The following is a 57,671-nucleotide window of genomic DNA, read 5'->3' as shown; positions in this document are numbered from 1 at the left end:
GGCCATGTCGATGACGCCCTGACGGATGGCAGTGAATTCACGGGTCTGATCGCCCTGGACCAGCGAGGTGCCGGGATAGACTTTGATGTTGATGCGCCCGTTGGTGCGTTCGCGCACCAGATCCGACCAGATCACCGCGCCTTGGCCCCAGGGAAAGCTGGTGCCTACGACGATGGAGAGTTTGTATTCCGACTTGTAGTTCTGAGCGTGCGCCGGGGTTAACGCGAATGCGGCTGCCGCGCACAAGGCGGCGCCGATCAGGTTGCGTAGCTTCATGGGGTTATCTCCTCGTGTTTGTGAAATTTATGCGTTATTGATTCAACGGCTGGGTGTGATGCTCAATACCCCAGCTTGTGCGGCAGCCACAGTGCCAGTTGCGGAAACACCAATACCGCGACCAGTACCAGGAACATCGCCGCCAACAGCCACAATACCCACGGGATCGTGGATTCCATAGGTACGCGAGCAATGCGGCAAGATACCATCAGATTGACAGCCAGCGGCGGGGTGAATTGGCCCAGCGCCACTTTCAAGGTCAGGATGACGCCAAACCAGACGGGGTCCCATCCATAGGCATTGGCGATGGGCATCAGCAGCGGCACAAAGATCAAAAAGATCGAGATGCCATCCAGGAACATACCCATCGTCATCAGCAGCAGGATCAATAAGGACAGTACGCCCCATTCACCCAAGCCCGAATTGACGATCGCGTGGGTGATCGGGTCGATGATGCTCAGTGTGGACAGTGCCCAGGCAAAGATGCCGGCCAAGGCGACCACCATCATGATGACCGCCGAGAGCTCGGCGGCCTCGCGCAAGATGATGAACAGGTCGCGGACCTTGATCGTGCGATGGATGAACATGCCGACGAACAGGCCATAGAACACGGCGACGACCGCGGCCTCGGTCGGGGTGAACCAGCCCATCCGCATCCCGCCCAGGATCAGGACAGGGGCTGCCAGGCCCCAACTGGCCTCGCGCAAGCTGGCCCAAAAGGGTGGACGGGGCAGGTGGGCTTCCTGAATGCCGAGTTTGTGCTTGCGGGACAGCCATACGGCGGGCACGATCAGGGCGATGCCGGCCAGAATGCCGGGCACCATGCCGGCGGCGAACAGCGCGGGCACGGACGCGCCCGGCACCAGTACCGAATAGATGATGAATGCGATAGACGGCGGGATCAGGATGTCGGTGGCGGCGCCGGCTGCAACGACCGAGGCGGAAAACGGCGCAGGATATCCTGCGCGCGACATAGCGGTGATCATGACGGCGCCGACGGCTGCCGCGCAGGCCGGCCCCGAGCCCGAAATGCCGCCCAGGAACATGGCAACGGCAATGGCGATCAGCGGCAGCATGCCGGGGCCGCGTCCCACGATGGCAATGGCCAGATCGACGAGCCGGCGAGCCACCCCTGACCGGTCGAAAATCGAGCCGACCAGCACAAACATCGGGATGGCCAACAAGGGATACTTGGCTAAGCCAGCGTAAAAATTCTGCGGGACGGCCAACAGGCCGAACCACGCGACATCGTGATTGGAGATCGCAATGGCCAGCGTGCCCGCAACGCCCAGCGACACGCACACTGGGACGCCAATGACCATCAGGATGGCGAAGACGATGAAAAGCAGGGCGGCGATCATTGCGTTTTGCCCTGCAGGAGACGGCGCAGTGTGCCCAGGGTGCGCAGCGCAATCGCCGCCGCCATGGCCGGCAGCCAGATCGAATACCACCACGTCGGCACGCCGATGGCGGGCGATGTTTCCTCGTACATGTACTCGTCCAGCACCAGGCGGGCAGACAACACCGTCAGCAAGATGAAAAACAGCAGGACGACGGTGTGCGAAATGATGGCCAGTCGTCGCTGGCGGGCGGGCGAGCCGCTATCGGCGACCGCCTCGATACGGATATGGTGGTTGCGGACAAATGCGCTACTGCCTCCCGCCATGGTCAGCACGATCAACAGGAACACCGAGATTTCTTCGGTCCACGCAAACGACTGATCGGTGAAATAGCGCACCAGGACGTTGACAAAGGTGATCAGGGCAAGGACCGCCAGTACGCCGACGGCGAGCCAGTCTTCGATAGCCAGGGGGACTTTGACGTCAGGATCGGGGGTGGCGGGGATGATGGGTTCGGCAGGATTGGCCGAGTCGACGGGGACGTCTGGGTGGGACATGGGTAACAGCAGCTTGGAATAGAGGGCAGTAATCGGAAAACAGAAAATGCAGATAACCGGGATAAACAGCAGTCCGGCTAGCGCACGCATGCCAACGCAAACAGGCCAGAGCAAGCCATGCAGGCCATACGGGCCAGGATCGCAGCATCCTACCGTTGACCGCGCCTTGCGTTAGTGCGTGTTTTCCCGTGGATGAAGGGCTTTTGCAACATGTTGCGGCACGGAAATTGCCCGCGATCTGGCCTCAAAGAAGAGATTTTTCTGGCCGATTTTCCAGGGAGGGTGCTGTTTGCTGCATAGCGGCATCACGGATGTAGTGCGATTTTGAATTATTTTGTAACTCCGGCGGGCCCGGGTTCTGCACAACTTTAGGGGGATTCGCTCGGGAAATCCCTGAAAAGGTAAAATGCCTGTTTTGCTTCTTTCCACTTTCCAAACGGCGCCCGCATCGTGTCTCTCGTCCAGCATTTGCCCGGTTCTTCTGTCCTTTCCGCCTTTCGCCGCGAGCGTCTCCTGGCACAGCTGCAAGAGGCGGGCCTGCCTGTCGCAGACGTTTCCGCCCGCTACGAACATTTCATCAGTACGGATACCGCCCTGGATGACGCTCAGCAGCAGCAATTGACGCAGTTGCTGGACTACGGCACGCCCGTGGCTGGCGAGGCGCCGGCCAAGAGCCTGACTCTGCTGGTGATCCCCCGCCTGGGTACGATTTCCCCGTGGGCCAGCAAGGCGACCGATATTGCCCACAACTGTGGCCTGGCTGCGGTGCGGCGCATCGAGCGCGGCGTGCGTTATTTCCTGGTGCCCGAGCGCGGCCTGCTGGGCGCGAAAACGCTGGATGATGCGATGTTGGCCCGTGCGGCCGATTGCCTGCATGACCGCATGACGGAAACCGTCGTGGGAGCGGATTTTGACGCTCAGGCGCTGTTTCAGCCGCTGGCAGGCAAGCCCATGCGCACTGTCGCTGTACAGGCACAGGGGCGTGATGCATTGGTTGAGGCCAATACGACATTGGGCTTGGCGCTGTCCGAAGACGAGATCGATTACCTGGCGCAGTCGTTCACCAGCCTGGGGCGCGATCCCACGGACGTCGAACTGATGATGTTCGCCCAGGCCAACAGCGAACACTGCCGCCACAAGATTTTCAACGCCCAATGGGTGATTGACGGCCAGCCGCAATCAGAAACGCTGTTCGGCATGATCCGCGCTACGCACAAGGCTCAGCCTCAGGGCACGGTCATTGCGTATTCGGATAACGCAGCCGTCATGGAGGGCGGTGCTGCCCAACGTTTCCAAGCCGGTGTGCCGACGTCTGACGGGCAGGGCGGCGAGGCTGCGCGCTATGTGCGGCGCGATGCCACCGTGCATACCTTGATGAAGGTCGAGACGCACAACCACCCCACGGCGATTGCGCCGTTTCCGGGGGCCGCGACCGGTGCGGGCGGAGAGATCCGCGACGAGGGCGCTACCGGCCGTGGATCCAAACCCAAAGCCGGCCTGACGGGCTTTACCGTGTCGCATTTGCGCTTTCCGGATGCCATGCAGCCGTGGGAAGCCGATCATCATGGCTTGCCCGACCGTATTGCTTCGCCGCTGTCCATCATGATTGATGGCCCTATTGGCGGTGCTGCGTTCAATAACGAATTTGGCCGGCCAAACCTGTTGGGTTATTTCCGGACGTACGAACAGACCGCGGGCGATACGCGCTGGGGCTATCACAAGCCCATTATGATCGCGGGCGGTCTGGGCAGCATCGATGCCGAGCTGACCAAGAAAGAAATCATTCCCCCCGGTGCCTTGCTGATCCAGTTGGGCGGTCCGGGCTTCCGTATCGGGATGGGCGGTGGCGCGGCCTCCAGTATCAGCATGGGCAGCAACTCCGCCGAGCTGGACTTTGATTCGGTGCAGCGCGGCAACCCGGAAATCGAGCGCCGCGCGCAAGAGGTCATCGATCGTTGCTGGCAGCAAGGTACGAATAATCCGATTCTGGCGATCCATGACGTGGGTGCGGGCGGTTTGTCCAATGCCTTCCCCGAATTGGTCAACGATGCCGGCCGCGGTGCAGTTTTCGATTTGAAGCGTGTGCCGCTGGAGGAGTCCGGCCTGTCGCCGGCCGAGATCTGGAGCAACGAGTCGCAAGAGCGCTATGTGCTGTCGATCTTGCCGCAGGACCTGGAGCGTTTCGACGCGATCGCGCGTCGTGAGCGTTGCCCGTATGCGGTCGTAGGGGTGGCGACAGAAGAGCGCCAACTGCGTGTGGTGGATGGCGAAGGGCTGCCGGGTGTTGATACGGCTGCAGCCGGTGAGAGTGCGGCGGTTGTGGACTCTGCGGCCGCAGGCGACGCCAATGCGCGGCCAGTCGATGTGCCGATCGATGTGATTCTGGGCAAGCCTCCGCGCATGACGCGCGATGTGCAGCGCTTGCCTGGTGTGTCGGAGCCCTTGGATCTGGTGGGCATCGACCTGACCGAGGCCGCCTATCGCGTGTTGCGTCATCCGACTGTGGCCAACAAATCATTCTTGATCACCATTGGCGACCGTACCGTGGGTGGTTTGTCGAGCCGTGACCAGATGGTCGGGCCATGGCAGATCCCGGTGGCGGATTGCGCGGTCACGTTGGCCGATTACGAGGGTTTCCGTGGCGAGGCCATGGCGATGGGCGAGCGCACGCCGCTGGCTGTATTGAATGCACCGGCATCGGGCCGTATGGCTGTTGCCGAGGCGCTGACCAACCTGGCTGCCGCTGATGTGGCGCGCCTGGAGGACATCAAGCTGTCGGCCAACTGGATGGCCGCGTGCGGTGTCGACGGTCAGGATGCTGCCTTGTACGACACGGTGTCTGCCGTCAGCGAACTGTGCCAGGCAACGGGCCTGTCGATCCCAGTCGGCAAAGACTCCCTGTCCATGAAGACCTCGTGGAACCAGGACGGTGAAAATCGCCAGGTCGTGGCGCCTGTGTCGCTGATCGTGACGGCGTTCGCGCCGGTGGGCGACGCGCGTGCCAGCCTGACGCCGCAACTGCGGTCCGAGGTGGGCGACAGCGTGCTGATCGTGATCGATCTGGGCCGTGGCCGGCATCGCATGGGTGGCTCTATCCTGGCGCAGGCCTACAACCAGGTCGGCGAAAGCGTGCCGGATATCGACGAGCCGCAGGATTTGCGCGCTTTCTTTGTGACGATTCGGACCTTGGCCGAGGCTGGGGTATTGTTGGCGTATCACGACCGTTCCGACGGCGGTCTGTTTGCTACCTTGTGCGAAATGGCGTTTGCCGGCCGCACCGGGATTTCGGTCAACCTGGACATGTTGACCTTCGATGCGAACTCGGCGGATTGGGGCGATTACAAGATCCGTCCCGAGCAGGTCGCGGTGCAACGTGATGAGCTGACGCTCAAGGCACTCTTTACCGAGGAAGCCGGTGCGGTGATTCAAGTCCCCGCATCCGAGCGCGATGCGGTGATGCAAGTCCTGCGCGGTGCGGGGCTGTCGGCGCATTCGCATGTGATTGGCGGGCTGAACGATACCGATACAGTCGAGTTTTATCGTGACGGTAAGAAGATCTGGAGCGAGCCGCGCGCCAATCTGGGGCGTGCCTGGAGCGAGGTCAGCTACCAGATCATGACGCGCCGGGATAATCCGGCCTGCGCACAGGCAGAGCTGGATACGTGGAACGACGTCAAGGACCCTGGCCTGTCACCACGCGTGGCATTCGACCCGCAAGAGGACATCGCCGCGCCGTTCATCGCGATGGGCAAGCGTCCTCGTGTCGCGATCTTGCGTGAGCAGGGTTGCAACAGCCAGGTTGAAATGGCCTGGGCGTTTGATACGGCGGGCTTTGATGCGGTTGACGTGCACATGACCGACTTGTTGTCAGGCCGTATTGATCTGAGCACGATGCAGGGTCTGGTGGCTGTCGGTGGCTTCAGCTACGGCGATGTGCTGGGCGCGGGTGAAGGCTGGGCGCGTACGATTCGGTTTAATAGCCGTTTGTCGGATCAGTTCGCGGCGTATTTCGGGCGTTCGGATACCTTTGGCTTGGGTGTGTGTAACGGTTGCCAGATGATGGCGGCGTTGGCGCCGATGATCCCTGGTGCAGAGTTCTGGCCGCGATTCACGCGTAACCAATCCGAGAAGTACGAGGCGCGTTTGTCGCTGGTCGAGTTGGCTGCATCGCCGTCCATCTTCTTCAAGGGAATGGAAGGGACGCGAGTGCCTGTAGCGGTGGCGCACGGCGAAGGCTATGCGGACTACAGCAAGCAAGGCGACGCGGGCAAGGTTCTGGTCGCTGCGCGGTTTATCGACAACTATGGCAAGGCGACGGAGGCTTATCCGTTTAACCCGAACGGCAGTCCGGATGGGCAGACGTCGGTGACGACGGCCGATGGGCGCTTTACTGTGATCATGCCGCACCCTGAGCGTGTGACGCGTAATGTGATGATGTCTTGGGCGCCTCAGCAATGGGGGGATGCCGATAGTGGTGGTGCCTATAGCCCGTGGATGCGGATGTTCCGTAATGCTCGCGTCTGGGTGGGGTGAGCGTTAACTGCTTTCGGTGAAAAAAAGCCTGGCTTTTTAGCTGGGCTTTTTTTGTTGGGCCGGTAAAGGTGGCAACGTTGGCGTTCTATTGGACGTCGAGGCTGGGCAGTGCAACGGTGTTCCGAGTTTTTTTGAAGGGATTTGGCTTGAACGAGTACGTTGGGTGATATTCGCTTAGCTCTTGCATGTCTGAATCCCAGGTTTGAATTACGGCATTTTGCATTCGGCGGCGAAGGCGTCTGCATGGTTGGTCAGCGTGGTGCCGACGAGTTTGTTTTGCAGTTTGCCATCCGCGGTGCGCTGGACTTGGCGCATGTAGATGTCCTGGATCGGATACTGGTTGGTGTTGAATTTGAAACTGCCGCGGATGGATTGAAAGTCCGCGGCTTTCAGGGCTTGCCTGAAGGCGGCTTTGTCTTCCATTTTGCCGCCGACTTTGCGTACGGCGCTGTCGATGAGCATGGCGGTGTCGTAGGCCTGGGCGGCGTACATGGTGGGTGAGCGCCCGTAGGATTTTTCAAAGTCGGCCACGAATTTTTTGTTGGCGGGATTATCCAGGTCGGCGGCCCACTGTGAGGCGTTGTACAGGCCTTCCATGGCGTCGCCGACGGCGCGAATCGTGTCTACGTCGGCGGAGAAACCCGGGGTGAGAATGGCCATTTGTTTGTCCATGCCGGCCGCGCCCATCTGTTTGATGAAGTTCACGCCCAGGCCGCCTGGCAGGAACAAGAACACGGCGTCAGGCTTGGTGGCGCGCAATTGCGCCAGTTCGGCGGAAAAATCGAGCTGGCTGAGTTTGGTGTAGACCTCGTCGGCGATGGTGCCTTTGTACAGGCGTTTGAAACCATCCAGCGATTCGCGCCCGCCAGGATAGTTGGGGGCAATGAGGGCGACGCTTTTGTAGCCTTTTTCGGTTGCGAACTTGCCCATGGCGGCGGGGATGTCTTCGTTCTGCCAGGCGACGGCATAAAAGCGCGGATCACATTTTGCGCCAGCGTAGTCTTTGGGACCGGTGTTTACCGATAGATAGACGGTATCGCTGCGCAGGATTTCAGGGAGTACGGGCAAGAGGACATTCGAGAACACGACGCCGGTCACAACATCGACTTTGTCGCGTTTGAGAAAGCGTTCGACCGCGCGGCGTGCGGTTTGCGGGTCTTGGTGATCGTCTTCGATTTCCAGTTCGACGGGCACGCCACCGAGCTTGCCGCCTGCATGCTCCACGGCGAGGTTGAAGCCGTCGCGGATTTCATTGCCCAGCGCGCTGCCAGGGCCGGACAGCGTGGTCAAGAGGCCGATTTTGACGGCGTCTTCTGCTTGGGCAGGACAGAACGCCAGGCTGGCGATCAAGGCGGCAACGGTCGCTGTGGCGCGCATGCGCGCAAGGGAGGCAGCTTTACTCATGGTGTCGGGTCCAGGTTTGTGGCACTGCAATACGCCGGCGGAAGTCGCCAAGCCTCGTGCAGATTGTGCGCAAACCCATGGCTGCAAACTATCCGAATTTGGCGGGCTGGCGCCCGGTCTTATCCGTATCGTGCAGCGAGGCGCGTTTTTGCCAAACATGGATACCGGATTGCGAACTCTGGCTATTTTGCCGGTCGGGATGTCTCTAGATTGTCGGGTATCTGGTGTTAGGTCTCTGGACCTTTTGGGAGATGGCGATGACGCTTTCCAATGAAGCACTGGCCGAGTTGGTCCGGCCGGATAGCGTAAACAAGCGGGTATATACGGACCCGGACATCTTTAGTCTGGAAATGAAGCGTATCTACGGCAAGGCCTGGATATATGTCGGGCACGAAAGCCAGGTGCCCAATACCGGCGACTATCACACGACGCGCATCGGTGATCAGGATGTCATCATGGTGCGCAGTACAGGCGGTGCCGTGCACGTGCTGTACAACCGATGTCCGCACAAGGGCGCGAAATTGCTGGCCGACGGAGATGGCAATACCGGAAAATTCTTTCGCTGCCCGTACCATGCGTGGACTTACAAGCTGGACGGCAAGTCGTTGGCGGTGCCGTTAAAGAATGCCATGGAGGGCACTTGCTACGACCCCGCGCATCCCGATTTTTCGATGAGGAAAGTCGCTAGGGTCGAGAGCTATCGCGGCTTTGTGTTTGCGAGCCAGTCAGCCGAGGGGCCGGATCTGCGCAGCTTTCTCGGGGGCGTGATCTCGTCGATCGACAATATGTGTGACCGCTCGCCGGTGGGCGAGGTCGAGGTGGCAGGCGGCGTGTTCCGCGTGCTGCAACCCTCGAACTGGAAGGTGTTTTACGAAAATCTGCACGACACCATGCACGCGCGAGTGACGCACGAGTCTTCGTTTCAGGCAGCGCGCGACGAGGCTGCGGTGTTGGGTGAGATGCCGTTTGAGCTGTTGATCATGGATGGCAATGGCGAACCCTACGAGTTCTGGGAAAAGCTGGAGCTGCGTGCCTATGACAATGGTCACGGCTATATGGAAGGCATTTTCGATCCCGCTGCAGCGACGCGTGATCCTGTGTCGCGGGCGCATTTCGAGTCCTTGTCCTCGGTGCACGGCGAGGCGCGTGCGCGTGAGATCCTGGGAGTGAACCGGCACAATACCATCATCTATGGCAGCGGCTCGCCGCATACGGTTTTTCAGCAGTTTCGTGTGATACGTCCGATCGCGGTCAATCGCACGATGGTAGAAATCCAGACCTTTCGCCTGAAAGGTGCGCCGGACGGGGTGTTTGACCGGGCTCTCACATATGCCAACGTGATCAATTCCCCTTCGTCCAACGTCATGCCCGACGATGTCGAAGTCTACAAGCGTTGCCAGGAAGGCAACCTGACCGACGGCGGCGATTGGGTCAGCCTGCATCGCTACATGGGTACCGACAAAGTCTTGCCCGATGGCATGGTGTCCACCAATGGCACCAGCGAATTGCCCATGCGCAATCAATTCAAGGCATGGCGCCAGTACATGCTGGACACGGGATCAGAACATATCCAAGGAGCGGGCCGTGCTGTTGCTTGATCGTAATTTTGATGTCTCGGTGACACCCGTGTCGCCTGCCGCGTTGAGTGCCGACGAGACGCGTGGCGTGGAGCAGTTTCTGTTCCAGGAAGTCCAGTATCTGGATGATCGGGATTTTGACGCGTGGCTGGCCTTGTGGGACGAGGATGGACGATATTGGGTTCCACGGTTTGAACGCCAGGCGAATCCCTTTGAACAGGTTTCGCTGTTCTGGGAAGACAAAATGCTGCGAGAGGTGCGAGTCAAGCGCTTGAACAACGCCCGGAACTGGTCACAGCAGCCACCCACGCGATGTTCGCATCTGGTGGGCAATGTGGCGGTCAAGGGCTTGGACTCGGCGGGGCATTTGATTGTGCGTTCCAGCGTACATCACACTGAGTGGCGTGGCGAACAGCGGCACCTGGCAGGCACCGTACATCACAAGTTGGTACGCGGCGCAGAGGGGGGATGGCGCATACGTCTCAAACGGGTTGACCTGGTGAATTGCGATAGCGTGTTTGCCAACCTCGAGGTTTTTATATGAGCCGAGTCCCGACGGCGTTGCTGGCTCTGCACTATCAGAACGAGGTGTTGCATCCCGACGGGCTGATCCGCGTGGGGATCGCTGATGACGAGGTGCGAACGGCGTTGATCGAGCGCGCAGCGGCGCTGTTGGCCGAGGCGCGGCGCCGCGGTTGGCTGATCGTGCATGTGCGTATCGCTTTTCGGCCGGACTATGCAGATATGCCGCGCAATATTCCTATTTTCTTGCGGACCGAAGCCCTCGGCGCGGTAAAAGACGGGGAGTGGGGCGCCGAGTTCTATCCATCATTGGCGCCGCAGAGCAGCCAGCGCGAATTTGCCGTGAAGCACACCAGCATCAGCGCATTTCGAGGCACGCCGCTGGATCAGTTGTTGAGATCGCATGGCATTGTGCGAGTGGTGGCGGCAGGGGTTGCCACGCATTCAGTGGTCGAGGGCACCGTGCGCGAGGCGGCGGAGTCGGGCTACGAGGTCACCGTTGTTGCCGATGCCTGTGCCGCAGCACAGCGTGCGACGCATGAGGCCGCATTGGCCTCGATGGCGCTGATGGCGCAAGTGACCACGGTTCAAGAACTGATCGCATCAGCGTAAAAGGAATGATCATGGAGCAGCAGCGCATCGTGCCTGCACAGGCCTCTGGCACGGTTCCCGCCCGCTTGGCCGGAAAAGTTGCACTAGTGACAGGCGGCACACAGGGATTGGGAGCGGACGTGGCCCGTGAGCTCGCGGCGGCGGGCGCAGAGCGAGTCTTTGTTGTAGGTCGTGGCAAGCAGGCAGGGGAAGACGTGGCGGCCTCGCTGGGCGGGGCTGGCGTGGCGATAGAGGCAGATATCACGGACGACAAGGCATTGGAGCGATGCGTGCAGATCGCAACCGGCTATGCCGGCCGTATCGATATCCTGGTCAATTGCGCCGCCGCGTATGACGATGCGGGACTGGCCTCGACGCGTGAGCAGTGGCTCAGTACCTTGAACGTGAACCTGATTTCAGCAGCCATACTGACACAGATGGTCACACCACATATGCCTCGTGGCGGCGTCGTGATCAACATGGGCAGCATCGGCGGGAAATTCGGCGCGGCGGGGCGAGCCATCTATCCCGCCTCGAAAGCCGCCCTGTTGCAGATCACCAAAAATTTCGCTGTCACCTTGGCGCCTGCGGGGATTCGAGTGTTATCGGTCTCTCCCGCCTGGACCTGGTCGCCGATGTTGGCGCAGATGAGCCAGGGGTCCATCGAGCGGGCAGATCAGGTCGGGGCCGCTCTGCATCCCTTGGGCCGTGTCGGTCGCGGCGAAGAAATCGGCAAAGCAGTGGTGTTCGCCGTCAGCGATGAGGCCTCGTGGATGACGGGAACGGATCTGGCTGTTGACGGGGGATTCAGTTGCCTGGGGCCAGATCAGGGTATGTCCGCCAGGCGTTGGTTCGAGACGAGCCGGAACACTAACTAGGGATTTGCACGAATAGTTTAGGGCTAAACGAAGCGTTATCGTCGGATGTTTGATGGCACGTACCACGTGACTCATGACTTGCATCCGGGGGGAACGCATGATGGACGTCAGATGGAATCTGGATTTATCTAAGATTTATCGTGCCCCGATATTCCAGACGCGTTCGGCCCGAGACGCGCAGTACCAGCTCAGCCGCCAATTGATAGATCATGGTTTGCGGTGGTTTCCTGGCGAGGTATCGGCCTCGTTGTATCGCCGCGAGCTCAACCGTATCAGTCTGATGATCCTGCAGTATGGCACTGAGGTCGAGGTCTCGCCATTAGCATTCGAGGACTTTACCCTGGTGCAGATGCCGCTTAAGGGCGCAGTGCAGATCGAATCCGCGGGCACCTGTATCCGCGTCGTACCTGGCGAGGTCGCAGTGATCCCACGTGGATGCCCGGTGCGTTTGCTATGGGAGCCCGGATGTGAGCAGCTCATTCTGCGTTTACCGGATAGTCTTTTGGCCGATGGTGGCGAAACCTCTGACGGTGCGGTGTCATTGTCAGGCGCCTGTACGCCGCCCGATCATGGGCCTCAGGGGTTTGTGAGAGAAGCGCTCGGGTTGCGCAGCGGTATGGCAACCTCGACAGCGGGCGGCTCAAAGCTCAATTGGGCTGACCCGGTCTACAAAATCCGAGCGGATCTGATTGACCCCTGGATCGGGATGTTGCAGCAGGCGGTGACATTGTTGCCGGCAGGGAAGACACACTTGCTGCATCCTGCATGGTTGAACCAGTTCGAGCAAACACTGGCAGGGTTTGTCTATGCCCATCAGCCGACTGTCCTGAAGGCCGCCGAGCGATTCGACGATGGTGGGCCTGATGAGACGGCGCCAGGCTATCGTGCGGGGCAATGCCCGCAACTGGATCGACTGGAGGATTACATCCGCAGCCGGCTGTTTGCGCCATTGTCCCTGGCAGACCTGGCACGCGCGGCTGGCGTCACCACGCGGACGCTGAACGTGGTCTGCCATCGGCACCGTGGCGTCGCGCCGATGACGTTGGTGCGTAATCTGCGGCTGGATGCGGCCCGCCAACGCCTGCTGTCAGGTCTGCCCGTCAGCATCACCGAGGTCGCCATGGAGTATGGCTTTGGACATTTGGGCCGATTCTCCGCCTATTACCGCGAACGTTTTGGCGAACTGCCCAAGCAAACCGGTCGTGCATTGAAAGAAGCACCGTGTGCCCAGACACCCCAGCTGGGCACGCAGCGTCTTGCCGCCATGGCATCGTGAGGACAAAACTGGATAAGCCGCTGCGTTTTATGGATAGTTTGCGTGGTTCGAGGACGCCATGATTGAGGCACCCGGCCAGCCGTCATCGCCGACGGTGACGTCTCTCAACCTCGGCACGCGGGCCGGGGATTTTCGGAACCTCTGATGGCGCAATCCTCTGATCCCGTATTCGATGTCATCGTCGTAGGCAGCGGCATGAATTCCCTGGTGTGTACGGCGCTGCTCGCCCGCAGCGGCCGCAGGGTGCTGATGCTGGAGCGCGAGGCGCAATTGGGCGGCTGCATCCGGACCGATGAGCTGACCGTGCCTGGCTTTCACCATGACACATTGTCGACTGCTCATCCGCTGTTCATGGTGGGGCCAGCGTACGCTGCGCTGGGAAAGGCGCTGCACGAGGCAGGGCTGGAATACTGCAACACATCGCAGCCGACGGCAGTATTGTTGCCGGATGGCCGGCACCTGGTACTGTCGACTTCTCACGAACAAAATCGCGCTGCCTTTGAGCAGGCGCATGCGGGCGACGGGCAGGCGTATGCGGCGGCGCTGGCGAACGTGCAGGCGAATGCGCCACTGGTCTTTGGTCTGCTGGGCAATGAGTTGTGGCGCTGGAAGACATTGCGTACCGTAGCGGGGACAGCCTGGAAGCAGGGGCCACGTCATCTGGTCGGATTTATGGGCAGATCGCTCACGCCGGCGTCGGCATGGCTGCGCCAGGACTTTAAATCCGATTTGACGGCGGCATTGCTGGCGCCGTGGGTGCTGCACTGCGGCCTGAGCCCGGATGCGCCGCTGTCCTCACTGATGGCGCAGGTCGTGGCAATGACACTGGAGGGAGTCGGTTTGCCTATCGTAAAAGGCGGTAATGCCAATACGGTGCTAGCGTTTGAACGGTTGATCCGTGACGCAGGCGGCCGGATTGAAACGCAGGCCGACGTGGTCAGGGTGCGCGTAGAGCAGGGCAGAGCCACGGGCGTAACACTGGCCGATGGCCGTGTTTATCGCGCGGCAAACGTGGTCTGCAATGTGACGCCGACGCAGTTGTATGGCCGGCTGCTGGATCAGACCGAGGTGCCTGAGGCGGTGCGGGCCGAGGCCCAGGCCTGGCGTTACGGCAAAGGCAATATGCAGATCCATCTGGCGCTGGACGAGGCGCCGCAGTGGAACGTCGAAGCGTTACGAGACGTCGGCTATGTGCACATCACGCGCGGCGTGGATGCTGTGTCCAGAGCGGTAAATGAGGCAGAGCGCGGGTCATTGCCTGCTGAACCCACGATCTGCGTGGCCCAGCCGACTGTGCTGGACCCGACGCGTGCGCCGCCCGGTAAACATATTCTGTGGGTGCAATTGCCCGAATGCCCGCGTCATCCCGTGGCCGATGCATTAGGCGCGTTGGCAATTCCCGAGCCGGGAAATTGGACCGCTGGTTTGCGCGACGCTTATGCCGATCGCATCATCGATACTTTAGCGCAGCATATTCCGAATCTGCGCCGCAGCATATTGGGACGCGCCGTGCTGTCGCCGGCCGACCTGGCAGCGATGAATATCAATCTGGTGGGCGGCGATCCCTATGGCGGGGATTGCGGCCTGGATCAATCGTTCTTTTGGCGCCCGTCGCGTATCAATCGCAATCACTCGACGCCAGTGCGCGGGCTGTGGCACATTGGTGCGTCTACGCATCCGGGGCCGGGGCTGGGAGGCACATCCGGTTTTCACGTGGCGAGCGCATTGGGTGCTACGTGATGCTGTTTTTATTACGGCTCGTGCCTGCGCCGAAGAGGGGCTGGCGCGCGTACGAATCGCAGACATATGGACAGGAGTTCAAGACATGGCCGTTTCAATGACGCAGTTTGCCCAGGACGTGGCGAGTGGGGCGTTGCGTATTGTCGATCTGACGCACACGCTGTCGCCCGAGTTTCCGGCCTTGCAATTGCCGCAACAGTTTGCCCAGGTCAGCGCATTCAAGATCGAGCGCATCTCTCAGTATGATGAGGCTGGCCCGGGGTGGTATTGGAACAACTTCACCTGCGGCGAACATACCGGCACTCACCTGGATGCGCCCGTGCACTGGGTCACAGGGAAAGACTATCCCTCGAATACCGTCGAGACGATGGATCCCCGGCGTTTTGTCGGGCAGGCGTGTGTGATAGACGCCAGTGCCCAGGCTGCGCAGGACGAGGACTTTGTGTTGACGGTGGAGTTTCTGCAGCAATGGGAAAGCCAGCACGGACGGATAGGCGAAGACGAATGGGTGTTGTTGCGCACGGACTGGCACAAGCGCATGCCCGACGCTGCGGCCTTTCTGAATGCGCGCGAAGACGGCGCCCATACGCCCGGCCCGTCACAAGAAGCCGTTCAATGGCTGATTGACGAGCGCAACGTACGTGGATTCGGCGTCGAGACGATTAATACCGATGCGGGTCAGTCGTATGCGTGGCCGATGCCGTTTCCTTGCCATACGCTCATGCATGGCGCGAATAAATTGGGCTTGCAGTGTCTGACCAACCTCAATCAGTTGCCTGCTCGAGGTGCGTTGATCGTGGCAGCGCCGTTGAAAATTCAGAACGGGTCTGGATCGCCTTTGCGGGTATTCGCCGTCATGGCGGCGTAGCGACCAGGCTGCGCAGTGACTCGGCCTCAATGATCTAGAGGACGGCCTCAGTCCGAATCTTGGCCCTTTACGAGGCTGGCGTGCTCAGAGGTGTCTTGGCGGCTTGCTCCAGATGCGCCAATAACAAGCGGGCCGCGCCCGATAGCGAGGCCTCGTCTCGGGTGACCAGGGCAAAGCGCCGCTGAGCCCAGTCATCTGTCAGATCGATGATGCGCAGTCCGTTGGCGTTGGCATAGGGTTCGGCGATCTCCCGCGGCGAGACGCTGATGGCGAGGTTGGCGCGCACCACCCTGAATGCCGAGTCCAGATTCGACACTGTGACGCGATGCCGCAGTACTTTTCCTGCGCGGGACGCCGCCTGTTGCAGCATGAGCAGGACCGCGCTGGCTGGCGGCATGTTGACGTGTTCGTAGTCGAGCGTGTCGGCAAAACTGATGGTGCGATGCGCGGCGATCGGGTGCGATGGGTGGGCGACGATGGCCAGGCGATCACTGCGATAAGGGCGGGTTTGCAGCTCATCAAAATCCGCCGCATCCCAACAGATACCCAGCGAGGCCACGCCATCGCGTATTCCGCGTATCAGGTCGCGGGTGACGCGCTCTTCGAGCTCGATCTTGATATCGCGGTGCTGCGGGTCCTGCAGAAACACGGCGATGTCTTCGGCGAGCGACTCTGCCAACGCTGATGCCGAAGCCAGGATGCGGACATTGCCGCGTATGCCAGACGCATATGCCGCCATGTCGCGATCGATGCGTTCCGCACTGGCCAGCATGTCGCGCGCGTGTTCGAGCAAGGTCTGGCCGGCCACCGTCGGTTCGACGCCATGGCGTCGCCGCGTCAATAGCCGTACTCCAACGGTTTCTTCGAGTTGGGCCAGCCGCTTGCTGATGGCCGAGCCGACAATGTTGGATTGTTCGCCTGCGCGGGCGATGTTGCGCGTTTCGCAGACGCGTACGAACAGGCGCAGGGTGGTGATATCCAGGTCGCGCATAGTGAGTGTCTCGAGATATTCTGCTTTGGAATTTTTAGGGTTCCAAATTACCACTTTTTTAATCATGAGGAATATCTAAACTTGAGCCATTGCGACTCAGGTATTACATCCTCATGACCAGACAGACGCGCAGCACACAGGTAGGATCATCATCGTCGTCATCGCTGCAGCAGGATCCGGACCTTGTCCGCCCGGCAACCGCATCACCGTGGCCCACGCGTGCGATTGTGCGAGAGGTCGGTTTGCGAGATGGACTGCAAAGCATTTCGCGCATTCTCCCCACGCAGCAAAAGCAACAATGGATACGCGCCGCGTACGAAGCGGGGCAACGCGAAATCGAGGTCGGCTCGTTCGTTCCTGCACGTCTTTTGCCGCAGTTGGCGGATACCGCCGAACTGGTGCAGTTCGCGAAGACATTGCCGGGCTTGTCCGTATCGGTGCTGGTGCCGAATCTGATCGGCGCCCAGCGCGCGATGGACGAGGGGGCCGACATGATGTTGGTGCCCTTGTCAGCGAGCCACGCACACAGCGTGGCGAACCTGCGTAAAACACCGAAAGAGGCTATCGCCGAGGTTGCACGTATGCGTGCAGAGCGGGATGCCAGAGGATCCCGTACGCGTCTGGAGGTGGGCATAGGCACGGCATTCGGCTGTACCTTGCAGGGCAAGGTGGAGGCGGACGATGTGTTGGCGCTGCTGCAGGACGCGTTGGACGCGGGAGCCGATCAGGTCAGTCTGGCCGACACGGTAGGCCATGCTGATCCCGCCTCGGTGCTGGCCTTGTTCAGCGCGGCTCGGGATGTGGCCGCGGACCGCCTGTGCTGCGGTCATTTTCACGATACGCGTGGGCTGGCTCTGGCGAATGTGCTTGCCGCCTTGCAAACGGGCATTGAACGCTACGACGCCAGTCTGGCCGGTATTGGGGGTTGCCCGCATGCGCCGGGCGCCAGCGGCAACGCCGCGACCGAGGATCTGGTCTACATGTTGCAGACCATGCATATCCAGACAGGCATAGATTTGCCGAGTTTGCTTGAGCTGCGCGAGCAGGTGGCGGACTGGCTGGCCGGAGAATCGCTGCATGGCACGTTGTGGCGGGCGGGGATTCCCACGCATCAGGCGCCGGCATTTTCTTCATCAATTCAGGCGCGAGCCTCGTCGGCGTTGATTTGATACGCCGTTGCGATCAGAACGAGCCAACAATTTCTCGGAAAAATACATGCAGCAACCCAGCGGTACTTCATCTTTTGACACGGCAGCGCCGTCTGGTGCGACGACGCCAACTCATGCTGCGCCTGGTTCCGACGCAGTGCGGGCACCTTCGGATAGCCGCCAGACTGCGGCGCGCGCATTGCCGCTGCAAGGGTTGCGGGTTGTCGAGTTTACTCACATGGTCATGGGCCCCACGTGCGGCATGGTGCTGGCCGATCTGGGAGCGGAGGTCATCAAGGTCGAGCCCGTTGGCGGCGATCGCACGCGTCATTTACTGGGTGCGGGCGCAGGATTTTTCCCGCTGTTCAATCGCAACAAGAAAAGCATCGAGCTCGACCTGCACGATCCTGAGGGCGCCGAGGCGGCGCGCCGTTTGGCGGCCAGCGCCGATGTCGTGGCCGAGAACTTCAAACCCGGCACGATGGCCAAATATGGCCTGGACTACGCATCGCTGAATCGTGTGAATCCCCGCATCATCTACGTGAGCCACAAAGGCTTTTTGCCAGGGCCTTACGAGTTGCGTACGGCGCTGGACGAAGTCGTTCAGATGATGGGAGGCCTGGCCTACATGACCGGCCGACCCGGTGATCCTCTGCGCGCAGGAACCAGTGTCAATGACATCATGGGCGGGATGTTCGGTGCGATCGGGGCAATGGCGGCGCTGATTCAGCGCGGTATTACCGGGCGTGGGCAGGAGGTGCAGTCAGCCTTGTTCGAAAACAATGTGTTCCTGGTCGGCCAGCATATGCTGCAGTATGCGATCACGGGCAAGGCGGCGTCACCCATGCCGGAGCGTATCTCCGCCTGGGCGCTCTATGATGTCTTTACCGTGAAAGACGGTGAGCAGATCTTCCTGGCGGCGGTCAGCGATGCGCAATGGCGTACGTTTTGCGACGCGTTTGGCTTTGATGATTTGAAATCGGCGCCGCACTTGGCGACCAATAATGATCGCGTCATCGCACGGCCCACCTTGTTGCCTGAGTTGCGCGAGCGCTTGAAAAACTATAGCGCCAGCGAGTTGTCCGCGATCTTCGAAGCACAGGGTCTGCCGTATGCGCCCATCGTAAAACCCGAGGAACTCTACGACGATCCGCATCTGCGTGCGACGGGCGGGTTGGCGGAGATCCGTCTGCCGGATGGCGAGCGTGCGGGCGAAATCACCCGCACGACACTGTTCCCGATGACGCTGGATGGCAAGCGCCTGGGCGTGCGGCTGGATCCACCCAGACAGGGCGAACATACGGCCGAGTTGTTAAGGGACCTAGGATACGACGAACGGAAAATCGCAGAGATGAAAGCGCGAAAGGCAGTGGGGTAACCCTGTGCCGTCTCAGTGCAAGCATAGGGCTCTGCCAGCCACCGTGTTGGAAGATCCTTCGATAAAGAGGACGACAGGGCTGGATAACAAAGGAGGTGACATGAAGAACTCGAAAGACATTCTGAATAAAGTTGGCGATAGCGACATCAAACGCACAAGCAACATCTGTTCTACGCAACCGGCCCGATGGTCGCGCCGCCATGTATTGATGCATATAGGGGCGAGCCTGGCTGCCTTGGCCACGCCCGGATTGCTGCGCGCCCAAAGCGATCGGCCAATCAAATTCATTTTGCCGGTGGGTGTTGGTTCGGGCGTGGACACGATCACGCGCAGCGCCTCGGAGGCGCTATCGCGCGCATTGGGGCATACCGTAGTCGTGGAAAATCAGCCTGGAGCCGGCGGCATCGTAGGCACGTCTGCGTTGGTTCGATCTCCGGCAGACGGCTATACGCTGAGCATGGTATCGAACAACCATGTGATCTTCCCCAGCGTATACAAGTCCCTGCCGTTCGATCCTCTAGCCGACATCACCCCGATCTCAGTGGTGGGAACATCACCCCTGGTATTGGTCACCAATTCCGCACGGATCAAGGCCCAGACAGCGTCCGAGTTGATTGCTCTCTTGAAAGCGCATCCGGATGACTACAACTATGCCTCGTCCGGCAATGGCACCATCCTGCAATTGGCTGTAGAAATGTTCTTGCTGCAAAGCGGTACAAAGGCGCGCCATATCCCGTACAAGGGGGTAGGCCCTATGGTGACCGACCTGTTGAGCGGCCAGGTGGATCTGGGAGTGCTGTCGGTGGCGTCGATTCGTTCGCATCTGGAGAGCGGCGCGTTACAGGCCATTGGATACTGTGGCATCGAGCGTAGCGCCGCGCTGCCGAATATTCCCACTCTGCGCGAACAGGGAATGTCCAATTACAACGTCGAGGGTTGGATCGCCGCCGTTGGGCCGGCAAAGTTGCCCGCCGAAAATGTGCAACGCGTGTACCGGGCCTTTAGTGAGGCATTCAACACCCCAGAGGTCAAGGCCGCTATGGCGACTCAGGGTAACGTTATTAAATTAATGCCGCCTGATCGCACGAAGGAGTTCTTCAAAAGTGAAATGCGGAAATATGCGGAGATCGTAGAGGGCGCGCATATCGAGAAAATGTAAAAAGACACTGACGTAGAATGGACGTTTGAACGAGGCAGGCGTCGGCCCTTGATCAAGGAGACAAGGGCTGACGCTCCACGTTCAAAACTCAAGCTTGCTGGGCAAGCGATGCTTCGACTTCGACCGCTATTTCCAACAGCTTTTGATCGGACCCGGGCGCCGCCATCAATTGATAACCGATGGGCAGGCCGTCTACCGGCAGCGGCAGCGATACCGCGCATAGTCCCAGATAGTTCGCAGGCTGGGTGTTTTGCGTCATGCCCATGGCCAGTGTCATGCCTTTTTCAGGGTCTTCCAGATCAGAGACCAATGGTGCAAAGTCGGCAGTTGTCGGGCTGACCCAGGCATCAAATCCGATGAATCTGTCGGCAACGGATTTTCTGCTCTCGGTTCTCTTGTCCTCAAGCGCGAGGAACTCATAGGCTTTTACCTCAAGCCCAGACGCTATTCTTTTCGCAATAACAGGATCCATCAGATGTTTTTGCGAGAGAAAATTCTCTTTGCCCAGGATAGATAGCAAGGCCGATGGCATCGAGACGGGGAAATAGCCGGCGCGTTCGGGGGCTTCCGGTACGGTTAGTTTCTCAAACAGACATCCTCTTTCCTGCAGATGCTGGTTCGTCTTTTGAAAGGCATTGCTGATCTGCGGATTGACGTTGTCGCCGAAATGGTTTTCAGGAACGCCGAGGCATAGACGGTCCAGGCGGACACCTGAACGGCGAGGCTGATACCCGCAGCCGAACAGAATGGCAGATATGGTGTTAAACGCCAGCAGCGCGTCTTTGGCTGACCGCGTTAATAGACCGATGGAATCGACTCTCGGATCCAATGGAAATGCGCCATCGGTCGGCCAGAGGCCTGCGGTGGTCTTCAAGCCGAATACGCCATTGAAAGCGGCGGGAACTCGAACCGAACCGCCAGAATCCGACCCTATGGCAAACGCGCACAGTCCTGCGGCGATGGCTACGCCAGAGCCGGAGCTGGAGCCTCCTGGTGCGCGATGGTTCTCCATATCCGATACGTTCCAGGGCGTGCCTCGGGGAGACGAATGGCCGGTGATGCCCAGGCAGAATTCCACTGCCTTGGTTTGCCCTAGAAACACGCAGCCGGCTTTTCTGAGGGCTTTAATGAATGTGCCTTCTTCGGATCCCATGACATCGGGCAGGTCAATGTTGGAGCCGACCTTCGGACCAGGCATCTGCGAGATCACGAAGACATCCTTGATCGCAATAGGGACCCCCATCAATGGCCCCAGATCCGTTCCCGATCGGATCAACAAGTCCATGGCGCGCGCGGTGGCCAATGCACTATCGGTAGCGACGGTCTCGAATGCGCCGAGCTTGGCGTCTATTGCCCGGATACGCTCGAGATAGATTTTCGTGACGGCTTCCGAGCTTACCTTTCCTGCGCGGAAGTCCTTTGCGAAGCCCTCCAGGCCGCCCTGGCTAAATGGATCAAGCGGCAGATCATTCATGTTTGCTCCTCCGAAAATATCGAATCGTTTGAATATTGATCTATAGACCTAAATAGGCTTTCCGAATCATGGGATGGCCTTCCAGCGTAGAAGAGGCGCCCTCCAACACCAGTTTGCCGTTTTCCAGAACGTAAGTGCGGTGGCTGAACTGAAGCACTTGCTTGATGTTCTGTTCGACGAGCAACACAGGAAAGCCCAGATCGGCAATTTGACGGATCGCCCGCATGACCTGTTTGACGTACAAGGGCGACAGGCCCAGGCTCGGCTCATCCATGATCAGCAGATCGGGTTCAAGCATCAGCGCCCGGCCGATCGCGACCATCTGTTGTTGGCCGCCGGACAGGGCGCCTGCCTCCATCTCGGCAAACTTCTGGATGTCGGGAAACAGGGAGAACACCTTTTCCAGGTTCCTGTTTCTGTTTTTGCGCAGGCGAGGAAGATATCCTCCCAAAAGGATATTGTCCTTGACGGTCAGATTGGGAAAGAGCTGCCGGCCCATCGGTACGTGGGCCAAGCCCCGTTCCGCCATCTGGTGAGGTTCCAACCCGGAGATCTCTTCGCCCTTGAACAGAATCTTTCCGTGCCATGGCTTGATCATGCCGGACACCGAACGCAGTATGGTCGATTTGCCGCTGCCATTGCCTCCGACCAGGCCGACCAATTCGTTCTTTTTGACTTCCAGAGAGACGTCGAAGACGACCTGCAGCGTTCCGTATCCGAGACTGACTCCCTCTACCTTCAATACGGCTTCATCTGTAGTGCTCATGTTTATCAGTCCGTTCCCAGATAAGCTTCAATGACTCTCTCGTCGTTAATGACGTCCGTGGCGGAGCCTTCTGCGATCTTGTTCCCACTGGCTAGCACTATCACATGATCGGCGAGTTGGATGATCGCTTCCATGATGTGTTCGACCATGACAATCGACATGCCTGTGGCGGTGAGCGTCTGCAGGAACTCGATCATTTCTTTCAGAGCCGGCGGATTCAGGCCCGCCATGATTTCATCCAGGAACAGGACCTGAGGTTCCAGGGCCAGGGCCTTGGCAAGCTCCAGCCGTCTCAACCGCGCCAGATTCAGATCGGATGACAATTGGTTCGCTCTATCGAGCAATCCCACTTTCTCCAATGCAGATAGCGCAACCTTTTCGGCGTCCTTGCGTTTAGGATGTTTTAAAAACGCCGCAACGAGTACATTTTCCAGCACGGTCAGATCGTCGTACGGCCTCTCCGTCTGAAAGGTGCGTCCCATGCCATTTCTGGTTCTGACGTAGGGCGGCAGCCTTGTGACGTCCTGCCCCAGAAACGAGACCGTGCCAGACCGCACGGGAGCAAATCCCGTCATGGCGTTGAACAAGGTTGATTTCCCTGCTCCGTTCGGCCCGATCAGTCCCAGGATGTTGCCTTTTTCCAGCGAAAGCGAGACGTCATTGACAGCGATCAGGCCGCCAAATTGCACTTTTACGCCATCAGCCTTAAGCACGGTTTGCATATTTTCTCCTAATCAGCTTGTGGGCGTACTCGCCTACCACGCCGCGTGGCAGAACCAGTATGACGACTAGTATCAGCACGCCATAGACCAGCATATTGGCTTGCGCAAAGGCCGTTCTGAAGATTTCTCCGGATATCACCAGCAGGGCGGCGCCGACCGCCGGTCCCCAGATGGTGCCGCGCCCACCGATGATCACGGTCAGCGCTATCTGTATGGAAAACAGCAGGTTGAAAATGATGTGAGGTTCTATGAACGACAGAAAGATTCCGTAGATCCCGCCACCTAGAGCCGTCATCGCGCCGGACAGGACGAAGGCTTTCAGCTTGACCACGCTGGGATTGATCCCTGCTGCCATTGCTGCTTCTTCGTTGTCTCGGACCGCCTTCAATTGATAGCCGAAGCGCCTGCTGGAAATGAATATAGTCACGGCTATCGTGACCGCCGCGTAGAGCAGGGCGAGATAGTATTGGATTTTCTGGTCGAAGAGATCGACGCCAAATGGCTGCGGCAGGGTGTCGATAAAGACGCCCGATGCACCGCCGGTCAACCAGCTCTCATTGATCGCGACCAGCCTGAGAATCTCGGCAATAGCGATGGTGGATAAGCTGAAATAGGGACCTCGCAGGCCGAATGTCAGCTTTCCCCAGATCAGCGCCATCACGGCTGCCACGGCCATCGCTACCAGTATCGACCACCATGGGGCCAAGCCGAACTGCGATGATCCAATGGCGACGAAGTAGGCTCCCAGGCCGACAAAGCTGGCGTGTCCCAGGCTGAGTTGTCCGGCCCAGCCCCCGAGCAGATTCCATGAGGTGGCCCAACCGGTAAAGAGCAGCACCGAGATGCCAACCGTGATATACGCCGACGACGTGATTGGATACAGGGCGGCGATGATGATGAGACCGGCAAGAAATAAGTAGTTCTTGTTCATACTCGTTTCACCGATTTACCAAAGAGGCCTTCGGGTTTGACCAATAGCACGACGACGAACGCCAACAGCCCATACGCATCGCGATAAGCTGAGTCGAGATAGGACGCGCCCATCACTTCAACAACCCCCAGTAGTACACCGCCGATAATCGCCGCACCGATATTTCCCAACCCTCCCAGGACAGTCACGACGAACGCCTTCAGTGTGAACAGCGCCCCAGTAGTCACCGGAGATGCAAAAAGCAGGGGAATCAACGAGACTCCTGCTGTCACGGCTAATGCCATCCCCAAGCCGAAAACGATGGCCTGAATTTTTCTTGTGTTGATCCCGATCAGTTCTGCGCCTAGCCTGTTCTCTGCCGTTGCCTTGATGGCTCTGCCCACCTCTGTTTTATTTAGCAGGAGATATAGCGCAACAATGACCGCCACAGTGGCCAGGCCCGCAAAGAGAAGCACTGCCGAAATGTTGATGGGGCCTAACGGCAGCGTGCTGGATGAGTAAGGTACGTTGACCGATTTGGGCTCGCCGCCGAAAGTCAGCAACAACAGGTTGGCGATCACGAGAGAGAGGCCTAGCGTTGCCAACATCATGGTCTCCGGCTTGGCATCAATGACGCGAGCCAATATGGCTTTCTGGATCAACCCGCCGACGAGAAACCCTAATGGGATGGCTGGAATCAGGGTCAGGTAAGGGTCCCAGCCGAATGCATGATTGAGTGTCACGGCGAAGTACATACCTAGAACCACAAAATCGCCATGCGCAAAATTGATCGTTCTCATCACACCAAAAACCAGCGTAAGCCCGACGCCGATCAAGGCGTAGACAGCGCCGATCAGAATCCCGTTTGAGAGATTCTGAAAAAAGGAAACATAGTCGATCATGGAGCACCTTTGGCCGATCTACATTAGCCGTCAGATTTAGATAGCGATAACTGCCGGGCAGGCATCGCCGTGTATTGGCGTATAGCCAATACACGGCATTTCTTATTTATTGTTGTTGCTCAGTTGGAGAATTTTGCTTTCTGCGAAGCAAGATTCTCTGGGAACACGGTCACGTGCTTGCCGTTCTGAATCTGAATGATCACGCTCTTGATGGGATTTTGTCCCTTGAAACCGTCGTAGTTTTCGAACGTGACATCAGTGACGGGGGTCTTCAGATCCGTTTTTGTCAGCGCGTCCCGTACTGCATCCCGGTCCAGGGATTTCGCTCTACGCAGCGCGTCTGCGGCAACCGTCAAAGCGAGATAGCCCTCTGCTTCATAAAAAGAGGGGTCTTCTTTTGCTTTCTTTTTCAGGCGCTCGTATAGCTCTGGCGTGCCCTCGTATTTGACGTCGGGGCTCCAGCTGACGGCGGAGACGATATTCTCTGACGGATTTCCAACCTGTTGGATGAAGCTCACCATGGACGAGGCCGTATCGATCGCGACCACCTTGGTATTAAGCCCGACTTCTTTGATCTGACGGGCAATCGCGATGCCATCGTCGGCATACGAGCTGGTCAGCAGGATATCCGGATTGGCGGCGCGGAACTTGTTCAAAATCGGCCTGAAATCGGTGGTGCCTTGATCATAGGCTTGCTTCCCGACGATTTCGTAGCCTCTTTTCTCCGCCTGCCGGATGCCTTCTTCACTCATGGACGTCGGCCACGCACCGTTGCCATACATCACCGCGATCTTCTTGATCTCGGGATTATTTTTACGGAGGTTGTCGAAATAGTCGAAATAGGCCTTCGCGACAATCGTAGAGTTATGCTTTGCACGGAATACCCAATCCGATCCGGGCTTTGTGATCGAATCGTCAGCGCTGCCGAGCACAATCAACGGAATTTTCTGACGAGTGGCGACCTTGGATACGGGGCCAGTGATTCCTGATGCGTACGAGCCGATGATCAATGGAACCTGTTGCTTGTTTAGCGATTCAACGGCAGCCAGTGCACTCTGCGCTTCCGAGCGATCATCCTGAATAATCAGTTCCACCTTTTCGCCGTTGATTCCGCCTTTCGCATTGATTTCTTCCAGGGCGACCTGCATGCCAGTGTTGTATCGCTGGCCGAATGCCGCGAAGTTGCCGGATAGGCTATTGATGACTCCGATCTTTACGTCGGCCATGGCGGAAGCAGAGAATAGCGCCGTGCACAGAGCTGCTAAGACGCCGACTTTCAGGGATTTTGTTTTCACTTTCACGCTTGTCTCCAGTATTTATAAAAAAATGAATTCACGAAGCATGCATATATGAAATGACTGTCTCCTACCTCTTGTCAGCCAACACCGTGGAATAGGGGTCACGAATTTTTCTTATAGGGCCTCTATTCCCATTCGGTGTGGCATGCTCGCAATCTTATTCGAATACTTGGATCAAAGCGATCTGCTGATCGACGGCGCCAATGACGTCAGGCTATTTCGTCGAGAACCGGCAACAGGTAACTCAAGAATCGCTCTGGATCCTCGCTCATGGGGAAATGGCCCATGCCTTTCATGATTTGCCACTTTGAGCCTGGTATGGATTTTCCCAGCAGCGCAGTGTCTTCGGGTGTGCATGAGTAATCGTACTCACCCGTCAGCAGCCATAGCGGGCAGTCCTGCGTATTGATCCGAGTCAGGTCCTTTCGAATGTCGCCATCGGCGGTGTAGAAATGCAGGTCGCCTTTGAAAACACCGGGTCCGCTTTGCATGTAGTGCCAGAGCGTTTCCCAACGATGTTCTGTCGGGCTGGCTGGGCCGACGAGCCCGGAAACGATGCCTGCGCACATCTCGCCGCCATGAACGTCGGGTCGATGCAGCCAGTCCAGATCGTAGTAGGGATCGACGTGAGCCCCGGATTGCAGGCCAATCAGGCCCCGGAATTGCTTCGCATGATGCAAGGCCAGGTGCAGCACAATCCGGCCGCCGATCGAACATCCCATGACCACCGGCCGCTCCAGCGACAGCGCTTGCGCCACGGATAGAATGATGTCGGTATATTCCTTCGATCCGAGTTGGTAGCGTTCTTCGTGCCAGCCGGCGGGTGGCGAGGATTTGCCGTGCCAGGGCAGGTCGAAGCAGATCACTCTAAATCGCTGTGTGACCCGCGCCTCGTTCATGAGCGCGCGATACTGGCGCGTGTCTGAGCCTGCGGTATGTAGGCAGAGCAGGGGGGTGCCAGCTCCTGCCTCTTCAAAATAAATCCGATGCGGCTTGCCGTTGAGCGAGATGCGGACATATCGGCCAACGATGGGTTCGATTTCAACGCCTGAAGTGTTCATTTCGTTGCTCCCGGATGCCGGACGGTAGACAGCAGTTCTTTGAAATAAAGCAGGTTGGACATGAACGGGTAGATGTTTCCCTGAATCGACATTCTGCGCGCCTTGGACAGCGCCATGACGTCGTGATATCCGGGCGGGGGAGCAGGTGACCAGAATATCTGCCACGTGTCCTCGTCCGCTCGAATGCAAAAGTCCCACTCGCCCATGATGAAAGGTCCCGTCTGGACCGCAGCCACTTTGCCTTCCAAAATCTGAATGCGATAACTGGCGTCACCGGACACTAGCAAGAAACGGGTGTTCAGCCGCTTTGCATGCTGTACGAAATAGAGTTTCTTGTTGAATCGTTCTGGTAACTGAGCCAGCGACTCCTGGATATCGATCACCGTTGTTCTCCTCATGGATTCTGTTCGAGAATCTCTGTATGGCGCCACCTGCGGCGTACTAGCCCGGATTCAGGTGCAGACAGTAAATCTCGCTGCCGTCGCCGCCCATGGCCGGATATTGTTTGGCGACGAGGGGATCGTGGCCGGGGATGATGTGCGTATCTTCGACGGCCAGCGTTGAAATCCGCTTGTAGCCATCCAGCATCTTGTCCACGTGCACGATGGCCGGAAACGGGTTCTCGTCGTGAAAATTTCGGTAGTAATGCATGGCGTCCGAGGCCAGCACGATCCATCCTCGCCGTGTCATGACGCGCACAATCTGCAGGCCGGGCGTATGGCCCCCGATTCGGTATACCTCGACGCCATGAGCAATTTGCGCATCACCGTCGTGAAAGGTCACGCGTCCTTCGTAGACACGTTTGAGGACTGTCGCCACGTCGTCGACCGAAAAGAAATGGCGCAGCGCGTTGTAGCACATATAGCGGCCCGTCGCGTACTGCATTTCAGCGTCTTGAATATGGACTTGGGCGCAGGGGTAGGCGTCCACATTGCCGGCATGATCGTAGTGCAGGTGCGTGATGATCAGGCTGTCGATGTCTTGCGGTCGCAGGCCGAGTCGCGCCAACGCGGTATCGGGATGCAGCAGGAATGATCTATTCCGTGCTGCTGCCGAGCAGGCGCTGAATCCTGAGTCAACGAGGATATTTCGATTTTCTCCCCGAATGAGCCAGAAATAGAAATCCAGGTCCATGTTTCCTTCGTGGAAGTCATGAACCAAAAAATTATCCGCGGCTCGGCGCGCGACGGTGGCATACCGAATTGCAAAGACTTCGTACATGGAGGCCGGATCTCAGTTCTTGAGCAAAGGACATTTGCTTTCAGAGAGTGGCATGAAAGCCTGATCGCCACTGACTGTTTTTACGACGTTGTAGTAATCCCAGGGTTCTTTGGAGTCCGCAGGAGACTTGACTGAAACGAGATACAGATCATGCAGCAGTTTGCCGTCTTTTCTGAGCCGGGCGTTTCTGGCAAAGGCGTCGTGGATGGGCATATCCTGCAGGGTTTTCATGACGTCTGCCACGTTATCGCTGCCTGACTTTTCGACTGCTCGTAAATAGTTCAGAACGGCCGAGTACTGGCCCGCTTGCAGTGCTGTTGGCATTTTTCCGAATTCTTTATAGAACTTCCGGGAAAATGTACGTGATTCGTCGTCGAGGTTCCAATAGAAGGTCTCGGCGAAGTTCATGTTTTTGGCTGCATCCAGCCCCACACCGTGAACGTCGGTGATGCTCATCAGCATGGCGACGATTTTCTGCGATTCTGTCAGCCCGAATTCGTTGGCCTGTTTGATTTCGTTTTGCAGATCCGCGCCCGCGCTTGCCAAAGCGACGCCCTGGGCGCCGCTGGATTGGGCGGAAAGCAGATAAGACGCAAAATCAGAGCCTGGGAACGGATATCTGGACGAGCCTAAGACCTTGCCGCCGGCCTCCTTGATAAAGCGGGAACCGTCATTTTCCAATGAGTGGCCAAATGCATAATCGGCGGTGATGAAATACCAGTTCTTTGTGCCCGATTCGACCAGCGGCATCGTGCCCACCTTTGCCAGGGCATAGGTGTCGTATACCCATTGCACATTGGTGGGCTTGCATTCTTCGCTGGTGATTCGGGTTGCACCGGCTCCGGTCACCATCGTCATGCGTTGTTTTTGCTCCGCGATGTTCATCACGGCTAACGCGACGGCGCTGTTGCCCAATTCGGTGATGACATCCACCTTGTCTTGATCCAGCCATTCCCGGGCCTTGGCCGAGCCGATATCGACTTTATTCATATGGTCGGCAACGACCAGTTCGATCGGTTTCCCCAGCACTTTCCCACCGAACTCGGCGATAGCCAGCTTGGTGGCGAGCACTGAGCCGGGCCCCACGTTGCCCGAGTAGGCGCCCGAGAGATCCGTGAGGACGGCGATTTTCACGGCATCGTCGGAAATCGCCGCGGACGCCGCGGCGGACGCAGCCCCTAATACGACGAGCAGGCTGGCTAAAGGAAGTCGTTTGTTAACACGCATGTGTTGTCTCCTCCGTGTGAGCGCGAGACCCGGTACGGTTCGCGCTATAAAAGTTTTATGCTTATTGTTTTGGTGTTTGGCGGTAATTAACTCAACCGCGGTTTGGCGCAGTTGTTGACTTCGGCCCAGAAATCAGTGAGGCATGAAGTATCCTGGCCCGCCTTTCCTGCCGCGAGCGCCATGCGGAAAATGTTCTTGGTGGTGTCGCACACCGGCAGCGCGATCTGGCTCGATGCGCCCGCATTGGAGGCCAAGGAAATGTCTTTGTAGCCCAGCGCTAGATCAAAGCCGGGCGAGAGATCGCCTTTCAATACTTTCTCGGGCCATTTTTGTTTCAACTGGCCGTTGCTGGCGGTGGTGCTGGTCAGCACATTGAACGTATTGTTCAGGTCCAGTCCCAACGACTGCGCCAGGACCAGGGCCTCGGAGTTGATCTGGCAATAGCACAGGACCATCATGTTATTGATGAGCTTGGTGCGGGTGCCTGTGCCCGCGGCGCCGCAGTGATAGACAGTGGTGCCCATCTTGTACAGCACGGGTTCGACTTGTGGGAGATGTTGGCTGTCAATGCCGAGCATGAAGAGGGACTCTCCCGTGTCTGCGTGCATGGCCAACCTGCCGACTGGCGCGTCACCGAATGCGATTCCCTTTGCTGTGAACGCCTGCGAAAGCATGTCGACCGTATCCACGTCGACGGTGCTCATATCGATATATATCGCGCCACGGGGGATGTTATTGATGATTCCTTCTGCGCCCAGCGCCACTTCTTTTACTTGCTTCGGCCCTGGCAGCATCGTAAACACGACGTCAGATTGCTTGCACAGGTCGGCCACGGTGCGGGCGCGCTGGGCGCCTTGCGCTTCCAGCTTTTTCGCGGCGTCCTCATTCAGGTCAAAAACGCAGACTTTTTCGCCTTTGTTGACCAATGAACGTGCTAACGAGAATCCCATTCTGCCCAAGCCGACAAACCCTATATTCATGTTGCCTCCTATTGAACGCGCAAAGTGTATCGACGTTCCATCGCACCCTGCCGGGACTTTTTGTCCCCTTGATAGTCGTTTATGGAATATCAATCGTGCAGCGCAACAGGCCTTCGAGAGAGCGGGCCGCTGATAGTCCAAAAAGGCATATTTGGCAGACGAAAAGTGAGCGCAGCCCTTAGCGCTTGATTGATAGACTGCGGCGAAATTACACCGAAACGAGGGTGCGTCTCGTCAATAAATCAACAATGAGTCAGGAGACTTTCGTGGTCATCAATCGCCGTTCCATACTCGGCTTTGCTGCTGCTTGCGCAGGTGCCGCTGCGCTCAGCATGGCGTCTATCGTTCATGCTGCCGCGTATCCGGAAAAGCCCGTCACGCTCTACATTGGTTTTTCTGCCGGCGGGCCCACCGATATGGTCGGACGTCTGTTGGCAGATAAACTCAGCCAAAAGCTCGGGCAGACGTTTGTCGTCGAAAACAAAGTCGGAGCCAGCGGCGTCGTCGCGGCCAATCTTTTGAAAAAAGCCAAGCCGGACGGTTATACATTGATGCTCGGCAGCAGCAGCACACTGTCCATCGTTCCGTATGTTCAGAAGGGCATCCAGTATGACGCGCTGAAAGACTTCACGTCCATCGCGCTGGTCGCAAGCTATCCGTACTATCTGGTGGTGCCGGCGGACTCGAAATTCAAGACCTTTGACGATCTGATCGCCTATGGCCGCGACAAGAACAATCAACTGAGCTACGCCTCCGCAGGAACCGGGGCCGTCAATCATCTGGCCGGCGAGTGGCTGAAAGATGAGACGAAGATCAACGCCTTGCACGCGCCGTACAAGGGCGATTCGGCGGCGGTTCCCGACCTGATTGCAGGGCGGATCGATTACGCATTGCTGGCGGGGATCGTCGCGCTGCCGCAGGCCGAAGCAGGCAAGTTGCGGATTCTGGCGTCGGCGAGTTCATCCCCCGATAAAGGCGCGCCGAATATCGAAATCATCGGGCAGAAAAAAGTCCCGGGATTCGAAGCCGAACCATGGAATGGCCTGATGGGCCCAGCCGGTTTGCCGCAAGAAGTCGTGACCACGTTGAATACCGCAGTCAACGAGGTGCTGTCTGATCCAGAGGTCAAGGCTCAGCTTCTCAAACTGGACCAGTATCCTTTTTCCGGCACCCCGGATGAATTCAGGCAGCGCATCAAGGACCAGTCGGCCCGTTGGGAAAGCATCATTAAAAAAGCGAACATAGTGATTGAGTAATCTCGGAGCCTACAGCATGCAATATTCACAATATATTGGTGGCACGTTTCGTGACGGCACTGACAAGGCAGAGTTGACCGTTGTCTCACCGGGAACCGGGCAGGAACTGGGACGATATCGTGGCGCGTCTAAAGACGACGTGGAACAAGCCATCGCCTGCGCACAGGGGGCTTTTGATGCATGGCGCAGAACCGGGGTAACGCGGCGGTCGGAATTGCTGCGCAATGTGGCAAACGAGATGCGTCGTGATCGAGACAATCTGGCTCGCCAGATCTCGGCCGAACTGGGAAAACCGCTGTCCGAGGCGCAGAAGGAAGTGGACACCGCCGCCGAAATGTTTGAGTGGTCGGCGGAAGAGGCGCGCCGCTTGTACGGCAGGCTGATTCCCGCCCGGGCGCCCGGCATACAACAGTTGGTGCAATTAGAGCCTTATGGCGTGGTGGGCGCGTTCTCGGGATGGAACGCGCCAGCCATCACGCCTGCACGCAAGATCAGCGCCGCGCTTGCGGCCGGCTGCACCATTGTGCTGAAACCCTCCGAAGAAACAATCGGGGTTGCGCTGTTGATTGCGCAGGCCATCGAGCGGGCGGGCCTGCCTGCTGGTACGGTGAACATGGTGTTTGGCGATCCTGCTTTCATTGCCGATCAGCTTTGCACATCGCCATCGGTCTCCATGATTACGTTCACGGGCGGCACCGACGTGGGCAAGCAGCTCGGTGCCAAGGCAGCGTTGCACATGAAAAAAGCGACGCTGGAGCTTGGCGGACACGCGCCCGTGGTGATCTGGAAAGATGTGGATATCGAGAAGGTCGCCAAGACCTGCGTAGCGACGAAATTCCGCAACGCGGGCCAGGTATGTACGTCACCCACGAGATTTCTCATTCAAAAGGAAATCTACGACAAATTCTGCGAACAGTTTGTCAAGCACGCCAATAGCCTGCAGGTAAAGAATCCGTTTGATCCTGACTCGACGATGGGCCCGTTGAAAAACAAACGGCGGCGCGATGCGATTGATCGCTTGGTCAATAACGCGGTGGAGTCGGGCGCCAAACTGCTGGCGGGCGGTAAAGCCATCGAGGGGCCTGGCTATTTCTACCAGCCGACGGTACTGGCCATTCACGACAGAAAGGCGGACGTCTGCAGAATCGAGCCTTTCGGCCCCGTGGCATTGCTGATCCCGGTAGAAACCGCAGACGAGGCGATCGCGGAAGCGAATGCCTTGCCATTTGGTTTGGCTGCGTACGCATTCACTGAGAATATGAGGTTGGCTCATCGATTCGCTAACGAAATCCAAAGCGGGGTCGTTTGCATCAACGAGCTGCAGGCATCCCTGCCCGAAACGCCATTCGGCGGCTACAAGGACAGTGGCTTGGGCTCCGAAGGAGGAATCGAAGGCCTGCGGGAATTCCTGCGCGTGAAGTGCGTGCGTCAAGGGGGACTGGTATGAAGACTACCCTGGGGTTCATTGGCTTGGGCGCGATGGGTGGCGGAATGTGTATGAACCTCGCGCAGAAGTCGGGGTGCGAGGTGTTGGCCACTGATCTGGACATGCAAAATGTTTATGCCTTGTCCTCCTATGGCGTCATCGCAAGCAATATCGCCGAAATAGCCAGCAGAGCGGATACAGTGTTTCTATCGCTGCCTTCGATTAACGAAGTGGAGCAGGTCTGCCTCGGAGAACAGGGGCTGTTGGCGAACGCCGGGTCCTTGAAGACGATTGTCGACATGAGCACCAGCGAGGTCGAGCGTGTTCGCGCGCTAGCCTCCACACTGCAGGAGCGTGGCGTCAGCCTGATCGATGCACCGGTGGCGAGAAGCCGTGCCGCCGCAAAAAGCGGGACGCTGTTGATCACCGTCGGCGCCCGGCAAGATCAATTCGATCAGGTGAAACCCTATCTCGACTGTATGGGCAGCGATGTTCTGCTCTGTGGTCCGACAGGCGCAGGGCAGGTGGTCAAGGCCATGAACAATATGGTCTTGATCAATACGGTGCATGCATTAGCCGCCGCGTTTGCGATATCGGAACGCTCGGGAGTTTCAAAAGACTTGTTGAGCCAGGTCCTGGGGCTGGGGTCCGCGGCTTCGTTTGCCTTGAAGCTCACCGGTGCCGATTATCTGGCCAAAGACACGTTCCCGGAGAAAATGTTCTCGGCATCCTATGCGCTCAAAGACCTGAAATTGGCTCTGGGGCTATCTGCTTCTGTGGAGGTTGATAATGAGCTCACGGCAGTGACGGCCAGAAAGTTGCAGCAGGCGATCGATGTCGGCTATGCAGACAACTACTACCCCGTCATGTACAAGATGATGTCGTTGAACTCCGCAGACAGCCTTTAACAATCCGGCAGCAAGGACTGGGTCGTCGCCGCCTGCGCGAGGATCCAGTCTCTGAACAGGGCGGTTTTCCGGGATTCGCGTCGAACTTTGGGCCGTAGCAGATAAAAAGAAAGGCCGGTTCTGACGGGTTGATTGAACGGCGTGATCAGTTTTCCCTCCTGGAGGTCTTCGAGTATCAGGGCTTTTTGGCCTATGGCTATTCCTAAACCGTCCATGGCCGCTTGCCAGGTCAGCACCGAGCTGCTGAAGTTCATTTGCGGCGTATCGGAAATTTCCGACGAGTACGCGCACGCCTGAGCCCACATGGCCCATTCGCCTTTGGGCCGATAGTGTGAAACCAGTAATCGTGTGCGCAATAACGCTTGGGGGTAGAGCGCTTCCGGTGCATGCTTTTGCAAAAATTCGCGGCTGCATACCGGCTCGATGATGTCGTCGAACAAGCGGTCGGCTACGGTATCGGCCTGCTCTCCCGTTCCAAGCTGGATACTGAAGTCGATGTGATCCTTTTCAAAGTCTGTGTTGTGTACAGAGTTGGTGATCAATACCGACAGGTCCGGGTGCTGTTTGTGAAAATCTTCGAGCCTGGGGATCAACCATTTCGCGGCAAAGGTCGTGTAGGTACGTACCCGGATTTTGTTGTCATTGCCGTGCTCCAAGAGGCTGTCGGTCGCCCCGGAGATCTGCTCAAACGCCGGAATAATGCGATCGGCGTATTCCTGCCCGATATGAGTCAGGCTGATTCCGCGCTGTTCACGGCGGAACAGCTTCACGCCCAGATATTTTTCCAGTACATCCAGTTGCTTGCTGATGGCCGATTGGCCGACATGAAGCTCTTTTGCCGCTTTGGTCAAGCTCTTGGTGCGCGCTACGACGTAGAACGCACGCAGAGGATTCATGGGAGGGAATTTTTTCGACATTAAAGGAGTACTGGCTGTTAGGCTCGGATTGTAGTTATTGCACTGCAAGCGCTTGTCGGCAGCAACCCGGGATATGCACCATAGCTCGCTATGGAGGGACTTGGAATCCGGGCGTTCACATCGTTGCTAATGATATGCGATAGCATAAAATCCAGGTTTACCCCTTTTTTCGTACAGGATCTGCGCCATGAACGCTCGCATTCCCGACGACGCTTTGCCGCCTACCTTAGACCCCGACGCCCTGCAGGCGTTTGTGGACCGCCAATGGGACGATGAAATCATCCCGGCCCTGACCGACTATATCGCCGTCCCCGCCAAGAGCCCGGCATTTGACGCGGATTGGGAAAAAAATGCTTACATTGAGCGCGTCGTGCGCGATGCGGCGCAGTGGGTCGAGTCGCGCAAGGTTGCCGGCCTGAAGCTGGAGGTCGTGCGCTTGCCCGGGCGTACGCCTGTGATCTTTTTCGATGCGCCCGCGACGCGTGCCGACAATGGGGATACCGTACTGTTGTATGGCCACCTGGACAAACAGCCTGAGTTTTCGGGCTGGCGTTCGGATTTAGGCCCGTGGACCCCTAAATACGAGGATGGCAAGCTGTACGGCCGTGGCGGCGCCGATGATGGTTATGCGATCTATGCGTCGGTCACGGCCATCATGGCGCTCGATGCGCAGGGCATTCCGCGCCCTCGCTGTGTGGGCATCGTAGAGACCTGTGAGGAATCGGGCAGCTACGACTTGCTGCCTTATGTCGATGCGCTGCGGGATCGCTTGGGGAATGTGGCGCTGGTGGTCTGTCTGGATTCCGGGGCTGGCAACTATGACCAGTTGTGGATGACCACGTCGCTGCGCGGGATGGTGGCCGGTACGCTCGAGGTCCAGGTGCTGGACGAAGGCGTGCACTCGGGCGATTCGAGCGGTGTCGTGCCGTCGAGTTTCCGTATCCTGCGTCATTTGCTGGATCGCCTGGAGGACAGCGCCACTGGCCGCTTGTTGCCGCAGAGTCTGCACTGCGAGATCCCGACCGCCCGCCGCGAGCAGGTCAAGGAAACTGCCCGTATCCTGGGCGACGAAGTCTGGCGCCGTTTCCCCTGGAGCTGTGGCGCCGACGGCAGTTTCGTATTGCCGATGACGACCGAGCCGGAAGAAGCCTTGCTGAACCGCACGTGGCGGCCGACGCTGTCTGTGACCGGTGCCGAGGGGCTGCCGCCGCTGATGAGCGCTGGGAACGTGCTGCGTCCGCGCACGTCGTTCAAACTGTCGCTCCGTTTGCCGCCCCTGGTGGATGCCGCTGCGGCGTCGGATGAGATCAAGCAGTTGCTCGAGGCGGATTCGCCCTATAACGCGAAAGTCATTTTCGATGCCCAGCATGGCGCTACGGGCTGGAATGCTCCCGAGTCCGAAGCCTGGCTCACCCAGGCACTGGATGCGGCGTCGCGCCAGTATTACGACGCACCGTGCGGCTATATTGGGCAGGGGGGCACGATTCCTCTGATGAGTCTGCTGCAAGAGGGTTTTCCCAGAGCCCAGTTCATGGTCTGCGGCGTGTTGGGGCCGCGTTCCAACGCACACGGTCCGAACGAGTTCCTGCATGTGCCATACGGTAAACGCCTGACGGCGTCGGTGGCGCAAATCATGGCAGCGTTGCCGGTTTGATGTCTGTCGGTTGAGCACATTCCTATGATTCATATCGACGGCGCTTATCAGCGCATCATTGACGAGACTCGTGTTTGGGTGGAACGGGCTGTGATTGGCCTGAACCTCTGTCCTTTTGCCAAAGCTGTGCAGGTGAAAAACCAGGTTCGCTATGCCGTCAGTGACGCTACCGATGCAGAGGGCGTGCTGACTGACCTGGAGAGCGAACTGCTGTTGTTGTCTGAGACGGATCCTGATCAAACCGACACGACGTTGTTGATCGTGCCGGATGCGTTGAACGATTTTTATGAGTTCAACGATTTTGAGGATTATTCCGATCGGCTGCTAAAGCGTATGCGGCTGGTGGGGGAACTGCAGGTGGCGACGTTTCATCCGGATTTTCAGTTTGCGGATACTGAGCCGGATGATGTTGAGAACTGTACTAATCGCTCGCCTTATCCTATTTTGCATATCTTGCGAGAGGATAGTATTGATCGCGCTGTGGAGGCGTTTGAGGATGCGGCGGAGATTTATGAGAAGAATATCGCTACGTTGAGGAGGCTGGGCTGGGAGGGATGGCGGAGGTTGATGGCGGCGGAGTAGGGTTCTATTGGTCGAGTCGGGTTCTATTGGTCGTCGAGCCGAGGCAATCGGCCCGGCCGGGCTTCACAAAGTCGGTCCGGCGCGCGGGCGCCGGACATCGTGTTCGCTCACCTCGTCCGGCCCGTTCGGGCCTACCTACGGTGTCCGCTCCACTCGACTTTGAGGCGCCCGGCCGGGCCGATTGCCTCGGCTCGACTAGCAGCAATTAGAGCTCTCTGCACCGCTGGCACGACTTTCTTGCTTGGCGTTTTTCTGCCGCCGCAATGGTAGAGAGAAAGATCTTGCGGTGCTGCTTTCGGCGGCCGCCCTGCGCGGCCACCTCAAGCGATCGGTCCGGGCATGCGACGGGGTGGCGTGGTGCTTGGTTGGAAGATCTGCTTGGCCGCGAGTGAGGCTTGCGGCGATGATGCGTAGGGCGCTTCTTTGACAGTGCATCGACGTCCATGAGTACTCAGAAATTCTCCAATAATCCAAGCATCATCAAACGTTCGTCAATGCGGCCGCTTCGCAAACCGGCTAGCCAACATCGCGCAAACCATCAGTTGAATCTGATGAAACAACATCAACGGCAACACGATGGCTCCTACGGCTTGCCCCGCAAAAATCACCTGTGCCATAGGAATCCCGCTAGCCAGGCTTTTCTTTGAGCCGCCGAACAACAGCGTGATGCGATCTTCGATGCTGAATTTGAAGACTTTGCCCATAATCACGCAGCCCAGCAGCGCCAAGGCCAGCAACACTGCGCAGGAAAATACCAGGCCCAGCAACGCAGGCACAGGCGTGTTATGCCAGAGCCCTTCGTTGACCGCTTCTGAAAAAGCCGTATACACCACCAGCAAAATCGACCCCTGGTCCACGAATTTCAGCAAGGCCTTGCGTTTGTATACCCATGCACCGATCCAGCGGCGCATGATCTGGCCCAGGATAAATGGCAGCAACAGCTGCAACATGATCTGGCCTACGGCATCAAACGAAATCGGTGCGTTTGCGCTGGCCACTACGACCGTGCCCGCCAACAGCGGCGTGAGGAAAATACCCAGCAGGCTGGATGCCGACGCACTGCAGACCGCGGCAGGGACGTTTCCCCGGGCCATGGACGTGAAGGCGATGGCCGACTGCACCGTCGCGGGCAAGCAGCACAGGAACAGAATGCCGGTATAGAGCTCGGGCGTGACCAGCGGCTGAAGCAGCGGTTTGAGCGCTACCCCCAGGATGGGGAACATGATGAACGTTGCCGAGAATACCGTCAGGTGCAAGCGCCAATGCATGACACCGGCAATAATGGCCTCGCGCGATAGACGGGCGCCATGCAGGAAAAACAGCAGTGCGATGCCTAGATTGGTGATCCAGTTAAAAGCCACCAAACCCTGCCCATGAGCAGGAAACAGACTGGCTATGATGACAGTGGTAACAAGAAAGAGCGTGAAGCGGTCGGGCAAAAATCGGGTGTAGCGGGACATTGGAAATAAGCTGCTAAACGATCGCCGACGTGGCGGTCAAAGGCGATTATTGTAGACCGCCACGTCTAGTGCGATATTCAGCTATTTGTAGGGTGGACGTCCGGCTGGCTATTCGATTTTGATTCCCGCCCGGTCAATAACGCCGGTCCATTTCTTGACCTCGCTATTGACCAATGTTTTGAATTCCGCTGGCGTGCTCGCGACAATTTCCACGCCTTGTTTGCCGAATCGCTCGACGACATCCTTTTCATGCAGCATCTTTACCATGTCGGCGTTGATTTTTTGCACGATGTCGGTGGGCGTGCCGGCAGGGGCTTGCATGCCGAACCAGACGTTGACTTCATATCCTGGAACACCTGCTTCGACGACCGTGGGAATGTTGGGCAACAAGGCCGGGCGCTTGGCGCCGGTCGCAGCCAGCGCGGTCAATTTGCCCGCTGTGATGTTGGGATAAACGTTCGGCAGGTTATCGAACAACACGTCAATGTCCCCGGCTAGTAGTGCTGTCACCGCTGGCGCACTGCCTTTATAGGGAATGTGCGACATCTTGGTGCCGGTCAATTCGAGAAAGAGCTCCATAGAAAGATGGTTCGATGAACCGGAACCGGTGGATCCATAATTGAGCTTGCCGGGATTGGCCTTGGCGTATGCGATGAGCGATTTGACGTCTTTGAACGGGGAGTCGGCGCGTACCGTCAGGATGTTTTGTGTGCTGCCCGCCCAGATGATGGGTTCGAAATCCTTGAGTGCGTCGTACTTCATCTTGTCTCGATACAGTCCGGGCAACGCAGAAAACGGCAAGGGCGTGATCAGCAGCGTATAGCCATCCGGCTTGGATTCCGCGACGAAGGTATTGCCGATCAGCGTGTTGCCGCCGGGTTTATTCTCGACAATGACAGACTGCTTCCATGCCTTGGTCAGATACTCGCTCGCGGTCCGGGCAAGCGTGTCGTTGAATCCGCCGGGAGGATAGGGGACGACAATGCGTACGGGTTGGTTGGGATACGGGGATGCGGCTTGAGCTGTCGGCGCGACGGCGGTGGCGATGACCAGACTCAGGCTGCCCAGCACTACACTCAGTTTTCCAATCGTCATGATGTGTTATCCGACCGCCTTTGACGCTGGCATAGCGGTGTGACGAAGGCAGGACAGGATGGAGGTGCAGCGTCAGATCCAGCCTGTATTTGCCTTCGCATCCAACTGCTATGCAGCGCATCGGCGATCTGTCTCCGTTGATGTTGTTGTGGATCGATCGACTTGGTGCTGCGGTGGACGGGCGAGGGGGCCCGTCCGGTGTTGTTGATTTAGAACTTCACGACGTAGCCGGGGCCGTCAACCATGGGGAATTTGTCGAACAGGGATTCGTCGACTTCTACGCCCAGGCCTGGGCCCGTGGGCGGCTCGACGCAGCCATCTTTGCCGATGGTGAACGTCGGCCCGAACATGTCCCGGAACGGATTGAAGTGAGAGACACAGGCCTCGAAATATCCCGCGTTTTCCGTTGCCGCGAGAAAATGCAGGGTCGCGGCGTGGTTCAATCCGGTTGCTGAACTATGTGCGTTGATGGGGATACGGAAGGCCGATGCCATCGCAGCAATCCGCACCGACTCGGTAATGCCGCCGGTCTTGGACAGATCCGGTTGCCATACTTGTACGGCGCCTGCCTCCAGCATCTGGGCGAACTCGAATCGCATGAAATGGTTCTCTCCTGCGGCCAGAGGAACCAGCGGCGTGATCTTGGCGGCTTCGCGATAGGACGCAAAATCGTTGCAGGCAAAGGGTTCTTCCAGCCAGCCTGCTTGAATGTCCGCCAAAGCCGGCAGCATGCGGCGCGCCTGGGCGATGGTGTAGGCGGTGTTCGCGTCGGTCAGGATATCGATCTCGTCGCCCACCATTTTCCTGACGTGCACGCAGCGGGCAATGTCGTCTTTTACCGTATCGCCGATGCGCAGTTTGACCGCACGATAGCCCTGCTCGATGTATGACAGTGCTTCTTCAGCAAGCGTTTCCGGGGCTTGATAACCCAATGCAATTCCGCCGGCATACGCGGGCAAGCGTTTGCTCGAGCCGCCGAGCAGTTCGTACAGAGGCATGTTGGCGGCCTTGCCGCGAATGTCCCACAAGGCCATGTCGATGCCGGACAGCGCCAGGGCGGCGCCTGCACCCAGGCCGTGGCTAGAGAACTGCATGCGGTGTATGCGCTGCCATGCGCCCACGACGTCGGTGGCAGGCATGCCGACCAGCAAGGGCGACAAGGTGTTGTGGATGTGGCTGACGATCGCGCTGGGGCTGCGTCCCGGATGCGATTCGCCGTATCCGGTGATGCCTTCGGACGTTTCGACACGCACGATGATGGCGTCGCGTTTCAAGGTGCTGCCTACGCCCATCGTCACCGTCTTGCCTTCAGGCAAGCGGTAGGAAATGGGGATCGCAGTAATGCGGGTAATTTTCATATTGTCTCCTCGTTGATGTCGTTTTGATTGTTGACGGCATGATTGGGGTATCCCTGGCTAGAGGCTCTATGAAGCCTGCAGCCAGGGGCACGTTAATCAAACCTGTCGGGTACTGCAGTAGGACGTTGCGACTATTTCGCCGTGCCTGTCGGCGATGTAGCCAAATAGCTGACCAGCGTAGGGACGGGCGATTGGCTCAGGCCCGTCTCCGCTGCCTGCTCATACAAGCGTTTGACGCCGTTGGCCAGGGCATTGTGCGAGTCTTGTTCTTCAGCCATGGTGCAGTAGTAGCCCATGTCCTTCAGCGCGTTGGAAATAGAGAACACGAAACCCGATGAGTCTTCCGACTCGATGTAGGGGCGCAGTCGATTGAGCACCACGCCGCCGCCACCGCCTGCGGCCAGGATGTCGCAGAACACTTTTGGATCGGTGCCCGCCTGACGGGCGCATGCGGCGGCCTCGGCCAAGACTGCGGAAAAGCCCAGCGACACGTAGTTGTGCAGCAATTTCATCTGATGGCCGCTGCCCACGCCGCCCGCGTAGGCGATGTTTTCGGCGTAGCTCTGCAGCACGGGCAGGCATTTTTCAAAGACGTTCTTGTCGCCGCCGACGATCAGGTTCAGCCGGCCCTCTGCTGCTTCCTTGGGCGTGCGCGTCATCGGGGCATCCAGGAAATCGCAGCCCGCCTCTTGGACGGCTTGAGCGATTTTGCGTGTGGAAGACGGGATCGCAGTCGAGCAGTCGATCACCGTGCTGCCGGGACGCAGGCCTTGCAACGCGCCGTCCGCGTCAAACAGTACGGCCTCGACCTGGGGCGAGCCCGTGACGCATATGATCAGAATGTCTGCCGCGGCGGCCAACGCCGACGCCTTCGGCAGCGTTTTTGCGCCGGCCGCGAGCAGTTTGTCCAGCGGCTGGTTGCCCGCATGTTCGAGGATGGTCAGGGGGAAACCGTTGCGCAGCAGGCTGGCCGCGATGCCCGATCCCATCAGACCGGCGCCAATCAGTCCGATTTGCGGTTTATTGGATGTCATTCATTGCTCCGAGAAACCCCGACATGACTGCCGGGGAGGAACGAGGCGCAGCCATCAGGCTGCGGGCCTCGTCGGGTGTGGGTGGTATGAGGGTTCTATGTGCAGGGCGAGTCGCGCTTTGCCCTGGTGTCGGGGCAGCGCTCAGGCCTTGCCCAGGCCGCCCGCGCAGATATATTTGATCTCGACATAATCATCGACGCCGTATTTGGAGCCTTCGCGGCCGACGCCGGATTCCTTGATGCCGCCAAACGGGGCTAGCTCGGTCGAGATGATGCCTTCGTTCAAACCTACGATGCCGGTTTCGAGCGCCTCGGACACGCGCCAGGCGCGGCTATAGTCCGATGTATAGAAATAAGAAGCCAGGCCGAACGGCGTGTCGTTGGCCAGGTCGATGACTTCTTGTTCCGTACTGAATCGAATGAGCGGCGCGACCGGGCCAAAGGTTTCTTCCTGCATGAGCTTGGCGTCGCGCGAGACGTTGACCAGGATGGATGGCTCATAAAACAGGCCGCCCAATGCATGGGCGCGGCCGCCGGTCAATGCGGTGGCGCCGCCTGCGAGCGCGTCATCGACGTGCTCCTGTACCTTGTCGATAGCGGCCTGGTCGATCAGCGGACCCAGGTCTATGCTGTCTTGTAGACCGTCGCCGACCTTCAGTGCCAGCACGGCTTGTTTCAGGCGCTCGGCAAAGGCATCATAAATCCCGTCCTGTACGAAAATCCGATTGGCGCAGACGCAGGTCTGACCGGCATTGCGGAATTTCGAAGCCATGGCGCCAGCCACGGCCAAGTCCAGGTCCGCGTCATCGAACACGATGAAAGGCGCATTGCCGCCAAGCTCCATTGAGACTTTTTTCATGGTGCCGGCGCATTGTTCCATCAGCAATTTGCCGACACTGGTCGAGCCGGTAAAGGATAGTTTGCGCACCAGTGGGTTGCTGGTGAGTTCACCACCGACCGTGCCCGAGCTGCCCGTCACGACGTTCAGCACGCCTGCGGGAATGCCTGCTTCTTCTGCCAATTCGGCCAGAGCCAGGGCGGAATAGGGCGTGGCCGTCGCTGGCTTGATGACGATGGTGCAGCCCGCAGCCAGCGCCGCGCCGGCTTTGCGCGTGATCATTGCATTGGGGAAATTCCACGGCGTAATGGCGGCGACGACGCCGACAGGCTGCTTGATCACGACGATACGGCGATCGGACGAGGCGGCGGGAATGATGTCGCCATAGACGCGTTTGGCTTCTTCTGCGAACCATTCCAGGAACGACGAACCGTAGGCAATCTCGCCGCGCGATTCTTTCAACGGTTTGCCCTGTTCCAAAGTCAGCAGTGTGGCCAGGTCTTCCTGGTTCGCCATGCACAAGTCGAACCAGCGGCGGATCAACTGTGAGCGTTGCTTGGCAGCCATGGATCGCCATGCGGGCAGCGCCTTGTTTGCCGCCTCGACCGCTTGGCGTACGTCCTGCTGCGTCAGCGATGGGACGGTGCCGAGGACGGAGCCGTCGGCGGGGTTGGTGACGTCAATGGTCTTGCCGCCGGAGGCGTCGATCCATTTTCCTCCGACGTAGCATTGTTGGCGAAATAGAGAGGGTCGTTGCAAATTCATTGGATAACCTCATGAAAAAAGGGCATCTCAGCGCGTGCCGAGCAAATTGTCGGGAGTCGTGCCTTGGTACAGGGCGTCCAGGCCGTTGATCAGCAGCCATCCCATGGCGTCACGGGTTTCGTGTGTGGCGCTGCCGATGTGCGGGGTCAGAAACACGTTGTCCAATTCACGGTAGCGTGGGTCGATATTCGGTTCGTTGGCGTAGACATCCAGGCCCGCAGCAAATAGCTTGCCTGAGGACAGGGCCTGGATCAGGGCGTCGTCGTCAACCAGCTCGCCGCGTGAAATGTTGATCACTACGGCGTTTTCGGGCAGTTGGGCGATGCGTTCTGCGTTGATGATGCCTTTCAGTTCAGGCGAACCCGGTGCGGCAATGACCAGTACGTCGGCATTGCGCAGGCCGTCGTCAAAGTCCGCGTGATAGATCGCGCCCTGGGCCAGATCGTCGGCTAGCGCGCGGCGATTGTGGTAATGGATTTCCATCCCAAAGGCACGCGCCCGGGTGGCGATCTCCCTGCCGATGCGGCCCATGCCGAAGATCAGCACCCGTCTGCCTTTCAAGCCCAGGCCCAATAGTTGGGTGGGGCTCCATCCGGGCCAGCTGTCGGTACGGACCATGCGGTCTGCCTCGTATCCACGGCGGCAGGCATTGAGCATCAGCATCATGGCAATCTCTGCGCAAGCGTCGCTCAGCACGTCGGGCGTATGCAGGACGCCGATTCCCAGCGCTTGAGCCGTCGCCATATCGATGTGGTTGTATCCCACGGACAGCGTGGCGACATAGCGCAGCGTAGGGGCCAGCTGGCGCAGCACATCCGCGTTGATTTGCTCGGTCGCGCTGGCAAACAGGATTTCGGATCCCTGCGCGGATTGCGCGATCTGTTCCGGCCGCAAAATGCTGTCGTCCGTATTGACCTGAAGCTGATAGCGTTCGCCCAAAGCGGCTTCGATCGCTTTCGGAAAACGGCGGCATAGATATGCCTTGGGTTTGGTCGCAGTGACTGCCATTTCCTGCAATGCCTCCTTCGTCTATTTTTTGGTACTATCAATTTGTACGACGAATTTGTCAAGAGGGAATCCGTTAACCCAGCCATGCCCGAAAAAAAAACAACCCCTGAAAGGACGCTATCCGATCAACTGACGGATATGCTGGCGCAGGAAATCCGGCGTGGCGCGTATCCCGTCAACGCCCGGCTGCCTACGGAAAAATTCATGATGGAGCAGTATGGCGTGAGCCGTACCGTGATCCGGGAGGCGATTTCGCGCTTGAAGTCCGCGGGCTTGGTGGATACGCGTCAGGGCAGCGGCACGGTGGTGCTGGATCCGGCGTCCAGCGATGTGTTCCGGTTGGGCACGCCGGACGAGGATCCCGCGCGCGGGGTGTTGCGCATCATCGAGCTGCGTCGTGGGCTGGAGGCGGAAATGGCCGCATTAGCGGCCGAGCGGCGCAGCGACCAAGATATGGTGCGTATCAATCAGGCGCTGGCGGAGATAGATCACGCTGTCGCCAAAAATGGCGATGGGGTGGAAGAGGACCTGGCGTTTCATATCGCGATTGCGCAGGCGACCGGTAATCCGCATTATCCCGAACTGCTGGGGATGCTGACGCGCGCGTTGAAGGATGCTATTCGCGTGACGCGTGGCAACGAAGCGCGCCAGGAGCAGTTGGCCAATCAGGTGCGTAACGAACACGAGGCAATACGGGCCGCCATCGAGAGGCGAGATGTCGAGGCCGCCAGGGCCGCGGCTTTTCACCACATGCTCAGCACCGCGACTCGCATACAGAATGTCGACGCGGAATATTGGCAGGGATCGAATCGCGCGGCGGCTGGCAGATTGGCGCGTACTCGATTGGCGTCGGAGCTGAGGAAAAGCAAGTCGGCATCCTGATGGCCGGCCGTGGGGAGGGCGATAGCCAGTCAAGCCAGTCAACCGGCTACTGGCCAGCGGCCGTGTCGAAGGCCCAGCAGTTACGGCGTCATGGCCAGCGCCAGATCAAACGCTGCAACCAGCGACGAATGATCCGCGATACCTTTACCGGCAATATCAAAAGCGGTGCCGTGATCCACGCTGGTGCGTACGAAGGGCAGTCCAACAGTCACATTGACCCCATGATCAACGCCCAGGTACTTCACCGGGATCAAGCCCTGGTCGTGATATTGCGCCACGACGATATCGAATTCACCGCGACGCGCCCGCATGAAAATGGTGTCACCGGGCCAGGGGCCGGAAACCTCTAATCCCTCGGCGCGTGCGTGACGGATCGCCGGCGCGATCACATCCAGGTCTTCGCGGCCGAATTTCCCGTCTTCGCCGGCGTGAGGATTCAGTCCGGCCACCGCGATGCGGGGGCGCGCAATGCTCATTTGCCGGCAAGCCAGATCGGCCAGGCGAATGGCGCGAAGCTCGGCTTGGGGCGTGATGGCCTTGGGTACGTCCGCCAACGCCATGTGGATGGTCACCAGCAGCACCCGTAACTCATCATTGGCCAGCATCATGGCGAAATCGGTAGTGTTTGACCGCTCTGCCAGGATTTCGGTGTGGCCCGGCTGATCGATGCCGGCCAGATGCATGGAATGCTTGCTCAATGGCGCGGTGACGATGGCGCGGATCTGGCCTGCCTGTGCATCGTCGATGGCTGCGCACAGATAGTCGTAGGCAGCCTGCCCGGCGGCTGCGCTGGTTTTTCCAATAGGCAGGTCCGGCGGCAGGGGAGCGCTACAGGGAATGACTTCGATACGGCCCGGCGTCCCGCTGGCCAAGCTGGCGTTTGCAATGTCCATAACTTCCATCCTGGCGCCGAGCAGGCCGGCTGCATGGCGCAACGCTCCTGCATCGCCGTAGACGACCACAGGTGCGCGTAAACCTTGTGCGCAGGCTTTCACAATGATTTCCGGACCGATGCCGGCGGCATCGCCCATGGTAATGCCGACAGGAAGCAATTCAGACATGATAGGTGGACGGTAATTTGAAGGTGATAGCTAGCAGGCATCGCAGTGCTTTGCGTGCATAGTACGCCTCTTGGCGGCCGGTGTGATCAGCATGAAATGGAACAGCCCCCTCTGACGTAGAAGGGGCTGCTCACGATGCGCACCAGACGCAGTAGTCGTTACAGCACGTCGCCGGCGTAATCCGCCAGACGCGAACGCTCGCCACGTTGCAGCGTGACGTGCCCCGCGTGTGGCCAACCCTTGAACCGGTCCACCACAAACGTCAGGCCCGAGCTGCCTTCGGTCAGATATGGCGTATCGATCTGCGCCACGTTGCCGAGGCAGACGACCTTGGTGCCCGGGCCCGCCCGGGTAACCAATGTCTTCATCTGTTTGGGCGTCAGGTTCTGGGCTTCGTCGATGATCAGATATTTGTTCAGGAACGTACGGCCGCGCATGAAGTTCAGCGATTTGACCTTGATCCGCGAACGGATCAGATCCATCGTTGCAGCGCGACCCCAGTCGGCGCCGCCCTCGCTGTCGTTCATGTTGAGCACGTCGAGGTTGTCTTCCAATGCGCCCATCCAGGGCAGCATTTTTTCTTCCTCGGTGCCCGGCAAAAAGCCGATGTCTTCGCCGACCGGAACCGTCACGCGGGTCATAATGATTTCGGTATAGCGCTTGGTTTCCAGGACTTGTGTGATCCCGGCTGCCAGCGCCAACAGCGTTTTGCCCGTACCGGCCTGACCCAGCAGCGACACAAAGTCACAGTCGGGATTCATGAGCAGGTTCATGGCGAAGTTCTGCTCGCGATTGCGTGCGGTAATGCCCCAGACGTTGTTTTTGCCGTGGGTATAGTCGCGCAGGGTGGCCAGAACGGCGGTCTTGCCGCTGACCTCACGTACTTGCGCGTACAGCGGCATCTGGCCTTCGAAATACACGAACTGGTTGACCATGAACTGCGAACACAGCGGGCCATGGATACGGTAAAACGTGGTGCCGCCTTGTTGCCAGGACTCGACGTCCTTGCCATGGCGATTCCAGAAATCTTCGGGCAATTGCATCACGCCCGAATACATCAGATCCGAGTCTTCGAGAACGTGATCGTTGTAGTAGTCCTCGGCGGCCATGCCCAGGGCACGGGCCTTCAGGCGCATGTTGATGTCCTTGGACACCAGCACCACCTCGCGCTGCGGGAATTTTTCTTGCAGCGCGCGCACGACGCCCAGGATCTGGTTGTCTGCCTTGCCCATCGGCAGATCCGAGGGCAGGGTGCTGTGGATCGCCGTGGTCTGGAACATCAACCGGCCGGTGGCGTCCTTGTTGCCTAGGGCGCTGAGCTCCAGTCCTTCGTCCAGTTGCTCGGCATCGTTGACCAGCGCATCCAGCGAACGGCTGACTTGGCGCGCATTGCGGGCGACCTCGGACATGCCTTTCTTTTGATGATCGAGCTCTTCGAGCGTCATCATGGGCAGGAAGATGTCGTGTTCCTCGAAGCGGAACAGCGAGCTCGGGTCATGCAGCAGGACGTTGGTGTCCAGCACGAACAGCTTGCGTACGGCGGATTGGGCGCGCGCCTTGGGTTTGCGGGCCGGGGCGGCGGGCTTGGCAGCGCGCGGTGCGCGCGTCTTGGCTGCTACGGGGGCTGGGGCAATACTGGGCACCGTCGCCGGTGCGTGGGCCTGCGATTTGAGGCCGTCTAGTTCGGGTTGTACAGGGAGGGTGTTGACCGCCTCGGCGCGTGCCGAGGGTGCCGTTCCCGCAGCTTTGCTGGGGCGGGCTTTGGGTCGGGCGGTCTCGCCCGAGGGGAATGTCAGGATAGCTGCGGGTCGGGAGGGCAACTTGGGTAGCGGCATATAGGGGGTTCTCCTGGTTGGCCGGCTCTAGCGCCTGACGATGATGCTCAGACAGACTTAACCAATACTGCGGGCAGCTTGCAGGACTTCGTTGGCGTGATTGGGCACCTTGACCCCGCGCCATTCCTGGACCAGCCGACCGTACGCGTCGATCAGAAACGTACTGCGTTCGATACCACGTACTTGTTTACCGTACATGTTCTTCTGCTTGATGACACCGTATAGGTTGCAGACGGTCTCATCGGTGTCCGCGATGAGAGGAAAGGGCAGCTCGTACTTTCCCTGGAAATTCTGGTGCGATTTCAGCGAGTCGCGCGACACGCCGATGACGACGGTGCTGGCATCGAGGAACTCGGGATGCAGGTCGCGGAAATTCTGGCTCTCGGTCGTGCAGCCCGGGGTGTTGTCCTTGGGGTAGAAATACAGCACGACGGCGCGACCCTGGCATTGTTCCAGGCTGATCGGGCCGATGGTGCTTTCAGCGGTAAAAAGAGGGGCGGGTTTGCCGATGAGCGTGGTCATGTGGGGAGATCTCCTTGGGGCGGCAGCAGGGCGACGACCACGCGCCGGCCCTCCGCCATCAGGATGTTGTACGTGCGGGCGGCGGCCTGGGTGTCCATGACTTCGACGCCAATGCCGACCGCCAACAGCGGGCGCAGGACGTCTTGGCTCAGCAGGCGTTGCCGGGCTCCCGTCCCGACGAGCAGGACTTCGGGGCCCGTGCCCTTGGCCAGCGTGCCGCTCTCGGGTTCGTCCAGAAAGGCCAACGGATCGCGCTTGGCCTCGGAGAGCCCGGCGGCCTGTTGCAAAAGGGACGCGGTGATGTCCGCGGCAGCCTGGACAGGCCATTCAGAGACCGTGCCTTCGGGGCCGAAGGCGACGGCATGGGAAAATCGTACCTGGTTGACTTCAATGTACCCATCACCGTAGGCGGTGACGGTATTCAGGGCCGATGCAGGGTCGGTGTGCAGCTTCAATAAAAACTCCAACTTGATGCTTCCGATAATAGCGCATCGGGATGTCGGTTTGTGGCAGGGTATCTACGAGTAGAGGGACAGAACGTGTCAATTTGCCGACGGGGCCTGCATGCGCTAGATTACTAAGTTTTGCTGCGCTGCAAATCCGCGGCACCCCGCCCCATACCAAGGAATGGTTCCCTATGAGGAAGTTCTCCCGCATCGAGCGTCTGCCCCCGTATGTGTTCAACATCACCGGCGAGCTCAAGATGGCCGCCCGCCGGCGGGGCGAGGACATCATCGATATGTCCATGGGCAACCCTGATGGCGCCACCCCCAAACATATCGTAGACAAGATGGTCGAGGCCACGTTGCGGCCTACCACCCATGGCTATTCCGTTTCCAAGGGCATTCCGCGTCTGCGCAAAGCCATCTGTGATTGGTATCAGCGCCGCTATGATGTCGAATTCGACCCGGATAGCGAGGCCATCGTCACCATCGGCTCGAAAGAGGGCCTGGCGCACTTGATGCTGGCGACGCTGGATCGCGGCGATACCGTGCTGGTGCCCAATCCTAGCTATCCCATCCATATTTATGGCGCGGTAATCGCCGGCGCCAATATCCGCTCGGTGCGCATGACGCCGGGTGTGGATTTCTTCGAAGAACTCCAGCGCGCGGTTCGCGAGTCGATCCCGAAGCCCAAGATGATGATTCTCGGGTTTCCCAGCAATCCGACTGCGCAATGTGTCGACCTGTCATTTTTCGAACGCGTGGTGGCGCTGGCCAAAGAGCACGACATCCTCGTCGTACATGATCTGGCCTATGCGGATATCTGTTTTGACGGCTATGTCGCGCCGTCCATCATGCAGGTCCCGGGCGCTCGCGATGTCGCGGTCGAGTTCTTTACCATGAGCAAAAGCTACAACATGGCTGGCTGGCGCATCGGCTATATGGTCGGCAATCGCGATCTGGTCAACGCGCTGGCGCGGATCAAGAGCTATCACGACTACGGCACGTTCACGCCGATTCAGGTGGCCTCCATTGCCGCCCTGGACGGCCCACAGGACTGCGTCGCCGAGGTCGTCGAGCAATACCGCAATCGCCGGGACGTGCTGGCGCGCGGGCTGCACGAGGCCGGCTGGAATGTAGAGATCCCCAAGGCATCCATGTACATCTGGGCGCAGATTCCCGAGCCATACCGGGCCATGGGTTCCCTGGAATTCTCCAAGCGCGTCCTGTCTGACGCCAAGGTTGCCGTATCGCCGGGCATCGGTTTTGGCGAGTACGGCGACGAGTATGTGCGCTTTGCCCTGATTGAAAACGAACAACGCACGCGCCAAGCCGTGCGGGGTATCAAAGAAATGTTCCGCAAGGACGGCTTGTTGAAATAAACCTGGTTGTTGCCGATCCCGGCATCACAGACCAGCCATCGCATTCTGGAAATTGGAAATGACAAACGCTGCAAGTACCCAGCCCGCCTCCGGGGCAGTTCATCCGGGCGCCGACCTGAAACCCATCAAGATTGGCCTGTTGGGCTTAGGTGTCGTGGGCGGTGGCACCTGGAGCGTGCTCACTCGCAACGCCGAAGAAATCGCCCGCCGTGCCGGCCGTCGCATCGAGATCAGCCGGATCGCCGTGCGTGACGTAGCCAAGGCGCGCGGCCGTATCGGCGAGGCCCTTCCTGTGGATACTGACGTGCAGGCCTTGGTCCGCGATCCCAATGTCGACATCGTGGTCGAGCTCATTGGCGGCGACACGCTCGCGCGCGAACTGGTGCTCGAAGCCATTGCAAACGGCAAGCATGTCGTTACCGCAAACAAAGCCTTGCTGGCCAAGCATGGCAACGAGATCTTTGCCGCGGCATCCGCCAAAGGCGTGATGGTAGCGTTCGAGGCCGCCGTCGCGGGCGGTATCCCCATCATCAAGGCCATTCGCGAAGGGCTGACCGCCAACCGCATCGAATGGGTGGCTGGCATCATCAACGGCACCACGAATTTCATCCTGTCTGAAATGCGTTCGCGCGGGCTGCCTTTTGCCGAGGTCTTGGCAGAGGCGCAACGCCTGGGCTATGCAGAGGCTGATCCGACCTTCGACGTCGAGGGTGTCGATGCGGCCCACAAACTCACTTTGTTGGCCTCGCTGGCTTTTGGTGTGCCGGTGCAATTCGACAAAGCGTACATCGAAGGCATCTCGCAGCTCGCCCAAGAAGACATCGCCCACGCCGAACGCCTGGGTTATCGCATCAAACTGCTGGGCATCACGAAGCGTCGTGCAGACGGCATCGAGCTGCGTGTGCATCCTGCGCTGGTACCGGCCGAGCGTCTGCTCGCCAATGTCGAGGGTGCGATGAATGCCGTGCTGGTCCGTGGCGATGCCGTCGGCCCGACGCTGTACTACGGCCAGGGCGCAGGCGAGGAGCCCACCGCGTCCGCCGTGGTCGCGGATCTTGTTGACGTGACGCGTCTGCATACCGCTGATCCGGGCAACCGCGTTCCGCACTTGGCATTCCAGCCTGACGCGCTGTCTGACCTGGCTATTCTGCCTATCGATCAGATCAGCACATCGTATTACCTGCGTCTGCGCGTCGACGATCAGCCGGGCGTGCTGGCCGATATCGCACGTGTGCTGGCGGATCGCGAGATCTCCATCGGCTCGATGATCCAGCAACCCTCGCACATCGGTGGCGCCGACATCATTTTCCTGACGCATGAGGCCACCGAGGGCAACGTAGACAAAGCCATCCACAGCATCGAACAACTGCCGTTTGTACGTTCCAGCGTCACGCGCCTGCGCGTAGAGACCTTGAATTGACAGTGTTCCCTTATCTTTCCGGTACGAATATCGAGGTTTCTCGAGGCTCCCGATGAAATACATCTCCACACGCGGCGGCATGGCGCCGCAAGCGTTCACCGACATCCTGCTGGAGGGCTTGGCGCCCGATGGCGGGTTGGCCGTTCCCGAAACGCTGCCGCAAATCTCGGCCGACACGCTCGAATCCTGGCGAGGCCTGTCCTACGCCGATCTCGCCTTCGAGGTGCTATCGACATTTGCGACCGACATTCCCGCCGACGACCTGCGTCGTTTGACGCATGCCGCGTATCGCGAAGGCGTCTTCAGCACTGCAGACATAGTGCCTTTGCGTCCGCTGGATGGCGGCCTGCAACTGCTGGGCTTGTCTGAAGGTCCCACGCTGGCTTTCAAAGACATGGCCATGCAGTTCCTTGGCCAAGTCTTCGAGTACGTTCTGACGCAACGTGGCGCGACCTTGAATATCCTGGGCGCAACCTCCGGCGATACCGGTTCGGCTGCGGAATATGCCCTGCGCGGCAAGCGCGGCGTATCGGTATTCATGCTGTCGCCGCATGGCCGCATGAGCGCGTTCCAACGCGCGCAGATGTATTCGCTGCAAGACGAAAACATTCATAACATCGCTGTGCGCGGCGTGTTCGACGAGGCTCAGGACATCGTCAAATCGCTGGCCGGTGATCTGCAATTCAAGACCCAATATCGCTTGGGCGCGGTGAACTCCATCAACTGGGCGCGGATCGCTGCACAGGTCGTGTACTACTTCCACGGCTGGTTACGCGCCACGACAGGCCGCGGCCAACAAGTCTCGTTCGCCGTGCCGTCGGGCAATTTCGGCAACATCCTGTCGGGTCACATCGCCCGCAGCATGGGCTTGCCCGTACGCCGTCTGGTGTTGGCCACCAATGAAAACAACGTGCTCGAAGAGTTCTTCCGCACGGGCATATACCGTCCTCGCGGCGCAGAGCATACCTACGCTACCTCCAGCCCCTCCATGGACATCTCGCGCGCATCGAACTTCGAGCGCTTTGTGTTCGACCTGGTGGGGCGCGATCCGCAACGCATCAAGGCACTGTGGGCCGACCTCGCCCGCGATGGTCATTTCGATCTGTCCTCGCTCAAACCTGCATTCGAATCACAATATGGCTTCGTGGCGGGCACGAGTACGCACGACGATCGCTTGTCTGTGATTCGCACCACGCATGAGGCAACCGGCGTGTTAATCGATCCCCATACCGCTGATGGCGTGAAAGTCGCTCGCGAGCATGTGGAACCCGGCGTACCGATGCTGGTCCTGGAAACCGCCTTGCCCGCGAAATTTTCCGAAACCATCGAAGCGGCCCTGGGTAAAAGGGTCGAACCCCCTGCGCCCCTGGCCGACCTGGAGTCCTTGCCCCAGCGGGTCGAGGTCATGGATTGCGACGCACAGTTGGTGCGACGCTACATTGAGGCGCACGCCAAGGTGTAAGAGGCGTTGCAGGCTGTTTTATGACGCCGCCTCGTTAGGGGCGGTGTCATTACAGACTTATGCATTTTGACCACATCCGGTCACGGAATGGGCAGGGTTACGGCCTAAAGTGAAGCTTCGTTCAAGATTGACGGAGTTACCACTATATGAAATTCAAGACCCTGATGCTCGCTTCGACCATTACTGGAATCGCTGTTTTGGCTGGCTGCTCAACGCCCTCAGTGATCCAAAAGCGCGATGGCAGTCAGGTTATGACTTCTGACAAGCCTGAATATAACGAGGACACTGGCTTTTACGAGTACGACAAAAACGGCCAGAGAGTACAAGTCAACAAAGACGATGTGAAGACCATCGAAGAAGTTAAGTAGTCTTGGCTTTGTGTATTAAAGAAGACCCGAGCGAGTAGTTGCTTGGGTCTTTTTGTATGCGTTTATGCGATTCGAATCTGCCAGTCGGTTAGATGCATGGGTCTTCTCTGTGAAGACGTCCCTGTCGGGCGCCTGGAAGCCACACCGGGCCTATCGCCGCGACTCGGCCCATGACCAGGGGCCTCGGCCCGCTTCGCGGGCTAAATCGCGGCTCGACGGCCCGGTGTGGCTTCCAGGCGCCCGACAGGGACTCACAGTGAAGCATGCCGCGGATGCTGGCTGATGGAGGTTTGCACGCTGCCGCGCTTGACGACACACTACGGCCGTCCGATTAGTGATGATGCTCATCACGTAAACCCGGTGAGCGCAGATCATCCATGATGTGCAGATAACGCGAGCCGGGGGTTGCCATGTAAAGGCTGCGCCGGCCCGTTGAGTCCGCCGAGCCATCCTTGTCAGGCGGGGGGCAGTCGGCTGGGCATGTTTGAGCGCAGCGTAGCGGAGCGAGTTTGCCCAGCCGCCCCGCCTGGCGAGGATGGCGAAGGGCAGTCTGGTCGCGCAGGCGACCAGACCGGACGATAGGGCCGGCGCAGCCTTTACATGGCAACCCCCGGCGTTTCAAGAACTCCTACGCGCCATATCCTCTACGCCGCAGAGTCCTCCCATCAAGCCCCCGCAGACGCCTCAGCGTGATACCGCCCCACACGCTCGACTTCATTCTTCGACCCCAACACCACACTAACTCGCTGGTGCAGTTTCTCCGGGTGAATATCGAGAATCCGCTGATTACCGTCAATCGACGCGCCACCCGCCTGCTCGACAATCCAGCTCATCGGATTAGCCTCGTACATCAAGCGCAGTTTGCCCGCCTTGCCCGGCTCACGCGCATCCCAGGGATACATGAAGATCCCGCCACGCGTCAGAATGCGATGCACATCCGCCACCATCGAGGCGATCCAACGCATGTTGAAGTCTTTGCCCAAAGGCCCGGTTTTGCCGGCCAGGCATTCGTCGATATAGCGTTTGACCGGCGGTGCCCAGTGACGCATGTTCGACATATTGATCGCGAATTCCTTGGTGTCCTCGGGAATGCGGATGTTTTCATGCGTCAACACCCACGAACCCATCTCGCGATCCAAGGTAAAGCCGACAACGCCATTGCCAATCGTTAGCACCAACATCGTTTGCGGCCCATACACCGCATAGCCAGCGACGACTTGCTGATTGCCCGGTTGCAGGAAATCCTGTTCGCAGACTTCGTCCGCGCCGGCCACGCGATGCGGAGCGCGCAGGACCGAGAAAATCGTGCCGATCGAGACGTTGACGTCGATGTTCGACGAGCCGTCCAGCGGATCGAACAACAACAGATATTCGCCCTTGGGATAGCGGTTCGGAATCAAGTGGATGGTTTCCATTTCCTCGGAAGCCATGGCCGCCAGATGGCCGCCCCATTCGTTGGCTTCCAACAGGATTTCGTTGGACAGCACATCGAGCTTTTTCTGAACTTCGCCTTGGACGTTTTCCGATTCCAGGGCACCGAGCACACCACCGAGCGCGCCTTTGCTGACCGCATGGCTGATGGCCTTGCAGGCGCGAGCCACGACTTCGATGAGCAGCCGGACTTCCGGAGCCAGGGCCTGGGCAGAGCGTTGCTGCTCGACCAGGTATTGGGTGAGGGTTTTGCGTTTCAAGAGGGGTCTCCGTAATCAACGTAAAACAGGTGGGCCGCACAAACTGCCGCGAATAAGCAGGCAGGGGGCAAGACCGAGGGCAGGAATATCCGGGCCCTCGGTGACGTGGTGTTAAGCCGCAAACTCCAAGGCTTTCGATACGATCTCCAGCACATTGCGTGACAAGCCGGTGTGGTTGCGCACGCGTTGCAGCGCCGCTTGCATGGGGGCGCGTAATTCAGGCACAAAGCGTGCCCAGTTATCCAGCGCACGCGTCAGGCGGGCAGCGATTTCAGGGTTCAGGGCGTCGAGTGCCAGGACTTGCTCGGCCCAGTAGTCGTAACCAGCGCCATCTGCTCGATGCAAGCCGCGCGCATTGTTCAGGCAGAACTGAAAAACCAGCGCGCGAGCGCGATTCGGGTTGCGCAGCGTAAATGCGGGGTGATTCATCAGCGCGCGCACGCTATCGACATTGCTGCTCAAGGCAGTCGCCTGCAGCATGAACCATTTGTCGATGACCAGCGGATCGTCCTTCCAGCGCGTATAGAACGTGTCCAGCGCGTGCGCTGCAACCTCGCCAGGGGCGTAGTTCACGAGCGTCCCGAGCGCGGCCAAGCTGTCGGTCATGTTGCCCGCCTGGTCGAATTGCGACTGGGCCAGCGCCTGCGCACCCTCGACCCCGGCGGCCATCAAATGGCCGAGCGCCTGGTTTTTCAGGGCCCGCTGGCCGGCGGGGCCAGGAGCGGGGCTATAGGCGCCAGGCGTCTGGTTGGCGTCGAAAGCCTCGCGCCATTGCGTCGCCAGTTGCCGTCCCAATTCCCTGCGCAGGAAATCCCGGGCGGCAGCGAGGGCAGGAGGATCGATGGCTTCCTGGCGCTCTGCCAGGGTCTTTTCCGAGGGCAAAGCCAAAGCGCGCGCGCGATAGCCCGCATCCAAGGCCGGATCAGTCAGCAAAGCGCGCCACGCGTCGATAAAACCGGTGTTGACCTGGAGCGGCGCACCCGCCTGATGCTGGGCCGCCAGGGCCAAAATCTGCCGAGTTGCCAGTTCCTGGCCGGCTTCCCAGCGGGCAAACGGGTCGCGGTCGTGGGCAGAAAGCAGCGCGAGTTCTTCGTCCGTCCAGTCGTACTCCACAATGACAGGCGCCGAAAAACCGCGCAGCAATGAAGGGACCGGTTTAGCGGGAACGTTGTCGAATACCCACTGCTGACGGGGCTCGGTCAGTTCCAGCAGCGCTGTGTCCTGTGGCTGCGAGGCGCCGTCGAGATGCAACGGCAGGGCGCGTCCCTCGGCGTCGAGCAAACCCAGCGCAAAGGGGATGTGGAAAGGCGCTTTGACATAGTCGCCGCCTGCGCGTTTTTCCACGCCGACCAGCGGGCAGCTTTGGCTCAGCGTCACAGTGCAGCGTTGTGCCGCGGCATCGTAATCCAGAGTTACTGCGACGCGAGGCGTACCCGCTTGGCGATACCAACGACGAAATACCGACAAGTCCCGGCCCGGGTTCAAACGGGTATAGACCGACTCCAT

General features: G+C 58.9%; 50 protein-coding genes (2 of these 50 cut by a window edge). 21 read left to right on the top strand and 29 right to left on the bottom strand.

Annotated elements, in window-relative coordinates; translation table 11 throughout:
* The 3 genes from CAL20_RS14685 to CAL20_RS14675 form a co-directional block, all read right to left on the bottom strand.
* Positions 1-276 carry the start of a DctP family TRAP transporter solute-binding subunit gene (locus CAL20_RS14685; RefSeq protein ID WP_094838203.1) on the bottom strand. 753 nt of this gene lie to the left of the window's left edge, so 276 of the gene's 1,029 nt are visible here — the first part of the coding sequence; its start codon is at positions 274-276; its stop codon lies off the left edge, out of view.
* Between the two features lie 62 nt (positions 277-338).
* The gene (locus CAL20_RS14680; protein WP_094838202.1) at positions 339-1,637 is read right to left on the bottom strand and encodes a TRAP transporter large permease; all 1,299 of its coding nucleotides are present in this window, start codon (positions 1,635-1,637) and stop codon (positions 339-341) included.
* Positions 1,634-2,173 carry a TRAP transporter small permease gene (locus CAL20_RS14675; protein WP_094822125.1) on the bottom strand — a complete coding sequence of 180 codons (540 nt, stop codon included), beginning with the start codon at positions 2,171-2,173 and terminating at the stop codon, positions 1,634-1,636. Before CAL20_RS14675 ends, CAL20_RS14680 begins: the two co-directional genes overlap by 4 nt.
* Before the next feature lie 450 nt (positions 2,174-2,623).
* Between CAL20_RS14675 and purL the strand changes: the two genes are divergently transcribed.
* Entirely contained in the window at positions 2,624-6,706 is a 4,083-nt protein-coding gene (gene purL, locus CAL20_RS14670; RefSeq protein ID WP_094838201.1) for a phosphoribosylformylglycinamidine synthase, read from the top strand.
* A gap of 207 nt (positions 6,707-6,913) precedes the next feature.
* Here purL and CAL20_RS14665 read toward each other — a convergent pair whose 3' ends face one another.
* Positions 6,914-8,110, bottom strand: a complete 1,197-nt coding sequence (locus tag CAL20_RS14665) for an ABC transporter substrate-binding protein (RefSeq protein WP_094821850.1) — start codon at positions 8,108-8,110, stop codon at positions 6,914-6,916.
* A 257-nt stretch (positions 8,111-8,367) separates the two neighbouring features.
* Between CAL20_RS14665 and CAL20_RS14660 the strand changes: the two genes are divergently transcribed.
* The 7 genes from CAL20_RS14660 (at position 8,368) to CAL20_RS14630 (ending at position 15,562) form a co-directional block, all read left to right on the top strand.
* Positions 8,368-9,708 carry an aromatic ring-hydroxylating dioxygenase subunit alpha gene (locus tag CAL20_RS14660; protein ID WP_094838200.1) on the top strand — a complete coding sequence of 447 codons (1,341 nt, stop codon included), beginning with the start codon at positions 8,368-8,370 and terminating at the stop codon, positions 9,706-9,708.
* The gene (locus CAL20_RS14655) at positions 9,695-10,231 is read left to right on the top strand and encodes an aromatic-ring-hydroxylating dioxygenase subunit beta (RefSeq protein ID WP_256981504.1); all 537 of its coding nucleotides are present in this window, start codon (positions 9,695-9,697) and stop codon (positions 10,229-10,231) included. Before CAL20_RS14660 ends, CAL20_RS14655 begins: the two co-directional genes overlap by 14 nt.
* Positions 10,228-10,821, top strand: coding sequence for a cysteine hydrolase (locus CAL20_RS14650; RefSeq protein ID WP_094838199.1), 594 nt, complete (start codon positions 10,228-10,230; stop codon positions 10,819-10,821). Before CAL20_RS14655 ends, CAL20_RS14650 begins: the two co-directional genes overlap by 4 nt.
* Positions 10,822-10,832: 11 nt before the next feature.
* Positions 10,833-11,678 (top strand): SDR family oxidoreductase, encoded by an 846-nt coding sequence (locus CAL20_RS14645; protein ID WP_094838198.1) that lies wholly within the window; start codon positions 10,833-10,835, stop codon positions 11,676-11,678.
* Positions 11,679-11,775: 97 nt separating this feature from the next.
* Positions 11,776-12,954 carry an AraC family transcriptional regulator gene (locus tag CAL20_RS25780; protein ID WP_256981503.1) on the top strand — a complete coding sequence of 393 codons (1,179 nt, stop codon included), beginning with the start codon at positions 11,776-11,778 and terminating at the stop codon, positions 12,952-12,954.
* 144 nt (positions 12,955-13,098) lie between these two features.
* Positions 13,099-14,694 carry a phytoene desaturase family protein gene (locus CAL20_RS14635; protein ID WP_094838196.1) on the top strand — a complete coding sequence of 532 codons (1,596 nt, stop codon included), beginning with the start codon at positions 13,099-13,101 and terminating at the stop codon, positions 14,692-14,694.
* Positions 14,695-14,779: 85 nt separating this feature from the next.
* Entirely contained in the window at positions 14,780-15,562 is a 783-nt protein-coding gene (locus tag CAL20_RS14630) for a cyclase family protein (protein WP_094838195.1), read from the top strand.
* A 67-nt stretch (positions 15,563-15,629) separates the two neighbouring features.
* Here the strand turns inward: CAL20_RS14630 and CAL20_RS14625 are convergent, their stop codons facing one another.
* Entirely contained in the window at positions 15,630-16,553 is a 924-nt protein-coding gene (locus tag CAL20_RS14625) for a LysR family transcriptional regulator (RefSeq protein WP_094821845.1), read from the bottom strand.
* Between the two features lie 113 nt (positions 16,554-16,666).
* Here CAL20_RS14625 and CAL20_RS14620 point away from each other — a divergent pair, with 113 nt between their 5' ends.
* The 3 genes from CAL20_RS14620 (at position 16,667) to CAL20_RS14610 (ending at position 20,238) form a co-directional block, all read left to right on the top strand.
* Positions 16,667-17,722 (top strand): hydroxymethylglutaryl-CoA lyase, encoded by a 1,056-nt coding sequence (locus CAL20_RS14620; RefSeq protein WP_094838194.1) that lies wholly within the window; start codon positions 16,667-16,669, stop codon positions 17,720-17,722.
* A 217-nt stretch (positions 17,723-17,939) separates the two neighbouring features.
* Positions 17,940-19,079, top strand: a complete 1,140-nt coding sequence (locus CAL20_RS14615) for a CaiB/BaiF CoA transferase family protein (RefSeq protein WP_373558304.1) — start codon at positions 17,940-17,942, stop codon at positions 19,077-19,079.
* Positions 19,080-19,179: 100 nt separating this feature from the next.
* Positions 19,180-20,238, top strand: coding sequence for a Bug family tripartite tricarboxylate transporter substrate binding protein (locus CAL20_RS14610; protein WP_256981502.1), 1,059 nt, complete (start codon positions 19,180-19,182; stop codon positions 20,236-20,238).
* An 88-nt stretch (positions 20,239-20,326) separates the two neighbouring features.
* Here CAL20_RS14610 and CAL20_RS14605 read toward each other — a convergent pair whose 3' ends face one another.
* The 11 genes from CAL20_RS14605 to CAL20_RS14555 form a co-directional block, all read right to left on the bottom strand.
* On the bottom strand, positions 20,327-21,712 hold the full coding sequence (locus CAL20_RS14605; RefSeq protein WP_094821842.1) for an amidase: 1,386 nt from the start codon (positions 21,710-21,712) through the stop codon (positions 20,327-20,329).
* Between the two features lie 40 nt (positions 21,713-21,752).
* Positions 21,753-22,478, bottom strand: a complete 726-nt coding sequence (locus CAL20_RS14600) for an ABC transporter ATP-binding protein (protein ID WP_094821841.1) — start codon at positions 22,476-22,478, stop codon at positions 21,753-21,755.
* Positions 22,479-22,483: 5 nt separating this feature from the next.
* The gene (locus tag CAL20_RS14595; protein ID WP_094821840.1) at positions 22,484-23,200 is read right to left on the bottom strand and encodes an ABC transporter ATP-binding protein; all 717 of its coding nucleotides are present in this window, start codon (positions 23,198-23,200) and stop codon (positions 22,484-22,486) included.
* The gene (locus CAL20_RS14590) at positions 23,184-24,131 is read right to left on the bottom strand and encodes a branched-chain amino acid ABC transporter permease (protein ID WP_094821839.1); all 948 of its coding nucleotides are present in this window, start codon (positions 24,129-24,131) and stop codon (positions 23,184-23,186) included. Before CAL20_RS14590 ends, CAL20_RS14595 begins: the two co-directional genes overlap by 17 nt.
* Complete coding sequence (locus tag CAL20_RS14585) at positions 24,128-25,012, bottom strand: branched-chain amino acid ABC transporter permease (RefSeq protein WP_094838193.1); 885 nt, start codon at positions 25,010-25,012, stop codon at positions 24,128-24,130. The genes CAL20_RS14590 and CAL20_RS14585 overlap by 4 nt, the downstream gene beginning before the upstream one ends.
* 119 nt (positions 25,013-25,131) lie before the next feature.
* The gene (locus CAL20_RS14580) at positions 25,132-26,238 is read right to left on the bottom strand and encodes an ABC transporter substrate-binding protein (RefSeq protein ID WP_094838394.1); all 1,107 of its coding nucleotides are present in this window, start codon (positions 26,236-26,238) and stop codon (positions 25,132-25,134) included.
* Positions 26,239-26,519: 281 nt separating this feature from the next.
* Positions 26,520-27,371 (bottom strand): alpha/beta fold hydrolase, encoded by an 852-nt coding sequence (locus CAL20_RS14575; protein ID WP_094838192.1) that lies wholly within the window; start codon positions 27,369-27,371, stop codon positions 26,520-26,522.
* Entirely contained in the window at positions 27,368-27,754 is a 387-nt protein-coding gene (locus CAL20_RS14570) for a hypothetical protein (protein WP_094821836.1), read from the bottom strand. Before CAL20_RS14570 ends, CAL20_RS14575 begins: the two co-directional genes overlap by 4 nt.
* A gap of 58 nt (positions 27,755-27,812) precedes the next feature.
* Positions 27,813-28,592: an N-acyl homoserine lactonase family protein gene (locus CAL20_RS14565; RefSeq protein ID WP_094821835.1), complete on the bottom strand. Its 780-nt coding sequence runs from the start codon at positions 28,590-28,592 to the stop codon at positions 27,813-27,815.
* Between the two features lie 12 nt (positions 28,593-28,604).
* Positions 28,605-29,819 (bottom strand): ABC transporter substrate-binding protein, encoded by a 1,215-nt coding sequence (locus CAL20_RS14560; RefSeq protein WP_094838191.1) that lies wholly within the window; start codon positions 29,817-29,819, stop codon positions 28,605-28,607.
* A gap of 86 nt (positions 29,820-29,905) precedes the next feature.
* Complete coding sequence (locus CAL20_RS14555) at positions 29,906-30,799, bottom strand: NAD(P)-dependent oxidoreductase (RefSeq protein ID WP_094821833.1); 894 nt, start codon at positions 30,797-30,799, stop codon at positions 29,906-29,908.
* A 248-nt stretch (positions 30,800-31,047) separates the two neighbouring features.
* Here CAL20_RS14555 and CAL20_RS14550 point away from each other — a divergent pair, with 248 nt between their 5' ends.
* Genes CAL20_RS14550 through CAL20_RS14540 form a run of 3 tightly spaced genes read left to right on the top strand, consistent with a single transcriptional unit; the run spans position 31,048 to position 34,389 of the window.
* A complete protein-coding gene (locus CAL20_RS14550) occupies positions 31,048-32,055 on the top strand; it encodes a Bug family tripartite tricarboxylate transporter substrate binding protein (protein ID WP_256981501.1) in 1,008 nt (335 codons plus the stop codon).
* Positions 32,056-32,071: 16 nt separating this feature from the next.
* Complete coding sequence (locus CAL20_RS14545) at positions 32,072-33,502, top strand: NAD-dependent succinate-semialdehyde dehydrogenase (RefSeq protein WP_094838190.1); 1,431 nt, start codon at positions 32,072-32,074, stop codon at positions 33,500-33,502.
* Positions 33,499-34,389 carry an NAD(P)-dependent oxidoreductase gene (locus CAL20_RS14540; RefSeq protein WP_094838189.1) on the top strand — a complete coding sequence of 297 codons (891 nt, stop codon included), beginning with the start codon at positions 33,499-33,501 and terminating at the stop codon, positions 34,387-34,389. The genes CAL20_RS14545 and CAL20_RS14540 overlap by 4 nt, the downstream gene beginning before the upstream one ends.
* On the opposite strand, the gene CAL20_RS14535 is transcribed toward CAL20_RS14540, so the two are convergent.
* Complete coding sequence (locus CAL20_RS14535) at positions 34,386-35,285, bottom strand: LysR substrate-binding domain-containing protein (protein ID WP_256981500.1); 900 nt, start codon at positions 35,283-35,285, stop codon at positions 34,386-34,388. The two genes, CAL20_RS14540 and CAL20_RS14535, sit on opposite strands and share 4 nt — an antisense overlap.
* A 208-nt stretch (positions 35,286-35,493) precedes the next feature.
* On the opposite strand from CAL20_RS14535, the gene CAL20_RS14530 reads away from it, so the two are divergent.
* Both CAL20_RS14530 and CAL20_RS14525 read left to right on the top strand, forming a co-directional pair.
* Positions 35,494-36,960 (top strand): M20 family metallopeptidase, encoded by a 1,467-nt coding sequence (locus tag CAL20_RS14530; protein ID WP_094838187.1) that lies wholly within the window; start codon positions 35,494-35,496, stop codon positions 36,958-36,960.
* A 24-nt stretch (positions 36,961-36,984) separates the two neighbouring features.
* Complete coding sequence (locus tag CAL20_RS14525) at positions 36,985-37,542, top strand: DUF1415 domain-containing protein (protein WP_094821828.1); 558 nt, start codon at positions 36,985-36,987, stop codon at positions 37,540-37,542.
* A gap of 491 nt (positions 37,543-38,033) precedes the next feature.
* Here the strand turns inward: CAL20_RS14525 and CAL20_RS14520 are convergent, their stop codons facing one another.
* The 6 genes from CAL20_RS14520 to CAL20_RS14495 all read right to left on the bottom strand — a co-directional run bounded on the left by CAL20_RS14520 (position 38,034) and on the right by CAL20_RS14495 (position 45,099).
* Positions 38,034-39,002, bottom strand: a complete 969-nt coding sequence (locus CAL20_RS14520) for a bile acid:sodium symporter family protein (RefSeq protein WP_094821827.1) — start codon at positions 39,000-39,002, stop codon at positions 38,034-38,036.
* Between the two features lie 108 nt (positions 39,003-39,110).
* Positions 39,111-40,097, bottom strand: a complete 987-nt coding sequence (locus CAL20_RS14515) for a Bug family tripartite tricarboxylate transporter substrate binding protein (RefSeq protein ID WP_094838186.1) — start codon at positions 40,095-40,097, stop codon at positions 39,111-39,113.
* 209 nt (positions 40,098-40,306) lie between these two features.
* The gene (locus CAL20_RS14510; protein WP_094838185.1) at positions 40,307-41,455 is read right to left on the bottom strand and encodes a mandelate racemase/muconate lactonizing enzyme family protein; all 1,149 of its coding nucleotides are present in this window, start codon (positions 41,453-41,455) and stop codon (positions 40,307-40,309) included.
* 131 nt (positions 41,456-41,586) lie between these two features.
* On the bottom strand, positions 41,587-42,489 hold the full coding sequence (locus CAL20_RS14505; protein ID WP_094838184.1) for an NAD(P)-dependent oxidoreductase: 903 nt from the start codon (positions 42,487-42,489) through the stop codon (positions 41,587-41,589).
* Between the two features lie 141 nt (positions 42,490-42,630).
* Positions 42,631-44,091 carry an NAD-dependent succinate-semialdehyde dehydrogenase gene (locus CAL20_RS14500; protein ID WP_094821823.1) on the bottom strand — a complete coding sequence of 487 codons (1,461 nt, stop codon included), beginning with the start codon at positions 44,089-44,091 and terminating at the stop codon, positions 42,631-42,633.
* Between the two features lie 27 nt (positions 44,092-44,118).
* Positions 44,119-45,099 (bottom strand): 2-hydroxyacid dehydrogenase, encoded by a 981-nt coding sequence (locus tag CAL20_RS14495; protein ID WP_094821822.1) that lies wholly within the window; start codon positions 45,097-45,099, stop codon positions 44,119-44,121.
* 84 nt (positions 45,100-45,183) lie between these two features.
* Here CAL20_RS14495 and CAL20_RS14490 point away from each other — a divergent pair, with 84 nt between their 5' ends.
* A complete protein-coding gene (locus CAL20_RS14490) occupies positions 45,184-45,981 on the top strand; it encodes a FadR/GntR family transcriptional regulator (RefSeq protein WP_094838183.1) in 798 nt (265 codons plus the stop codon).
* An 80-nt stretch (positions 45,982-46,061) separates the two neighbouring features.
* On the opposite strand, the gene pdxA is transcribed toward CAL20_RS14490, so the two are convergent.
* The 4 genes from pdxA to CAL20_RS14470 form a co-directional block, all read right to left on the bottom strand.
* The gene (gene pdxA / locus CAL20_RS14485; protein ID WP_094838182.1) at positions 46,062-47,042 is read right to left on the bottom strand and encodes a 4-hydroxythreonine-4-phosphate dehydrogenase PdxA; all 981 of its coding nucleotides are present in this window, start codon (positions 47,040-47,042) and stop codon (positions 46,062-46,064) included.
* 158 nt (positions 47,043-47,200) lie between these two features.
* The gene (locus CAL20_RS14480) at positions 47,201-48,877 is read right to left on the bottom strand and encodes a PhoH family protein (protein WP_094838181.1); all 1,677 of its coding nucleotides are present in this window, start codon (positions 48,875-48,877) and stop codon (positions 47,201-47,203) included.
* Positions 48,878-48,934: 57 nt separating this feature from the next.
* Positions 48,935-49,399 carry a peroxiredoxin gene (locus CAL20_RS14475; protein ID WP_094821818.1) on the bottom strand — a complete coding sequence of 155 codons (465 nt, stop codon included), beginning with the start codon at positions 49,397-49,399 and terminating at the stop codon, positions 48,935-48,937.
* Entirely contained in the window at positions 49,396-49,854 is a 459-nt protein-coding gene (locus tag CAL20_RS14470) for an Mth938-like domain-containing protein (protein ID WP_094838180.1), read from the bottom strand. The genes CAL20_RS14475 and CAL20_RS14470 overlap by 4 nt, the downstream gene beginning before the upstream one ends.
* Before the next feature lie 182 nt (positions 49,855-50,036).
* Here CAL20_RS14470 and alaC point away from each other — a divergent pair, with 182 nt between their 5' ends.
* From alaC to CAL20_RS14450, 4 genes are all read left to right on the top strand, one after another.
* Complete coding sequence (alaC, locus tag CAL20_RS14465) at positions 50,037-51,224, top strand: alanine transaminase (RefSeq protein ID WP_176456521.1); 1,188 nt, start codon at positions 50,037-50,039, stop codon at positions 51,222-51,224.
* Between the two features lie 115 nt (positions 51,225-51,339).
* A complete protein-coding gene (locus CAL20_RS14460; protein ID WP_094822118.1) occupies positions 51,340-52,644 on the top strand; it encodes a homoserine dehydrogenase in 1,305 nt (434 codons plus the stop codon).
* A 52-nt stretch (positions 52,645-52,696) separates the two neighbouring features.
* A complete protein-coding gene (gene thrC, locus CAL20_RS14455) occupies positions 52,697-54,106 on the top strand; it encodes a threonine synthase (protein WP_094838179.1) in 1,410 nt (469 codons plus the stop codon).
* Between the two features lie 146 nt (positions 54,107-54,252).
* Positions 54,253-54,474, top strand: coding sequence for a YgdI/YgdR family lipoprotein (locus CAL20_RS14450; RefSeq protein ID WP_094821814.1), 222 nt, complete (start codon positions 54,253-54,255; stop codon positions 54,472-54,474).
* Positions 54,475-55,139: 665 nt separating this feature from the next.
* Here CAL20_RS14450 and CAL20_RS14445 read toward each other — a convergent pair.
* Together CAL20_RS14445 and pepN are read right to left on the bottom strand one after the other, a co-directional pair.
* The gene (locus tag CAL20_RS14445; protein ID WP_094821813.1) at positions 55,140-56,165 is read right to left on the bottom strand and encodes a class 1 fructose-bisphosphatase; all 1,026 of its coding nucleotides are present in this window, start codon (positions 56,163-56,165) and stop codon (positions 55,140-55,142) included.
* A 111-nt stretch (positions 56,166-56,276) separates the two neighbouring features.
* On the bottom strand, positions 56,277-57,671 hold the 3' portion of the coding sequence (gene pepN / locus CAL20_RS14440) for an aminopeptidase N (protein WP_094838178.1). The gene runs 1,317 nt beyond the window's last position; only the last 1,395 of its 2,712 coding nucleotides appear in the window; its start codon lies off the right edge, out of view; the stop codon is at positions 56,277-56,279.

The sequence above is a fragment of the Bordetella genomosp. 4 genome (assembly GCF_002261185.1).
In the GTDB taxonomy this organism is placed as follows: Bacteria; Pseudomonadota; Gammaproteobacteria; order Burkholderiales; family Burkholderiaceae_B; genus Bordetella_A.
This window is presented reverse-complemented; position numbering and strand designations above follow the sequence as displayed.

Excerpts from the sequence above, each read along its gene's own strand:
- CAL20_RS14680 (WP_094838202.1), bottom strand. The coding sequence starts at position 1,637 with ATGATCGCCGCCCTGCTTTTCATCGTCTTCGCCATCCTGATGGTCATT.
- CAL20_RS14550 (WP_256981501.1), top strand. The coding sequence starts at position 31,048 with ATGAGTCAGGAGACTTTCGTGGTCATCAATCGCCGTTCCATACTCGGC.
- CAL20_RS14555 (WP_094821833.1), bottom strand. The coding sequence starts at position 30,799 with ATGAATATAGGGTTTGTCGGCTTGGGCAGAATGGGATTCTCGTTAGCA.
- CAL20_RS14595 (WP_094821840.1), bottom strand. The coding sequence starts at position 23,200 with ATGCAAACCGTGCTTAAGGCTGATGGCGTAAAAGTGCAATTTGGCGGC.
- CAL20_RS14480 (WP_094838181.1), bottom strand. The coding sequence starts at position 48,877 with ATGCCGCTACCCAAGTTGCCCTCCCGACCCGCAGCTATCCTGACATTC.
- CAL20_RS25780 (WP_256981503.1), top strand. The coding sequence starts at position 11,776 with ATGATGGACGTCAGATGGAATCTGGATTTATCTAAGATTTATCGTGCC.
- CAL20_RS14665 (WP_094821850.1), bottom strand. The coding sequence starts at position 8,110 with ATGAGTAAAGCTGCCTCCCTTGCGCGCATGCGCGCCACAGCGACCGTT.
- CAL20_RS14450 (WP_094821814.1), top strand. The coding sequence starts at position 54,253 with ATGAAATTCAAGACCCTGATGCTCGCTTCGACCATTACTGGAATCGCT.
- CAL20_RS14630 (WP_094838195.1), top strand. The coding sequence starts at position 14,780 with ATGGCCGTTTCAATGACGCAGTTTGCCCAGGACGTGGCGAGTGGGGCG.
- CAL20_RS14510 (WP_094838185.1), bottom strand. The coding sequence starts at position 41,455 with ATGAAAATTACCCGCATTACTGCGATCCCCATTTCCTACCGCTTGCCT.
- CAL20_RS14600 (WP_094821841.1), bottom strand. The coding sequence starts at position 22,478 with ATGAGCACTACAGATGAAGCCGTATTGAAGGTAGAGGGAGTCAGTCTC.
- CAL20_RS14515 (WP_094838186.1), bottom strand. The coding sequence starts at position 40,097 with ATGACGATTGGAAAACTGAGTGTAGTGCTGGGCAGCCTGAGTCTGGTC.
- CAL20_RS14545 (WP_094838190.1), top strand. The coding sequence starts at position 32,072 with ATGCAATATTCACAATATATTGGTGGCACGTTTCGTGACGGCACTGAC.
- CAL20_RS14590 (WP_094821839.1), bottom strand. The coding sequence starts at position 24,131 with ATGAACAAGAACTACTTATTTCTTGCCGGTCTCATCATCATCGCCGCC.
- CAL20_RS14650 (WP_094838199.1), top strand. The coding sequence starts at position 10,228 with ATGAGCCGAGTCCCGACGGCGTTGCTGGCTCTGCACTATCAGAACGAG.
- CAL20_RS14645 (WP_094838198.1), top strand. The coding sequence starts at position 10,833 with ATGGAGCAGCAGCGCATCGTGCCTGCACAGGCCTCTGGCACGGTTCCC.
- CAL20_RS14500 (WP_094821823.1), bottom strand. The coding sequence starts at position 44,091 with ATGAATTTGCAACGACCCTCTCTATTTCGCCAACAATGCTACGTCGGA.
- CAL20_RS14560 (WP_094838191.1), bottom strand. The coding sequence starts at position 29,819 with ATGCGTGTTAACAAACGACTTCCTTTAGCCAGCCTGCTCGTCGTATTA.
- CAL20_RS14635 (WP_094838196.1), top strand. The coding sequence starts at position 13,099 with ATGGCGCAATCCTCTGATCCCGTATTCGATGTCATCGTCGTAGGCAGC.
- thrC (WP_094838179.1), top strand. The coding sequence starts at position 52,697 with ATGAAATACATCTCCACACGCGGCGGCATGGCGCCGCAAGCGTTCACC.
- CAL20_RS14540 (WP_094838189.1), top strand. The coding sequence starts at position 33,499 with ATGAAGACTACCCTGGGGTTCATTGGCTTGGGCGCGATGGGTGGCGGA.
- CAL20_RS14495 (WP_094821822.1), bottom strand. The coding sequence starts at position 45,099 with ATGGCAGTCACTGCGACCAAACCCAAGGCATATCTATGCCGCCGTTTT.
- CAL20_RS14565 (WP_094821835.1), bottom strand. The coding sequence starts at position 28,592 with ATGTACGAAGTCTTTGCAATTCGGTATGCCACCGTCGCGCGCCGAGCC.
- CAL20_RS14535 (WP_256981500.1), bottom strand. The coding sequence starts at position 35,285 with ATGAATCCTCTGCGTGCGTTCTACGTCGTAGCGCGCACCAAGAGCTTG.
- CAL20_RS14575 (WP_094838192.1), bottom strand. The coding sequence starts at position 27,371 with ATGAACACTTCAGGCGTTGAAATCGAACCCATCGTTGGCCGATATGTC.
- CAL20_RS14605 (WP_094821842.1), bottom strand. The coding sequence starts at position 21,712 with ATGAATGATCTGCCGCTTGATCCATTTAGCCAGGGCGGCCTGGAGGGC.
- CAL20_RS14610 (WP_256981502.1), top strand. The coding sequence starts at position 19,180 with ATGAAGAACTCGAAAGACATTCTGAATAAAGTTGGCGATAGCGACATC.
- CAL20_RS14520 (WP_094821827.1), bottom strand. The coding sequence starts at position 39,002 with ATGTCCCGCTACACCCGATTTTTGCCCGACCGCTTCACGCTCTTTCTT.
- CAL20_RS14625 (WP_094821845.1), bottom strand. The coding sequence starts at position 16,553 with ATGCGCGACCTGGATATCACCACCCTGCGCCTGTTCGTACGCGTCTGC.
- pdxA (WP_094838182.1), bottom strand. The coding sequence starts at position 47,042 with ATGTCTGAATTGCTTCCTGTCGGCATTACCATGGGCGATGCCGCCGGC.
- CAL20_RS14585 (WP_094838193.1), bottom strand. The coding sequence starts at position 25,012 with ATGATCGACTATGTTTCCTTTTTTCAGAATCTCTCAAACGGGATTCTG.
- CAL20_RS14475 (WP_094821818.1), bottom strand. The coding sequence starts at position 49,399 with ATGACCACGCTCATCGGCAAACCCGCCCCTCTTTTTACCGCTGAAAGC.
- CAL20_RS14660 (WP_094838200.1), top strand. The coding sequence starts at position 8,368 with ATGACGCTTTCCAATGAAGCACTGGCCGAGTTGGTCCGGCCGGATAGC.
- CAL20_RS14675 (WP_094822125.1), bottom strand. The coding sequence starts at position 2,173 with ATGTCCCACCCAGACGTCCCCGTCGACTCGGCCAATCCTGCCGAACCC.
- CAL20_RS14490 (WP_094838183.1), top strand. The coding sequence starts at position 45,184 with ATGCCCGAAAAAAAAACAACCCCTGAAAGGACGCTATCCGATCAACTG.
- CAL20_RS14505 (WP_094838184.1), bottom strand. The coding sequence starts at position 42,489 with ATGACATCCAATAAACCGCAAATCGGACTGATTGGCGCCGGTCTGATG.
- alaC (WP_176456521.1), top strand. The coding sequence starts at position 50,037 with ATGAGGAAGTTCTCCCGCATCGAGCGTCTGCCCCCGTATGTGTTCAAC.
- CAL20_RS14580 (WP_094838394.1), bottom strand. The coding sequence starts at position 26,238 with ATGGCCGACGTAAAGATCGGAGTCATCAATAGCCTATCCGGCAACTTC.
- CAL20_RS14530 (WP_094838187.1), top strand. The coding sequence starts at position 35,494 with ATGAACGCTCGCATTCCCGACGACGCTTTGCCGCCTACCTTAGACCCC.
- CAL20_RS14525 (WP_094821828.1), top strand. The coding sequence starts at position 36,985 with ATGATTCATATCGACGGCGCTTATCAGCGCATCATTGACGAGACTCGT.
- CAL20_RS14620 (WP_094838194.1), top strand. The coding sequence starts at position 16,667 with ATGACCAGACAGACGCGCAGCACACAGGTAGGATCATCATCGTCGTCA.
- CAL20_RS14615 (WP_373558304.1), top strand. The coding sequence starts at position 17,940 with ATGGTCATGGGCCCCACGTGCGGCATGGTGCTGGCCGATCTGGGAGCG.